This window comes from Allobosea sp. LC85, assembly GCF_000735605.1.
GTDB lineage: Bacteria > Pseudomonadota > Alphaproteobacteria > Rhizobiales > Beijerinckiaceae > Allobosea.
This window is the reverse complement of record NZ_JPKG01000019.1, coordinates 110,952-165,652: the sequence shown is the minus strand read 5'-3', so window position 1 is coordinate 165,652 and position 54,701 is coordinate 110,952. Positions and strand designations below refer to the sequence as shown.

Below are 54,701 nucleotides of genomic sequence, written 5' to 3'. Positions count from 1 at the left end.
CCCGCAGCCGGTTCGTGCGGACCGGGCGGAACGGGGCGTTCGCATGAGTGAGGCGCCCCTCAATCTCGACGAACTTGCGGCCCGGCTGCTCAGCGCGGCCGAGACCGAAATCTTCTCGATCAACCAGATCGAGTTCGTGGCGGCGACACCCGGTGCGGCCGAGGGCTGCCGCCAGATGGTCGGCGAAGTCCGCCGGCAGGCCCGCGCACTCGGTCTCGCTTATCGCATCGCGTTGAAGCTGAAGGAGCGGCCCGACCTCGCGCTCGGCCTCGACATCGCCGCGCTCGAACAAGGAGGGGCCGCGTGAGCGAGCCGACCGCAACACTGACCGAAGCCGTCCTGGCGCTCGCCCGGAAGGACAGCAATCCGGGCGTGATCGCACGTCAGCTGGATTGCAGCCGTCGGGATGTCACGCGCCTGCTCTGGCGCCTGCGCAGCCGCGGCGAGCTGCCACCGGCGCCGCCGATCAATCCCGAGGCGCTGCCGGGCAGGATCCTCGCCCTCGTCACGGAGGAATCGCCCGCTCGCATCCCGCCGTTGATGGTCATGAACGAGCTCGGCTGTTCGCTGGCCGATTATCGCCGCGCCATCACCAAGCTGAGCGAGAAGGCACTGGTCGCGATCTCGGCCGGGCTTCTGCATCTGCCCGGCGTCGCAGCCCCGTTGGCCTCGCGTCTGGCATCCGATCCAGAGACGCGGCAGCGGTCGATCGAGGCGGCCATTATCCGCCGCGCCTTCGCGATGGACGGAACCGGCCTGAATCTGGGCGCCGTCTCGCTGTTGCACCGTGCAGCCGAGCTCTCGCATGATCCGCAGCGCACGAACTTCCTTGCGCTCGGCGACCTGATCGGTGCTCGGGAGGGCCAGTATCGCGACGTTTCGGCGGAAGAGGTCAAACGCGAGGCGGCCCGTCAAGGATTCGCGAACCGGGCCATGGTCGACCAGGCGGCGCGCGAGGTGCCGGCGTGAGCCTGCTGCCCGATCCCGCCTTCGAGGCATGGCTCGACAAGGCCAAGGGCGTCAGCGTGTTGAATGCGGCGCTGAAGCTCGGCTTCGCGCCGAAGGGCGGGACGGATAAGGCCACTGACCGAGCGCGCGGTGACATCAGCGGCCCATGCCCGCGCTGCCGCGGCGTCGATCGGTTCTCTGTGAAACCGTCCGAATCCATGTGGTTCTGCCGCGGCGAAGGCCGGGGCGGGTACGACGCGATCAGCCTCGTCCGCTATGTCCAGAATTGCTCGTTCCTGGTCGCTGTCGAGTGGCTGACCGGCGAGCCGAAGCCCGGGCGCACCGCCAAGGTCGAAACGCCAGATGAAAAGGCGGCGCGTGAGGCTGAGCGCCAGCGCCTGCAGGACGAGTCCGACAAGGCTCGCGCGGACGGCGAACGGCTGAACAACCAGTTTCGCGAGGACGAGCGCCGGCGCTGCCGCGAGATCTGGCGCAATGGCAAGCCCGCTTCCGGCTCGCTGGTCGAGCGCTATCTGCAACATCGCGGCATTCCCGCTGTCCCGGCCGGGGCGAAGCTGCGCTTCCACCCCGAGATCCACTTGCGCCATCCGCCGGGCAAGGGTGGTGAGATCGTCCACACCGGGCCGGCGATGCTCTCGCCGATCGCCGACAATGACAGCCGCTTTGGCGGGCTGCACATGACCTGGCTGGATCCGCGCCTTGCGAATGGCACGGCGCCGGCGGGCGAGAAGGGCAAGCTCAAATTCGTGGTCGCTGGCGAGGCACTCGCCGTGAAGCGTTCGCGCGGTTCGAAGAATGGCGGCCATCTGATCCTGGTACCGGCGCCGAGCGGGCGCGTTAGCCGGATCGTCATCGGCGAGGGGATCGAGACGGTGCTTTCCGTCTGGGCGACGCTGCTCGAGGCGGGCGAGGAACTGAGCGAGACCGAATTCTGGTCGAGCGTCGACCTCCCGAACCTCGGCGGCAAGGCGGTGAACTCGGTACCGCATCCGACCAGGAAGCAGACCGATAGGCGCGGCCGGGTCTATGCCCCGCGGGTGCCCGGGCCGGTGCCCGACCAGGGCGACCCTGCGCGCTCGATCGCGCTGCCCGACACGGTCATCGATGTGCTGATCCTCGCCGATGGCGACAGCGATCGCTTCACCGTGGAATGCGCCGTCGCCCGCGCCTCGGCACGCTGGGCCATGCCCGGCCGCACCGTGCGCGTCGTCTGGCCGGATGACGGGTCCGATTTCAACGACATGCGGATGCGGCGCGTTCGGGCGAGATGATGGTGATCTCACTCCCACTGCCGAACGGGCAGCACCTTACCATTCACAGAAACATCCTCGAAAGTTCGCAACTGTCGAACGGTCATCACCCAGGCGACCTCAAGGACAGAATCGAGATCGTCGAGCAGAGATCGAATAATCTCAGCCTCATTCCGCACGGCAAGATGATATCTATTCAATTCGTCACTATCACGATCGCCGTTAAGCTCAGAGATTATGGCATTTATCTGAGTCGTGATGCTCCCCCAATGGTCGTCAATTTTTGTTCTGAGTTTATGTTGCTCACTTCCGAGTGGGGTCGCGCCAAGTCGTGCGCCATTCTTCATCGCACCTTCGAAAAGTTGTTCTCGAATTCGCTCGAACTCTCTGAGTTCGTCCCTGAGTCGGACGATATTTTGATATCCTATTGGAGCTTCATTTTCAGCGGAGACGAGAGAGTTCCTGAAGGTGATTACCTCTGTTCGCTCGATATCGATTTCACTCATTCTGGCGCGCAACACTTGGGCGGCGGCAATGGCGGTTTGTCGATTCGCAGCAACAAGCTGTTGTGCGATCCAATAGAGAGTAACACCCGCAACGCCTGCGGTTATGATGTTGCCGAGCAGGCTCTGGTAACGGTTCAACCAGAACTCCCAGCACCGAAATACGACGACGTCCTGTTGCTTCGCAGCGAGAGCGAGCTTGCCCGGCTCACAAAATACAGGCTCCAGAGCGTCGACGATGCCGATGATGACAATGAGCGTCATCAGCACGAAGAAGCCGATCACCGGCGAATTCCATTTGCCCAAAATCAGCCCCCCGGCGCGACGGCACACTATCAACGTGTCTCCGGTCTGAATTCAACGGCGGTGAGCGCATGACGCCGTCCGATGCACCCATGCCGGATGATCCGATCCTCGGTGCGGTCGCCAATGCAGCGGTGGTCTCCTCCGCACCTCCCGCCGCTGAGCCCGAAGACGACTTGGCGCATGATGATGGCGAAGGCGATCGGCCGGAGCTGTCGCCTGAAGCCTGGGCGCTGATCCGCGAGTGCCTGGCGCAGGGTTGCCACGATATCGGCAACTCGCGCCGGCTGCGCTTCCGCTACGGGCATCAGCTCGTCCACATCCAGAATGTCGGCTACCACGTCTATGACGGCCGTCGCTGGATCGAGGATATTGACGGCGTCCATGTCACCCCGTTGGCGCATGAAACGGTCGAGGCGATCGCGCTCGAGGCGCACCTGATCAGTCCGACGCCGAACGAGGCTGCGGCGATCGCTGCCGGCGAAGAGGCCGAGATCGAAAAGGAGTCGATCGGCACTGACGATCTGACGGAAAGCCAGAAGGCGGCGCTCGCCAAGCTAAACCGCGATATCGCCGCGGCTTCGCGAGCGCGCAAGGCGATCGCCGGCAGGCGGGCCCAGCGCCGGCGCTTCGCCAATTCAAGCTGCAACACCGGCAAGATCGACGGCATGCTGAAGCAGGCCTGCGGCTATCTCTCCAAACCGCTCGCCGCGTTCGATGTCGACGCGCTCGCGCTCAACCTCGAGAACGGGACCCTGCGCGTTGAAATCGATGAGCAGGAGGACGAGGAATCGGATCCGGATAATCCGCGGTTTCGGCGCTCCGTCTCGATCGAGCTCAGTCCGCACCAGCGCGAGGACTGGATCTGCAAGCTCGCGCCCGTGGCCTACGCCAAGGACGCGAAGTGCCCGATTTTCGATGCTTTCCTCGCGAAGATCCTGCCCTCGGCCGAGATCCGGAACTACATGCTCCGCTATCTCGGCTATGCGTTGACCGCGCTGACCACTGAGCAAGTCTTCGTCCTGATGCATGGCGAGGGGCGCAACGGCAAGTCGACCCTGGTCGATATCGTCTCGCGGCTGATGGGCGACTATGCGACGTCGCTGCCGATCGCCACCCTCACCGGCGAGGATCGCCGCAAGGGCGCCGAGGCGACGCCGGACCTTGTCCGGACGCCCGGCGCCCGCCTGGTGCGCGCTGCCGAGCCGAAAGAAGGCATGGCCTTCGATGAATCGCTGATCAAGTCCCTGACCTCGGGCGAGCCGATCCTGGTGCGCCGGCTCAATCATGAGTTCAATGAGGTTTATCCCAAGTTCAAGCTGGCGATCTCGGCCAACCGCAAGCCGGTGATCAGGGGCAATGACGACGGCATCTGGCGCCGCGTCGTGCTGATCCCCTTCGACGTCCAGATCCCGAAGGACGAGGTCGACAAGAAGCTGCCGGAGAAGCTCTGGACCGAGCGCTCCGGCATCCTCAACCGGCTGCTCGAGGGCCTTTCCGATTTCCTGATGCGCGGGGCCCTCGACCCACCCGCCGGGATCACGGCGGCATCGCAGGAGTATCGCGACGAAAGCGACCTGATGGGCGCCTTCGTCCGCGAGGCCCTGACGGTGACAAAGGATGCGGCCGACAGCGAGCTCACCGGCGCCCTGTTCGACGCGTTCCTCGTTTGGTGTCAGCGCGCTGCGCGAACGCCGGTGAAGCGCGAGACCTTCACGCGCCGGATGGTCAAGACCGCCCATGATTTCGGGTTTGAGAAGGGCAAGGCCTCCTCCTCGATCTATGTCGGCGTCCAGGTGAAGTCCGAATACCGGCCGCAGCAACCCGAGCCGCGCGCTCCCTCTCGCACCCGCGACGACGACTGACGGGAGGCTAGGGAGGGTAGCGGTTGCCCTCCCGGCTTGCCTCCCATGAAGGGGCGCGGGGAATAGCGGCTAAAATCAAAGACTTGGCGGTGGCGCGGGAGGTTAGGGAGCCTAGGGAGGGTACAGGTGCATGACCGCACGCGCGTATTCAGGGGGTGATGGGGGCTCTGCGCAATGGCTGAGCGGTGCAGCGTCCATAGCGTCATAGCCTTTTACCCTCCCTATCCTCCCTACACTCCCAAACGAGTGAAATAGATAAGTAGATACAGAGAGTTACGGGTTTTCGGGTTTCGGGAGGCAAGCGATTGTCCGGGTGGCTTGCCTCCCTAGCCTCCCATGAAAGGCGGAAGGTGATGAAAAGGATCGGTATCGAGGCCTTCCTGGCCTGGGCCTATCGGGACGAGCTGCCAAAGGCGGAGACGTCGGGCGGCGGGGATTGGGTGGTCCCCAGCGCTGGCGGCTGGGATGCGGTGTCGCGGCAGGGCGAGCTGATGGCCGATCTGGTCAACGATGGCCGGATCAACAGCTTTGGCGTGGTGCCCTTGCCGGCATCCTATGGCGCGCCGCCGCATCCCGATGCGCTGACGCTGCATGCGGCGGTGAGCGAGCTCGCGGCCATGGAACTGGATGTACCTGATGGTTGGTCGCCGCTTGCCGGCCTCGGCCTCTCGCCGGTCGAGACGCAGGATGCGGTGCGGCGCGCCATGCCGCGTGTCAGCGCTGCCGGGCGCGATGGCCGGCCGCGCTTCTGTCAGAAGCCGGCCGAGCTGTTGCGCCGGCATGCGATCCTGGGCGGTGCGCCGTCATGGGAGTTCGACCGGCCCAAGGCTCGGTTCGTGTCGAGCCATGGCAAGCCGCTCTGGTTCCGGCAGCGGCCGGTTGAGGGCGCTTTCGGCAAACTGCATATGGTCGAGGTCGATGGCTACAACGCGCGGGCAGGGCGCCCCTATGCCGGCGCCTATCGCAAGACCATCCTGGTACCGGATCCTGCCGAGGCGGTGCCGATGCGGGCGGAGTATGAGGTCTGGCATGCGGCGCTCGGCGTGGTGGTCGATACGCTGGCCGCCAGCTGTGCGCTGCATGACCATGCCGTGGTCATGACCGAGCGCCCGGCTCGGCCTTGGGAGTAGCTGGGACATCCTGCATCGGCCCTCTTGGCTGCGGCAGTTGGTTGACATAGGTTGGCCATGGTTCATTAGGTTTCGAGACGCCGCCCGGTTCACCCCGAGGCGGCGTTTCCGTTGGAGGCGTTGGTTGCCTGTTCGCATTGGCTTCTTTCGCACCGCATCTCAGCAGCGCGCATCCGACGAAGCGAAGCGCGACTATGAGCGGAGGCGCACGGCCGAGAGCGCAACCAGACGCCTGTATTGGACAGCTCGCTGGCGGGCCATCTCCAAGGATCAGCTAGTGCGCGAGCCGCTCTGCATCATGTGCCTGGATGAGGGCACGGTGACTGCCGCCACCATCTGCGACCACGTCATCCCGCATCGTGGTGATATCGACTTGTTCTGGAACGGCGCGCGGCAATCGCTATGTGTCTCGCACCATTCAAGCGCCAAACAGGCCGCCGAGCATGCGGCCGACGCGGGGTGACGAGCACACCCCGGGGGCGGTCGAAAGTCCAGACCCTTGGGAGCCTGCACCGGCTATGGGGGATCGAAAACGCCGGCGCGTTATTCCGGCAGATTTATTTTTTTCGCGTTGGAGGCTGTTGGCGTGGGACGCAGGAAGGATTCGCCGGCCGCGCAAGCCGCGAAGGGCTATCCGGGGCGTCGCAAGTCTCGGGAACGGAAGGCGGCCGCCGATCTAGAGGCCCGGGCTCAACCCGTCGCCGATCAGGTCGCAGCGCAGCGTGATCCGTTTGCTGCTCCGCGGATGTTCACCGGCGCGCCGGCGTTCTATGCCCGAGCGCTCGAGGTGTGGACCGATACGATCCGCGGCCTTCGCGTTATGGGCCGTCTGGATTCCCGCTATGCGCCGTCGATCGCGATCTACTGCGTCGCGGTCCAGGAGTGGGAAACCGCCTGCAAGCACATCCGGCAACACGGTTTCGTGCAGACGGTGAAGCGGACAACCGGCGACAATTGGCTTCGGCCGAATCCGATGCTCGATATCAGGGCCGCGGCGGAGAGCACCATCCGCGACAAGGCGCGCGAGTTCGGCCTGTCGCCGTTGTTCGACCAGGATCTGCTCCGGGTTCAGAGTTTCAACCGGTCGCGGCAGGGCGAGCTCTTCGACAATTCGCCCGAGCCTCAGCCGGAGCAGCCGGCTGGATCGACGCCGGCGCCTCGTACTGTGTCCGAGGACCCGATCGATCTTATGAACGCGACGGATTCGCCGCCGCCCGGGCAGCTGAACTAGGCCGTGCAGCCAGAGACTTCGGCCGCCGCGCTCGCGATCGGCGCGCCGGAGGCCCTGCACCCTTTGCCGGGTTGGCTACAGGCCGTCGCCGATCAGCCGGCTTATCGCTGGGCCGTCATGGGATGGCGAAGGGCGGCCTCGAATCCGGGGGCTTGGTTCGATGCGGCGAAGGCCGATCGTGTCGTCGCGGCCTGGCCGAAGATCTTCAGGCTCACTGAGGACCGGTTTCACGGCAAGCCGTTCTGGTTGCTCAAGTGGCAGGAGATCACGCTTCGGCTCCTCGTCGGGTGGAAGAAGCCCGTCGAGATCCTAGACGAGACAACCGGCGAGCCGCGAATCGCCTGGGTCCGCATCTTCCGGCGCCTGGATCTCTGGATCCCGCGCAAGAATGGCAAGTCGGAGTTCCTGGCGGGGCTCGGCGTGCTGTTCTTCGTGCTCGAGAAGGTCCACGGCGCGCAGGGCTTCGTGTTCGGGCGAGACGAGAAACAGGGCCTCGTCCCCTTCAAGAAGATGAAGGCGATCATCGAGAACGCCAAAGGCGTGATGATCGGTCCGGACGGCTCGCGCCGCGTCGTCAACCAGGCGAAGTCCATCTTCGTTCCGGAGACGAACGGGCTCTGCGAGCTGCTATCCGGCAAGCCCGACGGCAAGCATGGCCGATCGCCGACGGTCATCGTCGGGGACGAGATCCATGAATGGTATAGCCGGGACCTTTCGGACACGCTGCGCGAGGGAACCGGCACCCGCTTGCAGCCGATCGAGCTCTATGCGTCGACCGCCGGCATCAAGACGTCGCGTGTCGGCTTCGAGTGGTTCGAAGAGAGCATGGAGATCCTCGAGGGCGTCAAAGACGACCCAACAACGCTGATCGTCTTCTTCGGCGCCGATCAGGAGGACGATTGGACCGACGAGGAGGTCTGGAAGAAGGCAAACCCCTCAATCGGCATGACGCCGACCTGGGACTATATGCGCATCGAGGCGCGCAAGGCCAAAGGCAAGCCCGCACTCGAGGCCAAGTTCAAATGCTACCACCTCAATCAATGGGTGGATCATCTCTCGAGCTGGATCCCGCTGAGGGCCTGGAAGGCCTCGGCCCGAGATCTGGAAGGCTGGAAGACGCAGGCAGATCGCTTCCAGGGACGGCGCTGCGTCGGCGCCGCTGACGTCTCGGCCGTTCGCGACCTGACCGCACTGGTCTGGCTTTTCGAGCCAGAGGCGCCCGGCGGCGTCTGGGACCTGTTGCCGATGTTTTGGGTTCCGGAGGGCACCCTGGTCGAGCGCCAGGAGACGGATCGCCGCGTCAACTGGCAGGGCTGGGTCGACCAGGGCGCGTTGCGCACCATGCCCGGCGATGTCGTCGACCTTCGGATCGTCGCCAATGCCATCCTCGACGGAATGGCGATGTTCGAGGTGACGAAGCTCGGTTTCGATGCCTGGGGCGTTTCGCAGCTGCAGATCATGCTGCAGGAGGACGGCGTTGCGGCGTCGATTGGCGATGAGCCCTTCATGGTCAACATGCGGCAGGGTCATCGCACGCTGGCCGAGCCGACAAAGGAATTCGAGCGCCTGGTCTTTCAGCGCCTGCTCGATCATGCGGGCCATCCGGTTCTGACCTGGATGGCCCAGCATTGCGGCGTCCGATTCGACGCCAATTTGAACTACGTCCCGGACAAGGGCGGGTCGAAAGACAAGATCGACGGCATCATGGCGTCGGTCATGGCGACAGCGTTGACGATGGGCCCGCCCGGCGATGGCCCATCGGTCTACGAGGATCGCGGAATTCTGGAAATCGAGGTCGAGGAATGGCGTCCATGACAGCTGGCTTCAGCCGCTGGCAGCACTTCCGCGCGGCCATGGGCCTGTCGGCGGAGCGCTACGGCCCCTCCGACAGCATCGGCCAGCCGAATGGCTGGCTCGTCCGGATGCTAGGCGGCGGGAAGACGAAGGCGGGCGTCGTCGTCAGCGAGTTCGGCGCGCTGCATCTGCCCGTGGTGTTCGCCTGCGTGAACCGGATCGCCAATCCGGTTGCCGGCGTCCCGGTCGGCATCTTTCGCAAGGGCGACAAGGGCGAGGCGATCGCGGTTGATGACCACCCGATGTCGCAGAGCCTGCGGCTGCGCCCGAATCCGTTCATGTCGTCACGCACGGTGCGGAAAACGGTCCAGGGCCATGCGCTGCTCTGGGGCAACGGCTACTGCGAGATCGAACGCAATCGCCGGGGCCAGGCAGTCGGGATCTGGCCGCTTCTCCCGAACGCCACGAAGCCTCGGAAGAAAGAGGGCGACCTAGTCTATGACACTTCGATCGCCGGTCAGCGCTACACGCTGCCGCAGGAGGACGTCATCCACCTGATGGATCTTAGCCAGGATGGCTATGAAGGCCTGTCGCAAATCGGCCTTGCCCGCCAGGCTGTCGGCATGGGCCTCGCCATGGAGGAGTTCGGGGCGAAGTTCTTCGCCAACGATGCCAAGTCCGGCGGGTTTCTGATGCACCCGGGCAGGCTGTCGTCCAACGCCCAGGGCAACCTCGCAGGGCGGCGTACCGAGCGCGGTGAAACCGCAGGTCCAGAGCGGCGCATCGACCCCGGTGCCCAACTCGAGAAGCAGGGCGGGCTCGAAAATGCGCATCGGGTCAAGGTGCTCGAGGAGGGCGTCAAGTACATCTCGACCACGATCCCACCCGAGGATGCGCAGTTCCTCGGCTCGCGCGAGTTCCAGATCGCCGAGATCGCGCGAATTTACGACGTGCCGCTCGTTCTGCTGCAGAGCCATGAGAAATCCACCAGCTGGGGCTCCGGCATCGAGCAACTGATGATCGGTTTCGTCCGGCAGACGATCGAGCCGTGGATCGGCGCCTGGGAACAGGAGCTCAACTGGAAGCTCTTCACGGCAGAGGAGTTGGCGCAGGGCTACTACGTCAAGTTCAACCTGAATGCCCTGTTGCGTGGCGACATGGCCGGCCGTGCCGCCTTCTACAAGGCGATGTTTGAACTGGCGGCGATCACGCCGAACAAGATCGCCGCGCTCGAGGAGCTCGACGGCATGGGGCCCGAGGGTGACGTGCGCTTCGTCAGCAACAACGTGCAGTCGATCGAGCGCGCCATCAACCCGCCGGTGCCTCCGCCGATCGGCCACAACGGCGGCCCACCACTCGACCAGTCCGACGAGGAGGACGCAGCATGAAATACGCCCATGTGCTGATGGCGGTCACCGAAGAGCGATGGGCTATGCAGGAGAGCAAGCTGCAAGCCATCCTGGATCTACTCGCGCATCAGGCTTCTGGTGAGAAATACTCGGCGGAAGATCTCGCCGCGCGAGTGCCTCAGAAAACCGAGCGGGAAATTGCCCGGAAGATCGGCAGGGTTGCACTGTTGCCCCTGCGCGGCGTCATCGCCAACCGCATGAACATGATGACCGAGATCTCCGGCGGCACGTCGTCGGAGGGTTTCGGCCTCGCGTTCCAGGCGGCGCTGCGCGACCAAGACGTCAAGGCGATCGTCCTCGATGTCGACTCCCCGGGCGGCATGGTGAGCGGGACCGCGGAGCTGTCGCGGATGATCTTCGACGGTAGGGCGATGAAGCCGGTTATCGCTCACGTCAATGCGACGGCTGCGAGCGCCGCCTACTGGATCGCTTCGGCGGCCACCGAAATGGTTGTGACGCCGAGCGGTGGCGTTGGCGATATCGGCGTTCTCGGTATCCACGACGACATGAGCGGCGCCCTCGAGAAGGCCGGCGTGAAGAAGACGATCGTCAAGGCCGGGAAGTTCAAGGCCGCAGCGAACCCGTTCAATCCGCTCGACGAGGAATCGCACACTCGCATGCAGAGCCGTGTGAACGCTTCCTATGACAGCTTCGTTGGCGACGTGGCTCGCAACCGCGGTGTAGCCGTCTCGCGCGTCCGCGAAGGCTTCGGCCAGGGCGAGCTCGTCGATGCGTCGCGCGCGGTATCCGAAGGCATGGCGGATCGCGTCGGTTCGCTTGAGGAGACGCTGCAGCGTTTCGGCGCCTCGCTCTACGGCGCCCCGATCGAGGCAGCGCCGCCGGCGCGCAATTCTGCCTTGCAGCGCCAGAAGCGGGCGCTCGCTCTCTGAAATACCCGCCGACCGGCGGTAACGGCCTCGTTCACGTGCCGGCGTGAGCGGGGCCTTTTCGTATCCGGCATTCAGCCAGGAGAACCCCATGCTGAAGGAACTGCGCGCCAAGCGCACCAAGCTGGTCGCGGATATGCGCGCCATCATCGTTACGGCCGAGGGGCAGGACCGCGACCTCACGGCCGAAGAGCAGGCTTCGTTTGACGAGCTGCAGGCCAGCCGAGACGCTCTTGAGAACCGGATCACCCGCCTCGAGGCGCAGGAAACCAGCGAGGCGGCGCTCGATGCCGTCGTGCCGGCTCGCTCGCGCTCGAGCGTTCCGCAGGTCATTCCGCGCCGGCCGAACGAGGCGAGCACCGAGTTCGAGAGCTTCGGCGAGTTCATGGCCGCGGTTCGGTTCAACCGGAATGACCAGCGGCTCAACTTCGTCGAGGGCGTCGGCGCCGCGACGGACGAGAACGGCCTGCAGGCCGAAATGCGTATGGATAACGATACGCAGGGCGGCTTCATGGTCCCCCAGCAGTTCCGAAACCAGATCTTTCGCGTCGAAGCGCAGGCTTCGCTCGTGCGCCCTCGCGCCCAGATCATTCCTGCGGGCAGCCCGCCCGATGCCAGCATCACGATGCCGGCTCTCGATCAGTCCGGGGCCAACCCCGCCAACATGTTCGGCGGCGTCCAGGTCCAGTGGATCGAGGAAGGCGAAGAGAAGCCGGAGACCGATGCCAAGCTCGGCGAAATCACGCTTACCCCGCATGAGGTCGCGGGATTCGTCACGGTTACGGACAAACTCCTGCGTAATTGGCAGGCCTCCGATACCTTCATCCGCAACCTGCTTTCGGGTGCCGTCGACGCCGCTGAGGACTACTCGTTCCTGCGCGGCAACGGTGTCACCCAACCGCTGGGCGCGCTGAATGCCGGCGCGATGAAGTACGTCAACCGGGCCAATGCAAACACGGTTGGCTATCTCGACCTGCTCGGCATGGTTGCCGTGCTGCTGATGCGCGGCGGCTCGCCAATCTGGTCGGCGCCGCAATCCGCGCTTCCGAAGATCGCGACCCTTCAGGATCCTGAGGGTCACTACATTTGGAAGCCGGATGCCCGCGACGGCTTTGCCGGCACGCTGCTCGGTTACCCGCTGCGCTGGAATAATCGAGCTCCTGCGCTCGGTTCGAAGGGCGATATCGTGCTCGCGGACTGGAACTACTACCTCATTAAGGACGGTTCTGGCCCCTTCGTCGCCGCGTCTGAGCACGTCAAGTTCACCTCGAACAAGACCGTGATCAAGATCTTCTGGAACGTCGACGGCGCGCCCTGGATGAAGGGCCCGATCAAGGAAGAGAACGGCTACGAGGTCTCGCCCTTCATCGGCCTCGACATCCCGGCCTGATCCGGGAGCGGTCAGCTCTCGCACTCTGCGGCCTCGGCTCCGCCGGGGCCGTCCGCCCTCCCCATCATTTTATCTTGAAAGGAGATCGCCATGCGCGACCTCGCCAATCACCTGCATGTCAAGCGGGCGATCAGCCCTGCTGCTGCGGTTACCGACAACACCCCGTTTGTCTCTCAGATCATCGATCGCGCCGGCTACAACGAGCTCATGTTCGCGATCCAGGCCGGCGCGATCGCCGACGCTGACGCTGTCATCACGGCGCTGGTCGAGCACGGAAACGCTGCGAACCTGTCCGACGCCGCCGCGGTGCCGGATACGCAGCTCACCGGAACGGAAGCGCAGGCAGGCCTCACCTTCGCCAATGACGATGCCTGCCGGAAGATCGGCTATGTCGGCGGCAAACAGTATGTTCGTCTGACGCTGACACCGGCGAACAATGCCGGCAACATCTTCCTCTCCGCGGTCGCCATCCTTTCCGGATCCCGCTACGCGCCGACGCCGAATCCGCCGGTCTGATCGCTGCTTCTCCCGCAACACGCGGCCGAGGCCGCAAAGATCGAGGATTGATCGATGAAGTTCACAGTCATCGCCGGGTGTGTCGACAGGCACACCGGCAAACGCTTTCAGCGCGGCGACACCTTCGAAACGAAGGACGAGGAGCAGGCGGAGCGTCTCATCAAGGCAGGCTGCCTCCGGCGTCCGACCGAGGCAGAGGCCCGGGCCGCGCAGGAGGAAGCTGAAAGCCGGCGCGCTGCGGAGGACGCAGCCGCGGCCGAGCGTAAGCGCCTGGCCAACGAGTCGGCCGCGGCCGAGCAGCGGCGCCTCGCGGACGAGGCAGAGACGCAGCGCCGGCGCCAGGCCGAGCTCGATCGGCTCACCGCGGAGATCGAAGCCGCCCAAGAGCGGCTGCGCGAGACCAACGATGCCGCTTCCGCCGCGGAGGAGCGTCGCCGTGTCGCCGAGCAGGCGGCGGTCGAAGCCGAGGCGCGCCTCGCCAAGGCCAATGAAGCGGCAAGCAAGGCGAAGAAGGCCTGATCATGCCGCGTCTCGTCGTCATCGCCCCGCCGGATCCGAAGTCGGTTCTATCCACGGCCGAAGCAAAGGCGCATCTCCGCGTCGTCGGCGCGGGCGATGACGGCCTGATCGAGCAGCTCGTCGCGGCAGCCTTTGGCCAGATTGATGGACCGGAGGGCTGGCTAGGGCGCGCTCTCGCAACGCAGACCATCGAGCTGCGTCAGGACGGCTTTCCGCGAGGCGATGCGATCTATCTGCCTTGCGAGCCGACGCGATCGATCGTCTCGGTGACCTATGTCGATCGCGAAGGTGCCGAACAAGAGATCCCGGGCGCCGACTACCGTCTGATCGGATCGGAAGCCGTCTGCGGTCGCCGCCAGCGCTGGCCTCAGGCCTATGATGAGCCCGAGAGCGTTCGTGTGCGCTACGTCGCCGGTCATGATCCGGCGCCGGCGGCCGCGGTTGCAGCCCTCAAGCTGATGCTGGGCAACCTCTACAATCTCGTCGGGAGTGATGCCCGGTTACGGAAGCGTGTCGTGGAAGGCGTGGGCTCGCGCGAGTGGGACACGACCGGCAAATTCAACGAGACCGCTGACCGGGCGGTGACCGCGCTGCTGACCCCGCTGCGGATCTTCATCTGATGTTCGATCCAGCCGCGGCCATTTCGGATCTCGACCAGGAACTCGGCGAGTCCGGCCAATCCGTCACCCTGTCCCGCCCCGCCGGCGGGCCGGCTGATCTGGTCTGCCAGGCCTTCGTCCGTGGCTACAAGCCCGAGCAGCTGGTCGGCGCGATCACGCAGCAGGATAGTCTCGTCATCCTGTCGCCGACGGCGCTCGCCGCCGTCGCCTGGCCGGTACCGGAGGGCGGCGATCGCGTGAAGGTCGGCGCCGTGTGGAAGCGCGTCCAGGCTGCCGGCCCGATCTACATGGCCGGCGTTCTGGTGCGCGTCGAGCTGCAGGTGCTGGGCTCATGACCAGCCGCTTGCGCGCCGTCTCGCTGCAATTCCAGGGCGAGACCCTGCGCGCGCTTGCCGGGACGCAGGCCGATCTCGCCGCCTTCGCGAGGCGCGAGCATGGAAAGGTCATGCGGGCCGATCCGCGGCCATCGAGCTACCGGCGCTTCGTTGACGGGCGCGAGGGCGCCCTCGAGGAGAGCGTCCAGCGCAATGGCGTGATCGAGTATCACTATCAGCGGCTGGACGAGATCGTGCGTTTCGCCATGGATACGCTCTTCGCGCTCTCGCCCGTCCTGTCCGGCGACTATCGCCGTGCTCATACGCTGTTCGTTGGCGGCGTCGCAGTCGGCGATTTGAGGAGCTGGAAGCCCCAAAGCGGAGAGGAGATCTATATCCTCAACCCGCTGCCCTATGCCCGCAAGATCGATCTCGGCAAGATGAAGATGCGGGTCGCCGGAACGGATCGGGTCTATCAGCAGGCCGAGCAGATCCTGAAGCGTCGCTTCGGCAACATGGCCGCGATCAAGTTCACATTCCGCTCGGTCGTTGGCGGTTCGTTCTTTGAGGCCGGCGGCGTCAAGCGGCCGATCAAACGCGGCGTCAAAGGCCGCTTCGCCAAGGGCAGCCATGCCCGCCCGGGCCGCGCGCTCGAAAAGGATGCGCGGCGTCCCGCGCTCTATATCCGGGTTTACTGACATGGCTGACTTTGCAGGGGCGGTCGCCGCGATTCGGTTGCGGCTCGAGGGTGTTTGGAACAACGCGACGCCCATCGCCTGGCCGAACGAGAAGCGGCCGATCGTGACCGATGCGGATGGAAAGCCCGCTGCCTGGGTCTATGCCGAGGTCACCGGCACGGATTCGGGCATCCGTGGTGTGGGGAAGCCCGGCGCTCACGTCATCATCGATGACGGCCTGATCGAGCTCACGGCCTTCGTGCCGGCCGATACCGGAACGGCTGAAGCTTTCACGAACGCAACGGCGCTCGGCGAGATCTTCCGCACGAAGCAGTTTTACGACGCTGACCCCGGCGCCTGCATCCGGACCTGGTCGCCACGGGTCGGCGGGGCTGACGCCTCGGCCGACAGCGGCATGTGGGTCGGTGTCACCGTCACCATTCCATTTGAGTTCTGGCGCATCGCCTGACCGTTCCTGCCCGCGCGTGGCCCGCGCCGGCATGATCCTTCTTCCCCTTGGGCAAGGGACCTTCGGGCGCCTCGGGCGCCTTCTTCATGGGAGCCCCTGCCATGGTTTTTCAGTCCGGCCGCAACATCCTGGTTGCCTACAAGCCTGAGGTCACTTTCGGCGTCGCCGAAGACGGCGCCGCGGGCGCGAAGGTGTTTCGCCCCAACAGCGGCGGCCTCAACCTTTCGAAGGAGCCGATCCGTTCGAACGAGATCCGGCGCGACGGGCAGGTCTCGCGCGGGCGCCACGGCTCGCGTTCGGTCGCCGGCTCCTATGTCGGCGATCTCAGCCACGGCAGCTATGACGATTTCATCGAAGCCGTTTTCCGCGGCTCGTTCCAGCCCGAGCTCGTGCTGAACGAGGCGAGCGCGGGCCTGACCAGCATCACCACGACGGCGAACGCCATTGTTGCATCGGCGGGCTCCTGGATCACCGCTGGCCTGCGTGTTGGCGATATCGTTCGCCTGACCAACCACTCGACGGCAGCGAACAACGGCCGCAACCTGCGCATCGTCGGGCTGACTGCCAGCACGATCACTGTCGCCGAAGTGCTCACCGTCGACGCCGTTGCCGACGCCGCCTTCTCGCTGACGCGGCCGAAAAAGCTGCTGATGGGCACCACTCCGCGTAGCTTCTCGATCGAAGAGCGCGAGATCGATATCGACGGCTCCGAACTCTTCCTCGGCAATCGCATCGGCTCGATGCAGCTGCAGCTGCAGCCGAACGGCATGGCGACGATCACCTTCGGCGTGATTGGCCGCGACATGGAGGTGAAGGATGGCGCGGCCTCGCCCTATTATGCTGCGCCGGTCGCAACCACCTCGCTCGGCATGACGGCGGTCGAGGCGCTGATCCGGCTCGGCGGCGAGGATGTGCTCGAGCTTACCGCGCTGGATCTGACCATCAACCTGAATGCGGCGGGACAGCCCGTCGTCGGCTCGGTGCTGACGCCCGAGGTGTTCACCAACCAGGCGACGGTCGAGGGCTCGATCACGGCGCTGAAGAAGGACGTAAGCCGCGTGCAGCAGTTCCTCGACGAGGACGTGCTCTCGCTGCATCTGATGTTCACCGAGAACGAAGGCGAGCCGCGTGACTTCTGCTCGTTCTTCATCGGCAACATCACCTTTGCGAACCTCGCGAAGTCCGAGCTCGGTGCCGACAATGGCCGCACGCAGCAGATCTCGCTGCTGATCGGCAAGGACGAGCGCGGCGGTGCCTATTCCGACTCGACCGTTGTCTACCAGACCTCGGCGGCCTGATCGTCATGACGGCGCAGCTGGAAGCGGCGGTGCGCGAGGCGGCTTCCGCCCTGCGCGCCGCCATCGCCGCAGCCGAGGCGGCCGGCCTCACGGTCGCGCTGCCGCGCCGTGCGGCGGATCTCGGCGCGATCGCCATCAGTGCGACCGGCCGGGCCCGGGAAAGCTGGCCGGTGGCGGTGATGATGCCGCCGGCGCCGATCGAGGCTGCTCGCGATCCGGGCCGGCCGTTGCGGCTCCCATCCACGAAAGAGCGCCGCAAGCGCTGAATCTTCCCATCAAGGAAATTGGACATGACGAACAAAGCTGGCGCGGTCCTGGTGAACCTCGGCGCGCTTTGCGCGGCCAACACCGCCGTGATGCAAGTGCTCCACCCCGTAACGAATGCGCCGATCGGCTGGGAGATTACCTTCGCCGGTCCCGGCCATCCCAAGGCGATCGCCTGGTCGAACGAGGCGGCCCGCGAGGCGTTGCTTCGCGACGCCCAGATCGAGGCGCAGCGGCTGAACGGCCGCGAGATCAAGCCCGAGAGCCGGGATGTCGACGTGGCCCGCCGCAATAATACCAGGTGGGTTGTCGCCAGGATCGTCGACTGGACCCCGGTGACGCTCGAAGAAGGCGGCTCTGCGATCACCTTTGCTGAGCAAACGGCGACCGAGATCCTGTTGAAGCCGGAACTCAACTGGCTCTATGCCCAGTGCCTCGAATTCCTCAATGCCAAGGCGTCTTTTATCGAGGCCTCCGCGACGGCCTGATCGCCTTCGCCGAGGCCGAGTTTCGGCTTTCCGCTCTCGATGACAAGGGTCACAGCCTCCGCGCCACGTTGCGGGGGCTCCTCGACCGGGCGCGGACGCCGGAGCGGCGGGCCGGGATCGAAGCGGAGTTGCGCGTTCCGCCGGCGCCGCCGCAGCTGATCTATCTCTGGAACGCGTTCCGGCGGCTTTCGGATCGTCGTGGCATGGGTCTGTCGGGATCGGCGCCGCTTACCTGGCCAGAAATCGACGCGTTTTCCCGGCTGTCAGGGCTGCATCTGGCGCCCTGGGAGATCGAAATCGTCGAGGAACTGGACCGGCTCTTCCTGTTCCCTCCGAAGCCGGCCGAGTAGCCATTTCGCAATGCGTGGCCAACCACCGAGGCCTTCATGTCTCAAGTCGTATCACTGCTGACGATCGATGCGCGCGGCGCTGAAGTCGGCTCGGCCACCTATGTCCGCGCCATGAAGGTAGCGCAGGCTGCTGTCGACCGGCTGGCCGATGCAGAGGAGCGCGCCAAGGCGGCGCAGGCGGGCCAGACGCTCGTTATGACCGGCAACGCCAACTCGATCGCCCGCACGGCGGCGCAATGGGACAAGTTGCGGGCTTCACTCGACCCGGTGATTGCCGCCACCAAGGCGATCGAGCAGGCCCAGTTGCGTGCCGACGCTGCGGTGCGTCGCGGGGTGACGACGCAGGAGGAGGCTGCCCGCATCGTTGCGCAGGTCCGGAAGAAGCACGCCGATGCGCTTGGGGTCAGCAATGACAATGCCCCCTCCGGGCTCGCAAAGCATGAAATCATCAATCTGTCGCGCCAGGCGCAGGATGTCTTCGTCTCGCTCTCCAGCGGCCAGAACCCGCTGACCGTCCTGATCCAGCAGGGTTCGCAGATCGCGGATATCTTCGCGTCTTCGAATGCGACCGTGGGCTCGTTCCTGCGGCAGCTGCTTGGCTGGCTTGGGCCCCTCGCTCCGGCATTGGCGGCCTCAGCCGCGGCGGCCTCAGCCCTCTTTGCCGCATTCAGCGTTGGTTCCGAACGCAGTGACGTCGCCGCCTCTCTGCGCGGCATCGGGCGCACCGCAGGTATCACTGGCGGCGAGCTGAACCGGCTGGCGAAGGATGCCGCTGAGGCCGCCGGCGTCACGGTTTCGGCGGCGCGGTCCATGGCGGCGGAATTCACCAGGACCGGCAAGATAGCGCCCGAGATGACGTCGCGCCTGATCAAGCTGGCGAAGGATTATGCCTTCACCACCGGCCAGGAGCTCGAGCCCGCGGTGAAAGAGCTCGCCGAGGCCTTTGCCGACCCGATCAAGGGCGCTGAGGCTCTCAACCAGCGCCTCGGCTTCCTAGACGGCACGATGCAGACGGCAATCCGGCGTTCGGTCGACATGGGCGATCGGCTCCGCGCCCAACGGCTACTGACCGACGGCATGGCTGCGAGCGTCATCAAGGCCGAGGAGGCGCAGAGCAGCTGGAACCGGGCATGGGAAAAGTACATCACGCTGCCCATCGGGCGGGCGAAGGAGGCTGTTGGCTCCGCATTGCTGCCTGCTGATCAGCAGACCAAGCTCGATGACCTCACGCGCCAGCTTCGCGACAATGAATCTCGCCTCGCACGGGTGCGCGCGGAGGGGCTGAGCAGCTCTCCTGAGAAGGACCGCCTCGAGGCGAGGGTCGGCTACCTGAACGAACAGAAGCGCGCGCTTGAGTCGCTCATGAAGGTTGAGTCTGACCGGGCAGAACTGAGCGGTCGCCTGGCAACGAACAATGCCAAGTCTCGCGAGGCGGAGTCCCTCTTCGCCAATGCAAACCGTGAAATTCGAGACGCAGAGAAGCTGAACGCAGCCATCAGCACCTACGAAAATGGTCTCGACGCGATCAAGAAGAAGCGCGAGGCCCTCGGCGGCGACGGGGCTCGAAACGCCTCTTCTCTCGATGATGAGAATTTCCGGAACTTCACGGCCGGGCTTGCCCGGGCAAAGGCTGCACTAAAGGACTATTCGTCCGTCCAGCAGGGCGCGACCATGGAGCAGGACAAGACTCGCCGTCTGTCCGAGCTCGACGCCCGCGCCATCAACGATGTGACCGTGGCGCAGAAGGCGGCGACTGCGGCCGAGCGCGTCCGGATCGAGTTACGCGGCACCGAGAATTCGGCAGCCGAGCGTTCGCGCATGGCTGAGGAGGCCCGCCAGCGCGTGCTGACTGAGGGCAAGGCGCTTGCCGTCGATCAGCGCCGCGCTTCGCAGGACAATGTCGATGCGCTCAACGCCGAGACCGACGCGATCAAGAGCAATGGCGTCGCCGCGGCCGAGATCGCCAAGCTGAAGGCGCAGGCGCAGCGCGAGGTGCGCGGCACCAACGAGGATGCGGGCGTCCGCTTCCAGGAGCTGCTGCAGGAGGCGTCGGCCAAGGTCAACCGGGAGATCGCCGAGCAGAACTCGCGGCTACGCGAGCAGGTCCAGATCGGTCGCGATGTGAATGACCGGGCGGCACGGCAGAACCTGTCAGAGCAGCAGATCTATGAGCTGCTGCAGCGTCAGTCGGACATTCAGGCCCGCATCAATCAGCTGCGCGCGATCGGCGCCGACGAAGGCACGATCCTGCGCGCGCAGCGGGATCTGATCGCCCTGAAGGAACAGGAGTTGACCATTGATCAGCGCCGTCGCGCGCTGGGCATGATCAATGGGCAGAGCGATCAGATCCAAGGGCTTGAGCTGGAGATCTCGCTGATTGGCCGGAACGCGGAGGAGCGCAATCGCCTGATCGCGATCATGCGCGCCGAGCAGGAGCTACGTCGGCAGGGCATTCCCCTGACCAGCGAGGAAGGTCAGGCTTATGTCGACAATGCTGCACGGATCGCCGGCCTCAACACGGTGAAAGAGCGTCTGTCCGAGATTCAGGACATCGGCAAAGACGCGCTGAAGGGCTTCGTTTCCGACCTTCGAAACGGCAAGTCTGCCACCGAGGCGCTGACGAACTCGCTCAACCGCGTGGCCGACAAGCTGCTCGACATTGCCTCGGATCAGGCGATTTCGTCGCTCTTCGGGTCGAAGGGCTCCGCCGGAGGCGGGTTGCTGGGCAGCCTGCTGAAGGGCTTCGGCTTCGGTGGTGGCGGCAATCCGTTTGCCGAAGGCGCCGGCGGCTATAGCGGCTTTGGCCCGTTCCTGCCGAGCGCGAAGGGGAATGTCTTCGCCGGCGGCAATGTCATTCCCTTCGCCAGGGGCGGCGTCATCGATAGGCCGATGACCTTTCCGCTCCGGAACGGGATGACAGGCCTCGCCGGCGAGGCCGGGGCGGAAGCGATCATGCCGCTGCGCCGGAACAGTTCCGGGCAGCTTGGCGTCGTTGCAGCCGGTGGCGGCGGTGGCGGGCGTTCCTCGGTGACCGTGAACGTGATCAACCAAACGGATGGCAAGGTCACGCAGGAGAGCCGCAAGGGGCCTGACGGCTCGGAGATCCTCGACATCGTCATCCAGAAGGTCGCCGGCGACATGTCGACGCCGGGCTCTGCCACTCACCGGGCGTTGCGCTCGAATTATGGCGCTCAACAGCAACTGACGAAGCGGTGATGTGATGGCAGATACCTGGCCCGCCACCCTGCCGCAGAAGCTGCAGAGCGATGACTATTCCGAGCAGGAGGCCGAGAACCGGATTCGCAGCGCCAATGACGTGGGCCCGGCGAAAGTGCGCCGGCGCACAACGGCGAATGTCCAGCCGGTGTCCGGATCGCTCATCATGAGCCTCGACCAGAAGGCGCTGTTGAAGTCCTTCGTCTCTGAAACTCTGCTCGGCGGCGCTCTTCCGTTCTGGTTCCCCAACCCGAACGGCGGAGCAGACTGGCTGGTTCGCTTTGCCGATGGCGGCTTGCCGACCTGGGCGCCCTTCGGCGCCATCGAATGGCGCGCCAGCTTCAAGCTCGAGGTGCTGCCATGAGCCGCACGCTTTCGCTGACGATGCGGGGGGCGATGAATGCGCAGGAGACCGGCGAGGTGCCGATCTTCCTGATGACGATCACGCATGAGCTGCTCGAGGAGCCAATCAGGCTGTCGTCGGACCCGACGTCGCGGATCTCGGTCGACCCTCTGAAATATGGCACCGCAAGTCGCGGTGAGACCTATCTCTTCGTGCCCATGGGCTATGTGCTGCCCGACGAGAAGGATGGCGCGGCGCCCCAGTCCCGCATCACCCTCGACAACGTCGACCGGAGCATGGTGGACATCGTCCGCTCGGCCCAGACGCCGGCGCGGGTCACGATGGAGCTCGTGCTGGCATCGGCGCTCGACGAGGTCGAGATCGCCTTTCCGGCCTTCGATCTGGTGAGCGCGCCCTATGACGCGAGCATCATCACGCTGCATCTGGCGATCAATGCGCTCGTCACCGAGCCGTTCCCGGCCGGCAGCTTCAATCCTTCGCAGTTCCCCGGCCTGTTCTGATGCTCGATGCCTATGTCGGCCTGCCCTTCGCCGAGAGGGGGCGCTCGCGCGCGGGTCTCGATTGCTGGGGCCTCGTCTGCCTGGTCTATGCCGAGCAGCTCGGCCTGGATCTGCCGCGCCTCGACGAGGCCTATGTCTCGACCGCCGATCGCGAGACGCTGCAGCAGCTCGTCTGCGAGGGGCGAAGCGCGTGGATCGAGGTCCCGGCCGACAAGGCAGAGATCTTTGATGTCGTGTTAATGAGCAATCTCGGCGTGCCGCATATCGGCCTCGTCGCGGGACCTCGGCTCGTCCTGCATGTCGAGGATGGTGCCGACGCGACGATCGAGCCTCTTTCCGGGGCCCGCCTTGCCCGCCGGCTGCGCGGCTTCTTCCGTCATGAGAGCCGCCATGCTGCCTGCGTCTGAACCGCTTCGCGGCGAGATCCTGCCGCCTGACGCTGGCATGGTCGACGTCATCGTATTGCGGCACCCGCTGCGTCATGAGCGCAGCATTGTGAACCTGCCCGCTGGCCTTTCGCTCGCGGAGCTGCTGGCGCGCGCATGGCCCGGGCGTGGTTCGCGTCCGATGCTCGCCTATCTCGGCGAGGATGTGGTGCCGGCCGAGCTTTGGGGTCGGGTGCGGCCGAAGCCCGGCATTGTCGTGACCTTCCGGGCGACGATGCACGGCAAGGGCGTCCTGCGCGCTCTTGCATTCGTCGCCATCGCGATTGCGGCGATTGTTGTCGGGCCTTGGATCGCCGGCGCCCTGTTCGCTGCGGGTACGACGGCCTTCCTTGTCACCTCGGCCTTGGTCTCGGGCGCGATCACGATCGGCGGCTCGCTGCTCGTCAATGCCCTGTTTCCGGTGGCGAAGAAGCCGAGCAATAACGGCGCTCTCGCGCCGAACGAGGAGGCGCAGCGTATCTCCTCGCTGCAGGGTTCGCAGAACCAGGCGCGGCCCTTTGGGTCCATTCCCGTCGTGCTCGGCCAGCATCGCATTTCGCCGCCCTTCGCAGCCAAGCCCTATAGCGAGCTCGTCGGCGACGATCAGTATCTGCGCCTGCTCTTCTGCGTAGGCTATGGACCGCTGGTGATCGACGAGTTCAGGATCGGCGAGACGCCGATAGAGTCCTTCTCGGGCGTCGAGCTCGAGGTGCGTGCTGGCTACGACACGGACACGCCGACGGCGCTCTATCCCGGCCAGGTTGACCAGCAGGATCTCTCGATCGTGCTCGGTTACAACGAACTGGTGAAGCGCATGACCGAGCCGGATATCGACGAGTTTTCGGTCGATATCGCGGCACCTCAGGGCATCTATATCGTCGATACCACGACCGGAGCTCGCAACGGACTTGGTGTCCATGTCCGCGTCTTTTATCGCCGGATTGATCAGGGCGGCTTTACGCAGGCCAGCGAGCTCGCCTTCTGGCGCGAACTCGGCCAGGCGAGGCGCGGCACCAGCGTCAGCGTTCCGCGCGGGCAGTACGAGATCATGCTGGTCAGGATCTCGCCGACGATCGGCACCGAGGACGTTGCAGAGCAGGTCGTCTGGACCGCGCTGCGCTCGATCAAGCGGGCGCAGCCGATCAGCTTCCCGGCGCCGCTCGCCCTGGTCGCGATCCGCATCCGTGCCAGCGATCAGCTGTCCGGCGTCGTCGACACCTTCAATGTGCGGGTCCGCTCGCAGGGGCTGAGCTACAACGGTGCGACCGGCTGGGTTCAGAGCATGTCGCGCAATCCGGCCGACCTGTTCCGCAAGGTGCTGCAGTCGCCGCCGAACAGCATGCCGGTTCATGACGACGGCATCGATATCCCCACGCTTGAGCGGTGGTGGCTTTTTAACAATTTGAACAACTTCACCTATGACAGCGTGGTCGAGAATGCGACCTCGGTCTATGAGCGCCTTGTCCTGATCTGCGTCGCCGGCCGAGCGGTCCCGACCTTCCGGGACGGCAAATGGAGCGTGATCTGGGACGAGTTCGATGCGCCGGTGGTGCAGCATTTCACGCCGCGCAATTCATCGGGCTTCAGTTCTGAGCGCGTCTATCAGCGCACCCCGCACGGATTTCGCGTCAAGTTCGTCAACGCTGCCAAGGGTTATGCTGCTGACGAACGCATCGTCTATGACGACGGCTATGACGCCGGCAATGCGACGCTGTTCGAGTCGATCGATCTCGACGGCATCACCTCGTCGGATCTCGCCTGGAAGCATGGGCGCTATCATATTGCCCAGGCCCGGCTGCGCCCGGAGAAGTATCAGATCCGCGTCGATTGGGAGCATCTGCGCTGCACGCGCGGCGACCGCGTGCTCTTCGCCCACGACATCATCAAGGTCGGGCTCGGCTATGGGCGGGTGAAGTCGGTCGCCGACAACGTCGTCACGGTCGACGATATCGTCACGATGGAGGTCGGGAAGGCCTATTGCATCCGCTTCCGCCTGGCCAATGGCACAAGCGTATTGCGCCAGTTGGTGACGACAGAGGGCGAGGTCAGCGCCTTGACCCTTGACGGCGACGGCGCCCTGCCGGCGCCGGGCGACCTCTTCCTGTTCGGTGAAACCGAGCGGGAGTCGATCGTCTGCCGCGTCTTCGCGATCGAGCACCAGGACGATTTGACCGCACGGCTCACGCTGGTCGACGACGCGCCCGCGCTGATCAACGCCGATCGGGGCGTGATTCCGCCCTTCGATTCGCGCATCAGTCAGCCGGCCGATCCGTTCACACTGCCGCCGAAGAGCGTCACGGCGAAGGAAATCATCGTCCAGGGCGGCAGCGGCGCCACGACCGCCGTTGTCCGCTTGTCGTGGCAGGCGCCGCGCCTCGGACGCGTTCGCGCCTTCGAGGCGCAATGGCGCGACGAGCAGGTCGGCCAAGGCGGCGAACAGGGCTGGTCCAGCGCCCAGACGGTGGCGGCTCCTCAGCAATGGATCGAGATCGGTGGCCTGCTGCTCGGCAGCTACTCCTTCCGGGTGCGATCGCTGTTCGACGATGGCACGGTGTCGAGTTGGGCAGTCCTGCCGGCGAGTGCGATCACCGGCGACCTGTTGGCGAAGCCGCTCCCGAGCGTCACGCGCCTTCGCTCGGTCTTCGTCGACGGCGTGCGCAATCTTGCCTGGGACGAGGTGCGTGATTGGCGTGGCGCGGTGCTCTACGAGATTCGCAAGGGCTCGACCTGGGCCGGCAGCTTCCTGATCGAGACCGTGGCGCACCCGCCCTTTGCCGTGCTCGGCGACGACACCTATTGGATCGCGGCGGTTGCAAAACCGATCAGCAACCTGACGGTCTACTCTGCTGCGCCGGCATCGATCGTCATCACGGGCGCCACCCTCGTCGGCAACGTCGTGGTCGAATTCGACGAAAAGGCGACCGCCTGGTCCGGCACGACATTCGGCACGGTCGCGGTCTCCGGCACAGATCTACGCACGGGCGGCGCCGGCGACGTCTTGACCATTCCCGATTTCCTCGGGACGCCTTCGCTGCTGGACTATGGTGGCGGCGGCTCGGGTGCCTACGAGATCCCGAACACGCACTTCGTGGATGTCGGCCGCGTCGTCGCCTGCGCCGTGACGGTCGAACTCCACGCCAGCGCGATCTGGTCCGATCAGGACATCCTGACCGAACCCGATTTCCTCGGAATTCAGGACCTGCTCACGGCGGAGGCGGCGCGCGAGGTCGAAGTCTTCATCGAGATCGCGCTCGGCGAAAACGATCCGCTCGACATCTATTCGACGGTCGACACCTATGAACCTGCCGACGTGTACAGCCAGAACATCCAGTGGGGCCCGTGGCAGCGCTTCAGCGCCGGTTCGTATCTCGCCCGGCACTTCAAATTCCGGCTGATCCTCAACACCCTGAACCCGCGCGCGATCGCGATCGTGCAGCAGTTCAAGTTCCGGGTCGATGTGCCCGACCGCATCGACCACCTGACCAATATCGCAATTCCCGCTGAGGGCTTGGCGATCACCTACCGACCTGACAATGCGCCGGCCGACGCGCCTTTCCACGGCGGGCCGAACGGCGCAGCGAACCCCTATGTCAACGTCACCATCCTCGACGGCCAGGACGGCGTGCTCGAGCTGAGCGACGAGAGCAAGGTGGGTTGCACGGTCCGCATCAAGGCGGGCGGCATCGGCGTCGCCCGCACCGTCAATATCGACGTCCAGGGCTACTGACCCTCAACACCCCGGAAAGACCGACATGTCCAAGCTTCGCCGTTTCCTCGGCGTGGGCGCGCTTGTTTGCGCTCTCGCCTCCGCCGCTCTCGCTCAGCAGGGCACGCTGACTGTTCCGCTTTCGGGCCCGAACCAGTTCGGTGGGCCCACGGGCGTCGCCAGCCAGATTAATGCGGCCATCCTCGCGACTGGCGCCAAAAACGCCGGCACGGCCGCACCGACCAACGCATCCGGCGGCACGCCCTTCGCCTTTCAGGAATGGATCGATACCTCCGGTCAGCCGCGCAGCTGGAAGATATGGGACGGCTCGACATGGGTGGTCATGGCGACGCTCAACACGTCGACCCATGCCTATACGATCCCGCTCTCGGCCGGTGGCACCGGCTGCAACGCGGCAGCTTCGGCCTGTCTCGACACCATCACCGGATGGTCTGCGACGGGTCTGATCAGCCGCACCGGCGCAGGCACCTACGCCTTCCGAACGATCGCCGGCACCGCGAACGAGATCACCGTCGCCAATGGTGACGGCGTATCAGGCTCGCCGGCACTGTCGCTGCCGGCGGCGCTGACCTTGACCGGCAAGACGGTAACCGGCGGCACATTTGCGCTGCCGATCATCGCGCAAATCAGCAACACCGGCACGCTGACGCTGCCGACCTCGACCGACACGCTTGTCGGGCGCGCAACGACCGACACGCTGACCAACAAGACACTGACCGCGCCGGCGATCAACGGTGCGGCAATCGCCGGCGGCACGATCAATAATGCGCCGATCGGCGGCACGACGCCGGCGGCCGGCGCCTTCACCACGGTCTCGGCCTCGACCGCGATCGGCATCGCCTCGGGCGGCACCGGATCAACCACGGCGTCAACGGCACGCACCGCGCTCGGGCTCGCGATCGGCAGCGATGTCCAGGCCTATGATGGCGAACTCGCCGCTCTGGCGGGGCTGACCTCGGCCGCGAACAAGCTCCCATACTATACCGGCGCTGGGACGGCTGCGCTCGCTGACCTGTCGGCTTTCGCCCGCACGCTGATCGACGACGCCGATGCGACGGCGGCGAGGTCCACGCTCGGGCTGGTGATTGGCGCGGACGTCCAGGCCTATGACGCCGAGCTTGCGGCGATTGCCGGGGTCACCAGCGCGGCGAACAAGCTGCCCTATTTCACGGGGGCCGGAACCGCTGCGGTCACCGATCTCACCGCGGCCGGGCGGGACATGGCGGGCGCCGCGAGCGCCGCAGCCCAGACGGCTCTGTTGAGCGCCTTCACTGGCGATGCCGGATCAGGCGGCGTCAAGGGGCTGGTGCCGGCGCCTGCTACGGGGGACGCGGCAGCGGGTAAGGTGCTTGGCGCGGGCGGCACGTGGGTCACGCCGTCTGCGGCGGTCATGCCGACCGGATCGATCGTCGACTCAGCCTATGCCGAATACACTGCCAACGCCGACCTGACGGCGACGATCCCGATCGACAACACCATCCCCCAGGTGACTGAGGGGACGCAGATCATCTCGCAGGCGATCACGGTCGATTCCGCTTCGAACAAGGTGCGCGGCCGGTTCAGCGCCGGCGGTACGCTCTCGACCAGCGGTGTGATGATCGCGGCGGTCTTCGTGGATGGCGGCTCCGATGCGATCAGGGCCCGGGCCAAGATCGTCAATTCCGTCAATCTGCGCGAGGAAATCCACTTCGAATTCGAGCATACGCCCGGTGTCGGCGCCCACACCTATACGATCCGGGTCGGGCCGAACACCGGCACCATGCGCCTGAACGGCATCACGACGACGCGCGAGCTGGGTGGAGCCCAGGCGGCGACCCTTGTCCTCGAAGAGATCAAGGGGTGACGCCAATGACCTACACGATCCTCTCCGCCGCCTATGGCAATGCCGAACACACGGCCGCGGCGATTGAAACTTCAGAGGCCGGGCGCCTCTCGATCTCGGCCGATGACCATCCCGCGCTGTGGGCCGAAATGCTCGCAGTCATCGAGCCCGCGCTCTATCGGGCGCAGGCGGCCGCGATCAACGATCTCGTCAACGCCGAGCGCGACAGGCGCATCGCGCGGGGAGCGGTCGTGTCGGTCGGCGGGCAGACATTCACGATCGACACCCGCGACGAGCGAGACTTCCGCAACATCCAGGGTCGGGTGACTGCCGCGCAGCTCGCCCTTGGCCAAGATCCATCAGTGATGTTCCGCTTTCGCGACGCAAGCGACGTGACGCGCGAGCTCAGCGCGACCCAAATCATCGAGATGGGCATGCAGGCCCTGACCCATGTCGAAGCCCATTACGCCGCGTCCTGGTCGATCAAGGACATGGCGACGCCCCCTGTCGACGTCTCGGCGGACGCACTCTGGCCCTGACCGTCATCCCCTGAAATCGAGGACATTCGAAATGCGCTTCTTTCGCCTGCTCGCCGCGGCGTGCCTCGTCGTGGCCACCGCCCTGCCATTGCTGCCCGCCCGCGCCGCCCAGGGCTCGGCCTGCATGCCGACAACCGGAACGGTCTCCGGGCTCGCCTTCGCCCAGGCGGTCAATGCCGGGTTTGCTGCCGTCATCTCCTCGAATTCGGGTGCGATCGCGCCGGCAACGGACTGCACCGGCGTCGCGGTCAAAGGCCAATGGTGGCTCGATACCTCGGCCTCGCCGCACATCGTGAAGTTCTATGACGGCGCATCCTGGCTCGAGGTCGGCGCCGTCGACCTGACCAACCATGTCTGGTCGCCTCCGGTCGGTGGGGGCACGGCATCGCTCGCGAGCGCCGCAACTGTGGACCTCGGCTCGACCGCCGGCTCGACAATCACGATCACCGGCTCGACGGCGATCACCTCCCTCGGCGCAAATGCCGTTGCAGGCACGGCCAAGTTTGTCCGCTTCGCCGGCGCGCTGACGCTCACCAATAACGCGACCAGCCTGATCCTGCCCGGTGGGGTCAACATCACCACGGCGGCAGGCGACCAGGCGGTCGCGATCGCGCTCGGCTCCGGCAACTGGTCGATCTGGTCCTATTCACGCGCGACCGGCCTGCCCATCGCGAACCAGGCGGTGCCTGTCGGTACCGTCCTCGACTATGTCGGCTGGACCCCTCCCGACGACAATTATCTGTTTCCGTTCGGCCAATGCGTGGTGCGGGCCTCGTACCCGGCCCTTCAGAGCATCCTCGGATTGACGCAGGCCGGCACGCGCGTCTCGGGGAATGCGACGATCACGGGTCTGGCGGATACGTCAGCGTTTGGGGCCGGGATGTGGGTTGAGGGGTCCGGCATTCAGACCGGCTCAACCGTTGTCTCGCTGACCTCGAGTTCGATCACGCTTTCTCTCACGGCGACGACGTCGGGGACCAGTGACGTCACGGTCTACGCTGGCGCTCCCTGCGGCAGCGCCAGCGATATCCGGCTGCCCGATCTGCGCGGCCGGGTGGTGGCTGGCCGCGACAACATGGGAGGCACGGCGGCCGGGCGGCTGACCGCTGCGACGGTGAACGGATCACCCCTTGGTGCAGCCGGCGGTGCGGAGACCGGCACGCTCACGATCGCCCAGCTGCCGACGGTGACACCAGCGGGGTCGATTTCGGCCAGTGTCAGCGGTTCCGTGACCATCAGCGATCCCGGTCACACCCATGGCGTGAACGCGTCGGGCACCAACGTCGTTGTCTCGACCACCAGTTCGAACGCGACTGTCCCCGTGGCCTCGAACAACAACACCACGTCCTCACCGACCGGCATCACCGCAGGCTTTTCCGGCAGCGTCAGTGCGGGCTTCAGCGGCACGCCCTTCGGCTCCGGCCAGGCGCATTCGAAGCTTCAGCCGACGCAGATCGCGAACAAGATCATGCGGGTGAAATAGGCCACCCAACTCCGGAGCATCGCCATGAACATTCGCGAGGTGCAAGCCGCGCTGCTTTCGCGCGGCTATGATCCCGGTCCCGTTGACGGTCTCATGGGGCTGATGACGCGGGCCGCGATCGTCTCATTCCAGCGCGCTGCCGGTCTCTATCCCGACGGCGTCGCGGGCCCAAAGACGTGGCTGGCGTTTCGGGCGGGTAATCCGGTTGAGCCCGAGCCCGCACCGCCGCGGCAGTCCATGTCGGCGATCGGCATTGCGGCCTTGATCGGCCGCGAGGCTCGCCGCCTGACCGCCTATCTCGACAGCGTCGGGATATGGACCATTGGTATCGGGCATACAGCCGCGGCCGGGGCGCCCGTCCCCTATCGTGGCCTGACGATCACGCGCCCGGAATGCGATGCAATCTTTGCGCGCGACATCGTCCAATATGAGGACGCAGTGCGCCGGGCCATCACTGTCTCGCTGGCCGAGCATCAATTCGATGCGCTGGGCTCGATTTGTTACAACATCGGTACCGGCGGGCTTGCGGGCTCGTCCTTCGTCAAGCTGATCAATACCCGCGCCGAGCCGGCCGCGATCCGCAAGGCCATCCTCGCCTGGAAGAAGCCCTCCGAGATCATCTCGCGCCGCACCGCCGAGGCAGCTCAGTTCCAGACGCCTTACAGCCTTCGCCTGCCCAAGGCGCGCTCGACCGACGCACAGCCGATCAAGGTTGCCGCCTGACCTAATCCCGTAGCGGCCGGGCCCGCCGCCTTTCACCACATCGGAGCACCACAATGAAACACCGCATTCTCGCGGCGGTCGCCGGCGCATGCGCGCTTGCGCTCGGCGCCTGCCAGACCACGGCAATCGACGGTCGCATCGCTCAGGTCAGCACAAGGCTCGCCGAGCGCTGTGCCGATCTGCAGACTGCAGCCGTCGCTGTCGACCTGTTCGCACCGGAGAAGCTGCGCGCTGCTGCGCGCGACGCCGAGGCCGCTCTCGCAACCTTCTGCGCCAAACCACCGAAGAACGTCGCGCAGGCGCTCGTCGCTCTCGCCGACGCCTATGCCGCGATCGAGGCGGCTCGCACCAGCCGCTGACCCGCTACCCCATCCGCCGGAGACCACAACATGAATTGGGATTTTGCTCAGCAGTATTTCCGGATCGGCCTCTACAAGGCCGCCGCCGCATTGGTCACAGCGGGGTTCATGCTGCCGGCGAACGCCGATGTGTTCGTCAGCGCGGGCCTCGAGCTGACCGGCCTGGCGCTCGCCGGCGTCACGCTGGTCTGGACCCGGTACTGGAACCGCAAGCGCGAAGCCTGACCTCGAGAGCGCTGCGGCGCGGAGACTGACTGACTATGGCTGACCTACCGCCTTCCGACGGGCTCCAGCACCTTATGGGCTGGCTCCAGCAATCCACCGGTCTGAAATGGATTCATGTGTTTGCCGGCATCGCCGGCGGTGTGACGCGCGGGTTGGTGACGAAAAATGTCTCCTGGGCGCAGCGCATCAGCAGCGCGATCGTCGGCGGACTCACCGCCGGCTATTGCACCCCGGCCGTGACGCCGATGGTCCGCAAGTGGCTCGATACTTTCGACCTCTGGTCCCAGCCGGGCGGCGATATCGAAGGCTCGCTCGGCTTCTGCCTTGGGCTGGTAGGGATGACGGTCTGCGATGCGGCGATCCGTTGGGCGCAGCGTCTCCGCGATGGGCCGCCGCCGTTCCCGTTGCCTCCGAAATCGAGCGGCTGACCGCCGCAAGATCGCCTGGCCGGCGCAACCGGCTGCCTCCGGGCGTTTCCTCCCTGTACTTGGCCCCGTCAGCACCAGCTGGCGGGGTCTTTTTCATTGCACGAATACCTCGTTGCAACTATCAGGACGCATGGGCATCCGGTCTAAGCAGATTGCAATCTTGGTCGCTTCGGTCTCGATTGCTTTGCTGGGCACGGCGGCGATCTTTGGCATGGCGCGAAACAGCAGCGGCATAGGCAGCGATGGCCAATGCTTCGGCGGCGTAGTGAGCTATTGCATCGCCGCGCAGGCAGCTTCCGGTTTAGTCGACCTGCCGGAGAAGACTCCCTATTGGCAAGCCACACCGCGACTCGATGAGCAGGGGCTCCCGTTTTCCGAGGTGCCCGACGGCAGCCGGTTCCGCAACGTGTCGTCAGTGGCCTTTGCGATGCTCTCGCGGGACACGCGGAGTTTCGACGACGCATGTGCGGCCTACCATCCGGACGAGAAGGCGCGCGCGGCTCTGGCGTTCTTTGAGCGGAACGCCGTCGAAGCCGGCGGCGGTGCGGTCGTGTGGCGGTATGACTACGACACGCAGATCAACGATGTTCTCCTGAAAGCGCCCTGGGCTTCCGCGTTCGGTCAAGCAGCGGCGATCGAGCGGCTCCTGATCCATTCCTGCAAGACGGGTGAGGCCGGGTTTGCGGAGCTCGCCAGGCGCGCCGGCAAGGCATTCTTTCTACCGGTCACATTGGGCGGCCTGAGATCCGAGAACGATCAGTTCGTCTGGTTCCAGGAGGTGCCGATTCCTGACCGGCATAACCCCTTCATCGTCAACGCCCATCTCTATTCGATCCGAACCCTGCTCCTGCTCGATCGCCATTTTCCAGGTGAGGGTTTTCGTCTCCTCGCCGAGCGCGGGCTCCAATCCTTCCGTTCCGCGCTCAGTGTGATCGATAACGGGTATTGGAACCGGTACGATCTGCGGCCCCGATACATGGCCGTTAATTTTCAGATCAGTGGCCACGGAACGCTGAGCCGGGCCGAGATGCACGACGGTGATGTCTCGGAGATCGACTTCGGCACCAGGCGTAGATCCCCCAAGGCGAATTTCTTCGAGCGGAAGCCGGGGCAGCAGCTCACGCGCGACGGTCTTGTGCTGAGCGAGCGGCCTATACTGATATCCTTCTCGACCCGGCATGGCCGGGAGTTCGACCCCAAGCATCTCCGCGACGCGCTGGATCTCCGTTTCACCTTCGCGGGCGATGGCGACATCCAGGCTTCATCGCTCGGCGGGCGTCCGGGAGACATCGAGTTCTTTCGCCTCGCGAAGGGGACGAAGGGCGCTGCAGGTTCCGACGCGACTGTCGATTTCTCGGTCAGCCTGGGCGATCTCGGTTGGGGCCAGGTCGCCCCCGAATACCTTCCCTTCCACGCCGCGACGCTGGCCTCGATCGCCCGCTCGATCGGCGACCCGCAGCTGTTCCTGCGGGCGCTGCGCTGGCAGATCTTTGCCGACCGTCATGCCGACCGAAGCCCGTCCGATGGTCCGCGGAGGCGCTGGCACTGGACCGAGAATCCGGACCTCGCTGCGGCGGTCTGGGAGAAGTTCGGCACCCTGAGGCCTGAGGATATCGACGAGAGCGATATCAGGCTCCTCGTCCTGTCTCTGCCGATGAGCGCTTCCGATCAGGCGGCCGCATTCGAGACGTTGCCGATCGAGGTTGAGGACTAGTTCGTGCGCTTTTTCGCGCCGGCATCGCCAGCCAGGCTCTTTTTCAGTGCCTCGAACAGGTTGACGACGTTGCCTTTCATCACGGTGCCGTCCTCGCGGCTCAGCTTGCCCTTGCGCCGCTTCTTCGAGGCGATGAGCTTCAGCAGATGCTCCTGGACCGGGTCCTTCACCATGTCCCCGGACCAGGGCTTGGTGTTTTCCTTCACCAGCTGTTTGGCGAGCTCCATCAGTTCGGTTGGCGGCTTCACCTTCTCGATCTCGGCGAAATACGGGTTGGGGTCACGAACCTCGTCGCCATAGCGCAGCGTCCAGGCGACTATTCCCTTGCCGCGCGGCTCCAGCATCAAAGCGCGCTCGCGGCGGTAGAGCACGACGCGCGAGATCCCGACCAGCTTGCTGGCGGCCATGGCCTCTCGGATCACCGCAAACGCTTCTTCGCCCACGTCGCCGTCTGGCATGAGATAGTGCGGCTTATCGAGATAGGCCCATTCGATCGAGTCCCGAGGCACGAACATATCGACATCAATGGTGCGCGTGCTTTCGAGCGCGACCGCTTCGATCTCGTCATCTTCGAGGATGACATACTCGTCCTGGCCCGTCGGGTAGCCCTTGGCCTCATCGCGCTCGTCAAAGGGCTTGCCTGTTTCTGCGTCGACATAACGGCTGGCGACGCGATGGCCGGTGGCGCGGTTCAAGGTGTGAAACCGGACCTTCTCGCTGTCCGTCGTCGCCGGCATCATCGCAACCGGGCAAGTGACCAGCGAGAGCTTGAGATAGCCCTTCCAGTAGGGAGGAGGCATGACGCAACTCCACGCAACGAACGGGATTCAATGCGCCAGAACGGCTTCGGTTCCGCCGAGCCGAGATCAGCTTCGAAGGCGAGCAGCTGCCGGCCGGTGTTTGGCAATCCATTCCTTCGTTCGCTCGTCGAGATCGCGCAGGTGGGCTCGCTCGCGTTCAATCTCATCATCCGTCCACTGAGCGCGGTAGATCGGCCATAGCTCTTTAATCTTGGCTTTCGCCTCTTCCAGGTTCTCGCATCGCCCGCGGAACGTCGGCTGTTGAGGCAGCGAACCGAAGCCCACACTGAAGGCCCACGTTTGCGGAGACGTGCCTGCGTCGAGATGAGTCCGCGCGATCCTGTCGCCGTGCTCGTCGATCACGAGGTAATCGTCCGCCTTGTCGGGCCACGTCTTGCGCAGGGCGTAGGTGTGTTCCGGCATTTTCAGAACAGGATGTCGGTGTGCCTGTCGATGACCGGCTTGCGGGCGTTGAGCGCTGAGGTTGGCCGGATCGCGCGGCGCGGTCGGGGAACAATCATTGCGGGCCTCCATCTGCCGGCTGAATGTTCTGTTTATGTTCTCGTTCTGGGCGGAGTCAATTCCATCTTCCCGACCACCACGCCCACAGCGCCAGGGCCACCATTAGGACCGCGGACAGGGCCATCTGTCCGTTGGACGGTCCGAAGCTGAACCTCATCATCTCTCCCGATTTGGGGTCGGGCGGCCGCGATCAGCGTGTCACAGAATGTGTGCGTTGTGACGCCGATAGGTGTTGCGTGAGCCGCAGCGAGGGATCACTATAAGGGTAGTAAGGGGCGTTGCAGCGTCCCTTACCGTGATTCATCAGGCGATGAACAATAGGATCCGGAAGCGCATGGTCAGTGCATTCCGGGTCCTTTTTATTTCAACGTCGAATCGGATCGGCCAAAGGCCCATCGCATTCTCCATCGGTTGGTTCGGCAAAGGCTGTTGTCCTCAGCCGGCTAGCCCATCGCGCCGGTACGCCTTCTCTGTGCGCTGCTGCATTATGCGAAACCAACGATTCGAATTATCCGCGTTGCCGGACCGATGTTCAAGGATTAGCGTGCAGCAAACCCTGTGGATACGACATCTTGTATGTTTCTGTGGGTTCTGGGGATATCTATCAGCGCTCCCAGTAAGTCGTTCATTGAAAACAACTTTCTGCGTTGAAGGATCTGTCACCGGCATAGCGCGCGGAATATCGATAGCTCGTAAAATCCTTGCGGAAGGTTCGCCACCATGTCCCGGCGAACCTTGGGAACATACGTGCAACCAACGTGGCTAACCCATTAGCCAAGTCATTGAAAACGGCTACTGTTTGCAGTCCCTTCCGGGACGCCAAATTTCAACCATTCGGAATAAAACTGCGAACTCTCGGCGCGCTGGGGAGGCGCTCGCAACAGTAGAGTATGCAATTCGCCGTGAGTTGAGGGATCGCAGCCTCAACGGCGTCCAAGTCTGGATCGCGCGCCAGGAGCAGAAGTTGGGCTCCTGCCCAGAACCAGACCTTAGCGATGGCGACGGACGGCCTCCGCATGCCGCGCGTTTGCCCATGAAAGCCCGCCACCGCGCGCAATGAGCTGACATCATCGGGCAGGCCTGACACGGACTCAGATTGAGTACTGGATGTGGTGACTAAAGCCGTAGACTTTCGCCCAGGCTCCAGCCGCTCTTGGGCCTGGACCTCCAGAGGAGCCGGCTTAGCGAACCGGGCAGAGATCAAGCTGCCATCCAGCCGCCATCGACGAGGACGTTTTCACCGGTCATGAAGGAGCATTCGTCCGATGCCAGGAAAAGGGCGGCAGAGGCGACATCAGACGGGCGTCCCAGCCGAGGCATTGGCGTGCGCGCGGTGGAGTAGTCGAGCCAACGCTGCTCGACCGCACGGCCAGCCTTGCCCGTGAGAATCTTGCCCGGGGCGACGGCGTTGCAGATGATTCCGGATTTTGCGTAATCGACGGCGATCTGCCGGGTGACGTAGACCACGCCGGCTTTGGACGTACCATAGGCGATGTCCTCCGGGCACGCGATCATGCCGTGCTGGGAGGAGATGTTCACGATCCGACCGCGCACCTCTTCGCGCGGCTCCTGCCGGAGCATCAACCGCACGGCGGCGCGCGCCATCAGGAAGACACCGGTCAGGTTGACCGCCATCACCCGGTTCCACTCCGCAAGCGTCGTCTCGATCAGGGGCTTGCCGTTGCCAATCGCCGCATCGTTGACGAGGATATCAAGGCGCCCGAACCGGTCGGCCGCCATGGCGACGGCGCGCTCGGCCTGGGCTTCGTCGGCGACGTCGGTCGCGATGAAGGCGGCGTCGTGGCCGCGTTCCGCCAGCCATTCGCGTGTCGGCGTGCCGCCCTCGCGCACCGTCTCGGTGATATCCGCCAAGAGCAGACGCGCGCCCTCTTCTGCGAAGCGGGAAGCGATGGCGCGACCGATCCCGGAGGAGGCGCCGGTGATTAGGGCGGTCTTGCCGGCGAGGCGTGCCATGGCTGCGATCCTTGTCGTGGAGAGTCAGAGGGAAAGGCCGCTTGACCAGTTGAGATAATCAGCCGCGAAAGCAGTGGAGTCGCGTCGCGGTTGAAAGCCGGTGTCAGACTTGATCCGTGCGATTGCGAGCGCAGCCCGGTCCTGTGGCAGGTTGTAGCGGATATCGGAGGGCTGCCCCTCGCCCGCCATCCCCCAGCGTAGAGGCAGACCAGCCGCCTCGAGGGCCCTGCACCAGTCCGGCAGATCGGTGATCGTGCCGCCGCCCAGGTTGTAGAGTTCGTGGCGCAAGCTCCCCGAGCGAAGCAGCAGCGCGAGACCGGCAGCGGCATCACGCGAATAGAGCCAGTCGGCTCGCATCGGCCGAGGCAGGGTGATGGTTCGGCCATCGCGGCCGGATGCCAGAATTTGACGATGCGGGCTCAACGCGTCGCGCAACCCTGTTGCGTATTCCCACGGTCCGTAGAGCGGGCCGAGCCGGACGATGCGCGTATCGACGCCGTGCAGGGAGCCAAGCCGCAGCGCTGCCTGCTCCGCCGCGAGCTTCGAAATGCCGTAGAGCGCGGCGGGAGCCGGCGCCGAACCCTCCTCCTCGTAGAGGTCCGAAGCGGCTGGCGGCGAGAAACCGTAGACGGCGACCGAACTGACCATCAGCACGCGTTCGAGGCCGGCGGCCGCGGCTCGCTCGATGGCATTGACGGTGCCGAGGATGTTGACATCAAGGATGGTGCGGGCCTCGCGGATTTCGCGCTCCGGACCGGGCGTCACCGCGGCGGCGTGGACCATGCGGCTGGCCGTGCTTCGTTGGAGCGCGTCGTCGAGCGCCTCGGCTGAGCGGATGTCTCCCGTGATGATTTGCAGGCCGTCCTGCCTCAGCCGTCCAAAGAACTCCGACGGCGGAGCAGCCGCGGCAAAAAGGCAGACTTCGTCCCCATCCTCGAGCAGGCGCTCGGCCAGCGCGAGGCCAACGAATCCACTGCCGCCCGTGATCAGGACCTTCATGGTCAAAGGCCACTGCAGGCAAATACAGAACCGCCTCTCAGTGCGGCCTCAAGATTGCGCGGTTCCAAATAGCGACCCAATGACTGTCTCCCAGAAGCCCCGGCCGGGCAGCTTCGATGCTCTAACGTTGCAGTTGTGCCCGCCGCTCCAGCACGGCGACCCAGCGGGCGAACGGCCAGAGCAAGACAAAATAAATCGCCGCCGCCGCTATCAGCGGCGTCGGGTTATAGGTCTGCTCCTGCGCGACGCGAGCAGAGCGCAAGAGCTCGGGCAACGCCACCAGTGCTGCGATGGAGGTCGTCTTGACCAGCTCCAGCGAATTGCTCGCGAGGGGTGCGAGCGCTTTTCGGATCGCCTGCGGCAGAATGATCAGCGCAATGATGTGCCAGGTGCGAAAGCCGAGCGCTCGACCAGCCTCGCGTTGACCTTTCGGCACAGCTTCGATGCCGGCGCGGAAGATCTCGCCATAGTAGCCGGAATTGTTCAGCGCGATGGCAAGCACGGCTGCGGTGAACCCGCCAAGCTTCAGTCCAAGGAAAGGGAGCCCGTAGAAGATCAGGACGAGCAGGACGACGATGGGGAAGGCCCTGACCAGGTCGATATAGCCGATCAGCAGGATGTTGAACCAGCGGATGTGGAAGGAATAGGCGACCGCGACGACGAGCCCCCAGGCGATGGAGAGCGGCAAGGCCACGACCGCAAGCATGATCGTGAAGCGCAGGCCCTGCAGCAGCAGCGGATAGATCTGCAGCAGCGAGTCGATGTTGAGGAAGTTCTCGATGAAGAGTTCAAGCATCGGCCAGCCTCAATGTCCGGGACCGAACTTGTGCTCAATCACCCGGCTCGCCGCGACGAGTGGGATGAAAAGCGCAAGATAGAACATGGCGGCGAGGGTCAGTGGCGAGGGGTTCGCGACGATCGCCATCACGCTCTGGGCCTGGCCGAGCGTTTCCGGCAGTGCGACCGCGGTCCCCAGCGCCGTTCCCTTGCCGATGGCGATCGCCCGGTTGGTTAGCATGGGAAGCGCCAGCCGCCCCGCTTGCGGCAGGATGACGAGCGCCATGGTCTTCAGGCGCGAGAGCCCCAGCGCCTTGGCCGCATCGCTCTGTCCAGGCGGCACCGCCATGATCGCCGACCAGAAGATCTCTGCCGCGAAGGCGGAGAGGATCGCGCCGAGCGCGAACACCATGGTCACGAAAGGCGAGAGCGAAAGCCCGGCATAGGGCAAGCCGAAATAGATGACGATGATGACGACGAGCTGGGGCAGCGTCCGGAACGCGTCGATGTAGATGACGATGAGCAGATCGACGAGGCGGATCCTGAGTGATCGCAGCAGCGCAAGCCCGAGACCGGCGCCCATGCCGACGGCGATCACTAGCAGCGTGACCAGGATGGTGACGCCGAAGCCTTTCAGTACGTCCGGGAAGGCCCCGGCCATGACCTGAAGGTTGAAGTAGTTGTCGATGATCCTGTCCATGCTCTGCTCAGCTCCGGCGAAGGCGCAGCTCGTGGCGGCGCCGGCCCTCGTCGCGGCGAGACGGCCCGGCCGCGGACGGCCGGGCCGTGCTCATATCATTTGCAGGTGCTGGCGTGCGGCGTGGAATCGTAATTCTTGAACCCAGGCGCTCCATAGCCATCGTAGACGACCTCGATCGAGGTCCCCTTCTCCGGCGGGGCGCCGTACCATTTCTCGTGCAGCTTGCTCAGGGTACCGTCCTTCTTCAGGCACTCGATCACCGCCTCGACCTTGTCCCGATACTCCTTGCTCTCGAGGCGGAAAGCGTACCCGAAATTGCGGCCGTTGAAGTCCTTGTACCCCACGGTCATCGCCTTGTTGCGGCTTGCCGCATAGACTGCAGTCGGAATCTCGTTCAGCGCCGAGAAGGAGCGCCGCGTGATGACGGACTGGACCGTGTCGGGAAAGCTGTCATAGCGCTGGACCTCGAAACCGTATTTCTCTGCATTCGCTGACGCCCAGGTGTCCGAGATCGTACCGCGGTTCACCGAGACCGATTTGCCCTTGAGATCTTCGAAGCCGCTCATCTTCTCGCCGGCGCGGACAAGGAAGCCGTTGCCGGTCGCAAAGAACGGCTCGGTGAAGAGCATGCGCTCGGCCCGCTCGGCCGTGATGTTCAGCGGATTAACCGTGAACTCGATTCGCTTGGCGAAGAGCGCAGCGAACAGGCCCGAGAACGGAACGTCGACGATCTCGACGCCGGGGCGGCCGAGGCGCTTGGCGATCTCGACGACCAGGTCGTTGCCGAAGCCCTCCGGCCCGTTCGCGCCGCGCATCATCCAAGGCGCGACGCCGAAATCCGTGCCGACCACGAGCGTCTTGTCGCTCGGATGGTCGGCTTCCTGGGTCAGAGCGGGCAAAGCGGTCAGAACTAGGCCGCCAGCGATGGCCGCCTTAACGACCGTGCGTGAAAACATCCTCATCATCTGCATATCCCCTCTTTTGTGATTTTGTGTTGGAACGGACAGGTCACTGCGCCACCGGCGGATGTGTTGCCGCCCAATGGCGAGCGATGTCGGCGCGCCGGCAGATCCAGACGTCGTCATGCTTGCCGACATGGTCGAGGAAGCGCTCAAGCCCGGCGGCCCGCGCCGGATGCCCGACGACGCGCAGGTGCAATCCGACGGACATCATCCGCGGGTGCGCGGCGCCTTCGCGGTAGAGCATGTCGAAGCTGTCGCGGAGCGTCTCGAAGAAATCGCCGGCGGTCGCGACATTGCCACTAAAGAACTTGGCATCGTTGGTGGTCAGGCTGTAGGGCACGACGAGGTGATCGCGCCCTAGCACGCGCGTCCAATACGGAATCTCGTCGTTGTAGGCGTCGGAATCGTAGAGAAACGAACCGTTCTCGACCACGAGCCGACGCGTGTTGAGCCCCGGCCCATACCGACAATACCAACCGGCCGGCGCCTGGCCGAGCGTCTGCGTCAAGCTTTCAACGGTGCGGGCGATGCGCCGCCGCTCTTCCTCTTCGGATAGGTTCTGGTGCCGCTCCCAGCGCCAGCCATGGGCACAGACATCGTAGTCGCGCGCCACGATCTCGGCGCAGGCCGCAGGATTGCGCTCCATCGCCAGCGCGCAGGCGAATATCGTCGCTGGCAAGCGGCGTTCCGCCAGCAGCCGGTTGATACGCCAGAACCCGACGCGACTGCCGTATTCGAACATGGACTCGGCGGCGAGGTCGCGGCCTTCGAAGCCGCCGCCGCCCTCCGAGAGCCGCGTCTCGCTGACTCCGTCACCATCCGGGAACGAGGCCTCCGATCCTTCCTCGAAATTGACGACCAGGTTGAGCGCGAGCCGGGCCTCTCCCGGCCAGCGCGGCTGTGGCGGCTGGCCGCCATAGCCGACGAAATCGCGGGCGAGATGGGCGTCGAGGCTCATGACATCATGCTCCGGGATCAGGAACGACTGGGGGCTCGATAGAGAACGGGCGGGGCAGTTCCAGGAAGACGTCGTCGTCGTCGCGGCCGGTCTTGTGCATCAGCACCGCGAACTCTGAGGGCGCGTCCAGAACCGTCATGCCGCAATGCCAGACGTCGCGATGATACGTGAGGCCCTGGTGCCCGGCGACGAGGAAGGCGCGCGCCGTGGCTAGGTCCGGCAACCCCTGTTGGTCTGAGGAGGCCACCACGGCGAGATAGCGCCCGCCGCGTAGCGGCAGGAAGGTCTGGGTGGTGTAGGGATGCCGCTCCATCATTGTCACCGCGAGTGGTAACTGCGTTACCGCATCGACCCGCGAGACCCAGAAGCTCGCCTGAGCTGCCTCGGGCGAATGCTCCAGCGCCTCAGGGAAATAATGCCGACGCGCGGCGCTTGCATGCGCCACCACCATGCCGAAGGACGCGAAGGCCGCAGCCGTCAGCGGCTCGATCGTAACGACCTGGTTCGGGAGAGTTTCAGCCTTGCTCACGGTCATCCGATCCCGAAAGCGGTGAGAAAGCCATCGCGGCTGTTGTCCAGGTGTCGCGCCATGGCGGCGCGTGCCTCACTCGGGTCGCCGCGCACGAGGGCATCGAGGATCGCGACATGCTCCGCGCGAGCCGCTTCGCGGCGGCCCGGCACTTCTTCCAGCGTCGACATGTGGATCCGCCGCCGAGCATCGATGATGATCCGGGCGAGGGATTGATTGCCGCAATGCTCGACGACAAGATCATGGATCATGTCGCCCTGCTGCCAAGCCATCGCGCTGGTATCCTCGGGATCGAGGCCCAGGAGCTGCCCGCGCAGATCAAGCACACGTTCGATGGCGACCCGGCCCGCGGCTTGCGCTGACGCCTCCGGCTCAAGCAAGCGGCGCACGGAGAGCAGTTCCAGTACCTCACCGGCACCAACCTCACGGACGGCGAGCGAACCGTTCGGCAAGCGTTCAAGATAACCTTCTCCCAAGAGGCGGCTTAAGGCGTTGCGGAGCGGCGTGCGGGATACCGACATCGCCTCCGCCAGACCGCGCTCGTCCAGTTGCCGGCCCGGTCGGTAGTCACGGCGCTCAATGCCCAGGAGAAGCTGAGCGTAAACCTGTTCCGTAATCCCCCGTTCGGGATTCGGGAGGAGAACAATGTTGTTCGCGAGCGGCTTGTCGGTGTCAATCACGGCGATGCTCTTCAGCTTGGTATCCCAAGCTAGATCAAAGAAACCTCGCAACGAAGGAAGTAGCGGCAGGAAAATGCGCCAGTCGTGCACAAATAGCGCGCAGTGATATAAAAGCGGTATCCCATTATGGGCGCGACCGTCCGCTCTACATCCGAACTTTCCCCGTCGACGATCCGCGTCCTGCCGAAGAGACCACGTGTCAAATGTGCTCGTTGGATCCATCGCCAGTTGTGCGCCATTGGTCGGTAGCAAGACACACCTGCCGAAAGCAGACTCTCCAAATGTCGGGAATGGGGCCAGGTCCGGCTGCTAGCAAAAAAGTGCAAGCGCGGCTTGACCTCGGTCAGAATGCTGGAATTATATTGGTATTTCAAATACATATGCGTTCGCAGTTTTATCCTGATTGGCACGCCAGCTCTCCCACAACTATCTGAGGCTGGACGCGATGACCCGTCTGGCTGGGATTCTGACCCTCGGTTAGTCTGCGTTCCGACGCCGCTGCTGGTTTATGCAAGTCTCACGACAGCAGCTGTCGCGACGATGCCCGATGGCGGCGGGTTGCCGCGCAACTCCCTCACTCCATAGGTCCACGATGCCCAAACGCACCATCTCTTCCGACCGTGTCTTCAAGGGAAGGCTCCCCTTCGCCCAGGCAACGGTCGCTGGGGACTTCATGTTCGTCTGCTGTGTCGGGGTGGACAGGGAGGGAAAATATGCTGTCGGCGATGCGCGGCGTCAGACGCAGCAATGCATCGACAACATCCGTGCCCTCCTCGAGGAGGCAGGCGGCAGCCTGAAGGATGTTGTGAAGTGCACCGTCTATGTCACCGACCGCTGCTATTGGGAGCCGATGAACGACGTCTATTTCGCCAATTTCGCTGAGGACCCGCCGCATCGCGTATCCTGCATCGTCAATGGCCTCGGTTCGCCCGACTGTCTCGTCGAAATCGACGCGACCGCTTACCTCGGTGAAGCGAAGTAACTCTCGCGATCGCGCGACGCGCTCAACCGCGCTTGCATCCTGAGGCCCGACGCTGGACCGGTGCCCTGACCGCTCGGCCTGATCGTACCGTCGCGCCGTCTCCTGCCGCGCATCGATGGTGCCCTGGACGTTGCTTAACCCTTTGCAGTCAATGACCAGGCTTGCGCCAGTTCGCGCATGAGTGCGGAGCGGGCCAGCCTGTCGTGGAGTTGCATTCCGCGGCCGGCTTGGGCATTCGCGACGCGCAATGCCGTCACGACTCAAGCAACCAGGAAGATACCGAGCCATGTCGATCGAACGTATAGGCCTGACGGAACGGTGGTGCGACGCCGCCATTTTCAACGGCATCGTCTTTCTCGCCGGCCATGTCGCGGAGAAGACCGAAGGGGAGACGCTGACACGACAGACCGAAGAGGTGTTGGCTCTGCTCGCGGAAACGCTCGAAGCGGCCGGCAGCGCGAAGGACCGGATTCTGAGCGTGCAGATCTTCCTGACCGATATTGCGCGCATCGCCGAGATGAACGCCGTCTGGGACAAATGGGTCGCCCGGGGCAGCGCGCCGGCGCGCGCAACGGTGGAGGCGAAGCTCGCTTCGCCGGGATATGCGATCGAGATCACCGCTGTGGCCGCAAAAAAAGCGCTCTGAATGCGGAGGCGATGCATCACATTGCCGGTCTGACCTATCGTCAGTCAGTCATTAAGCATGGTGCCTGAATCTCGGCGAGGCGAACGGGATTTCCACCGCGGTTTAGGGATTTGACCGCCATAGCAGGACGCGCCGAGGCCGTTCTGTTCGCCTCGCACGGGAAGCCATGACGATCATCATTCGATCGACGGGCGCCCCTGAAGGTGGGCAAGGGCTTTGACATGTCTGTTCGCGCGATGATCCGAGCGATGCGGCCGCATCACTGGCTCAAGAACGGGCTCGTCTTCGTCCCGATCCTGCTGAACCATGACGTGTTCGATCTCGCTGCGATCGGTCACGGGGCGATTGCCTTCGTCGCGTTCAGCCTGCTCGCCTCGGCCATCTATCTCCTCAACGATATCGTCGATGTCGAGGCCGATCGCCGCCATCCGACCAAGTGCAGGCGTCCGCTGGCTGCCGGCGAGATCACCGAGAGGCAGGCCTATGCTGCGGTGCCTCTGCTGGTGATCGCGGCCTTCGCCTCGTCGGTGTTCGTGCCTGAGCCGCGCGCGTTCCTGCTGGCGCTGACCGCCTATCTGATCCTGGCCCTGCTCTATCTGTTCGTTCTCAAGCGCAAGCTGTTGGTCGATGTGCTCGGGCTCGCGGCTCTGCATACCCTGCGCATCCTGGCCGGCAACGCAGCGGCGGCGATTCCCGTCTCGTCCTGGCTGCTCGCCTTCTCGATGTTCCTGTTCTTCAGCCTCGCGCTGGTGAAGCGCTATGCGGAGCTGCGGATCACGCAGGACCAGTCCGGGCTGAAGAAGGCTGGCCGCGGCTATCAGGCCGAGGATGTCGAGGCCCTCTCGCAGCTCGGCATGGCCTCGGGCTGCACCTGCGCGCTGATCATGGCGCTCTATGTCGACAGCGCGGCTGTGAAGCAGCTTTATCGTCATCCCGAGATCATCTGGCTGGTCTGCCCGATCATCCTCTATCAGATGGCGCGGATCTGGTTTCTCGCCCGCCGTGGCCAGATGCCGGATGATCCGCTGATCTTCATGATCCGCGACTGGCGCAGCCAGGTGACGGGCGGGCTGGTGCTGCTGGTCATGGTCGCCGCGACGGTCTTGCCGTGAACGGGCGAAGGCCCGAGTACAGGTCCTGGGGCGGCCTCATTGCCCGGGATTCGCAGATCATCATGCCGGACGCCTGGAGTGCCGAGCCCGGGCGCTACCCTTCGGCAGTGCTCGCTTACGGCAATGGCCGTTCTTATGGCGATTCCTGCCTCAATGATGGCGGCGGGCTAATCGCGGCGCGCCGCCTCGATCAGATCCTGGCCTTCGATCGCGAAAGCGGGTTGATCACCTGCGAAGCCGGAGTGTTGCTGGACACCATCCTGGAGCAGGTGGTGCCGCTGGGCTGGTTCCTGCCGGTGACTCCGGGCACCGCCTTCGTCACCATCGGGGGGGCACTCGCCAACGATGTGCATGGCAAGAACCACCATCGCGCCGGCACGTTCGGGCGGCATGTGCGTGCCTTCGAACTGGCCCGTTCGGACGGAGGCCGGCTCACCTGCGCCCCCGACATGAACAAGGAGTTGTTCGCCGCTACGATCGGCGGCTATGGGCTGACCGGGCTGATCACCCAGGTAACGTTGCAGCTGATGCCGATCCAGTCCGCCGAGATGCGCCAGGAGGCGATCCATTTCCTGAGCCTCGACCGCTTCTTCGAGGTCGCAGCGGAATCCGATGCAACGCATGAATACACCGTGGCCTGGATCGACTCGCTTGCCGGCGGGGCCGGGTTCGGACGCGGCGTCTTCTTCCGTGCCAATCACGCACCGGCGTCGGAACGGCCGCAACCGCGCGCCGCCCGCCCGCTGCCATTCCCGATCAATCCTCCGTTTCCGCTGATCAATCGCCTGACGCTACGCGCCTTCAACATGCTCTACCGGGCCGCGCAGCCGCGCTCGCCGGAGCCGAGGCGCATTCCCTATCGGCCGTTCTTCTACCCGCTCGACCGGGTGAGCAACTGGAACCGCGCCTATGGGCCGCGGGGCCTGCGCCAGTTCCAATGTGCGGTGCCGATGGCGCAGGCGCATATCGCGGTCGAGGAGATGCTGAGGCGGACGCTCGCGGCCGGCGAGGCATCCTTCCTGACGGTGCTGAAGCTGTTTGGGGACGTGCCCTCGCCGGGCATGATGTCGTTTCCGGTTGCGGGCGCGACCCTGACGCTCGACTTCCCGCATCGCGGCGAGCGCACCCTCAAGCTGCTGGACGAACTCGATCGCGTCGCAATCGCGGCTGGTGGGCGGGTGAACCCTTACAAGGATGCCCGCATGTCGCCTGCGACCTTCGAGGCGTCCTTCCCGCAATGGCGGGACTTCGCCCGCCATGTCGATCCAGGCTTCTCATCCGGCTTCTGGCGACGCGTGACCGCAGGCTGAGTCCGCTCAGTCCGTCGCACGGGTGACAGCTTCGAGCCGATAGCCCTCCGGATCGATGACGAAGGCAGCGTAATAGTCAGGTGCGTAGCGCGGCCGTAATCCGGGTGCGCCATTGTCCTTTCCGCCTGCGGCAAGCGCGGCCCGATGGAAGTCGTCGGCAGCCCGACGCGACCCTGCCGCGAAGGCGAGGTGGAAGCCCGGCCCCGGCGGGGTGACCGGGCCAGCCTGCAGCTTCAACGCCAGGAGGTCGCCGCCGTTCGGCGGGCCGTAGCCTGCACCATCGCGTGGGAGATCGGACACACCGAAGGAGAGATGGCTCAGCATGGCTCACCGGACTGATGTTGCGGGACAGCTTTTTGCACGAGCGTCCACGGAGTTCCGTCAGCAGGCTCTGCGACGCAAAAGGGCCGGAGCATGCCGGCCCTTTAAACCGCCTGGGCAGGACGCTCAGCTCTTCGCGGTTGCAACCTTGCGCAGATAGTCGGTGACGATCCGCGTGATGCCGCGCGAGAGCAGGTCGTCGAGCGCCTCGATGAACTGGTCGCATTGCTCGCGCGTCACGATCAGCGGCGGTTCGAGGCGAATGACATTGCGGTTGTACTCGGTGAAGGCGACGAGCACGTCGTAGTCCTTCAGGAGCAGTGCGCCGACGAAGCCGCAGAGCGAGCCCTTCAGCTTGTCGTCGAGCAGCGCGACCATGTGCCTGACGCCGAAAGGCATGGCTTCGCTGATGTCCTGGAACTCGACACCAATCATCAGGCCGCGGCCGCGGATCTCCTTGAGCAGCGTCGGATGCTTGGCGCGAAGGGCGTTCAGCCTCTCGATCAGGTAGTCGCCCTGGCGCTTGGCGTTGCCCATGAGATCTTCCTCATAGAGCACGTTGAGTGCCTCGATCGCGCTGATGCAGGCCTCGCCCATGCCGCCGAAGGTGGCTTGCGCATGGATCAACGCAGTCTTCGGCTTGCCATAGGCCTTCATGTAGAGCTCGCGCCGGGCGATCATGGCGCCCATCGCGGCCTTGGAGCCGCCAAGAGCCTTGGCGAGTGCGGTGACGTCGGGCACGACGCCGTCGCGCTCGAAGGCGAAGAACTGGCCGGTGCGGCCGAGCCCGCATTGCACTTCATCGGCGATCCAGAGCACGCCGTGCTTGTCGCAGAGCGCGCGCAAGTCGCGCCAGAAGCCTTCAGGGGCCTCGACGATGCCGCCCCCGCCCTGGATCGTCTCCATCACGACGATGCCGATCGCTGGGTCGGATTCGAGCGCCAGGCGCACGGCCTCGATATTGCCGAACGGCACCTTGACCCGGTTCTCGACCAGCTTGAACTGGGACTGGTAGAGCGTCGAATCCGTGACCGAGAGCACGCCCTTGGTCTTGCCGTGGAACGAGTTCGCGGCATGCAGGATCTTCGACTTGCCGGGGCCCTGAACCTGCTCGGCGACCTTCAGCGCGGCTTCCATGGCCTCCGAGCCGGTCGAGCCCAGAAAAACCATGTCGAGGTCGCCGGGCGAGATCGTGGCAAGATTCCTGGCCAAGGCTGCCGCATATTGCGACATGAACGCCATGCAGATCTCGTGGCGGTTCTCGTCCTGGAATTTTTGCCGGGCGGCGATGATGCGCGGGTGGTTATGACCGAAGGCGACCGAGCAGAACCCGCCGAAGAAATCGAGGATCCTGCGACCGTCCCTGGTGATGTAGTGCATGCCCTCGGCACGATCGACGAGGATCTTGTCGAAGCCGAGCAGCTTGAGGAAATGCAACTGGCCGGGGTTGATGTGGTTGGCAAAGAGCTCCTTCACCTGTGCGGCGTCGAGCTGCTTGGCTTCCTCGACGCTGATCAGCTTCGGGCGGGCGGGGGAGTCTTCGTTCCTGAAAGCTGGCATGCTCATGCGGCCTTGCTCCTCTGCTCGCCCTTGCTCTTGCGATACTCGGTATAGGCGGCGAGCAGCATGTCCTCGTCGCGGTATTTCGGAGTCCAGCCGAGCTCGCGCTTGGCCTTGCTGGTGTCGAGAATGCAGATCTCGTCGGCGATCATGTACTGCTCCGGGTCCATGATCGGCAGGTTGATCGCGTCAAGCGTGTTCAGGGCGAACTTGACCAAGGGTGCAGGCGTCGGCAGCAGGATCGATTTCGAGCCGGCATGCCTGATCAGGTCCCCCAGCAGCTTCCTGACCGGCGGCGGATCGTCCGAGCCGAGATTGTAGGCGCTGTTGGGGAAGTCGGCCTTCCAGGCTGCCGTGCAGGCGCTGGCGCAGTCGAACACCGAGATGAACTGGTAGGGGTTGCCGCCGCCGCCGATCATCGGCACCGGCAGGTTCATGTCGATCAGGCGGAAGAGCTTGACGAGGATGCCGAGGCGGCCCGGGCCGATGATCAGGCGGGGCCGGAAGATCGGGATCTGAAAGCCCTTGTCGCGATAGGTCTGCGCCAGGGTCTCGGTGGCGAGCTTGCTCTCGCCATATTCGCCGAGCGGTTTCGCCGGATGGGTCTCGTCCTGCGGCACGGTGATGGAATGGCCGTAGATCATGTCCGTGGTGAAGTGGACGAGCTTGTTGGCGCCGCGCTTCTCCATCCAGTCCAGGATGTTGGCGGTGCCGTGATAGTTCACCGGCCAGAAGAAATCGTGGCGTTCCCTGCGGGTCACGATGGGCGAGAGCATCTTGGCCGAGAGATTGTAGACGAGATCGTCCTGGCCGAGCTTGATGCTCTCCACGCTCTCGGCCCTGGTCACGTCGATCTTCTGGAAGGGCACCGTTGCGTAATGGACGTGACTACTCTTCTGGATATCCGCGACCAGCACCTCCTCGCCCATGGCGGCAAGATCCGCCGCCAGATGCGAGCCGACGAAGCCGTCTCCGCCGATGATGATGTGTTTCATGCTCAGTTTGCCGCTGGTTCGATGGTGGGCTGCGTCAGCGCGACGTGTCGGGAAGGCGAGGGCGCCGGTCACGGACCGGTACTGACACCGGACGCAAGACCGGCCTGTTCTCGGGCGGCTCGAACAGGAGGCCGAGGCGGAGAATGAAACGTGCGATCCGGTCCATCATGGCTCAGCTCTGTGCGATGAAGATGGTGCCAAGGACGATGAAGCCAATGCCGGCGATGCGGGCAGGGCTCAGGTCTTCCTGGAAGACGAAGTAGGCGTAGACCGCGACCACGACATAGGCGAGGCTCAGGAACGGATAGGCGTAGCTGATCTGTACCTTGGACAAGACGATCAGATGCGAGGCCATGCTGACCACGAAGGTACAGAGGCCGGCGAAGACGAAGGGATTGAGGACCACCCGAAATACGGTCCAGACCAGTCCGTCGCTTGCAATATCGAGATTGCCGATGCCGGTCATGCCCCGTTTCAGCATCAGTTGCGCGGCTGCATTGGTCAGCACGGTAAACAGAATCAGGGGGATGTAGGCATTCATCGGGGCAGCATTTATCCGCGTTCTTGACGGGCCCTGAATGCCGCGGAAAATACTTCAAATGCCTTACGTCACCGATCTTACCTCACCGTAACCTTAAGAGGATGCTGCGGCCTTGCGGACAATTCTCGCGGACCGCGCATGCCCAGCCCTGGAAGGCACCGCGGCGGCCGGGGCATGCAAGATCGGGCAGCCCCGGAGATCTGCGCTCAGGCGACCTGCCCCTCTTCAAGGACGCCGTCCTTCTCGAGGGTGCGCTGCAGCGCCGGCCGCGAGAATACGCGAGCGAGATAGGCCTCGAAGACAGGCAGGCGCGGCAGCGCCCCGATGATGTTCATGCCGAAATGGATGCCGCTGCCGAGCTGGGTGTCGGCGGCGCTGAAGCGGTCGCCGGCCGCGAAGTCATGATTGGCGAGGCGCTTCTCCAGATAGGCGACGGTGTCCTCGTGCGAGCCGAAGGAGAAATGTTGCGGGACGTAGGCGATGCCGGTCGCCTTGGTCGCGATGATCGGATCGAGCACGGCGTCGGTGTAGACGAGCGCCGTCAGATAGGCGGCTCGCGCGGGATCGCTCAGCGCAGGCGCGAGACCGGCCTGCGGGAAGGCGTCCGCGAGGTAGATGCAGATCGCGGCGCGCTCGGTGACGATGATGCCGTCATGGATGACGGCCGGCACCTTCTTGTGCGGCTGGATCGCGCGGTAGTCTTCGGGGGCGCCGCTCTTGCCGCGGATATCGATCATCTCCATCCGGTAGGGCTGCCCGAGTTCCTCCAGGAGCCAAAGCACGCCGAAGGAACGTGATTGCGGAGCGTGATAGAAGGTCAGCATGGCTCTCTCCATCATGAGGACAGCGCGCCCAACGCGACGCGTCGTCCGGGCGATGGCAGCAGTTCTGACGGCACTTGTTGTCAGGAGATGTCAGGAGTGACGTGGTCGGCGGTCAGCTCGCTTCGCTGTGCCCGCGCCGGATGCGGCGGACTGCTGCCCAGACACCGATGAGCGCGACAGGCACGAAGAGCGCTGTCGCCATGCCGACGTCGATGGGCAGGAAGCCGGCATCCTTCGCGCCCTTGGCGAGATAGCCGAAGAGGCTGACGACATAATAGCCGATCGCCGCGACCGAGAGGCCCTCGACCGTCTGCTGGAGCCGGAGCTGGAGGCGGGTGCGCTCGTTCATGGCGGCCAGCAGGTCGCGGTTCTGCTGCTCGAGCGCGACATCGACGCGGGTGCGCAGCAGGTTGGCGGCGCGCGCCAGCTTGCGCGACAGGTCGGTCTGGCGCTCCTGCAGCATCTGGCAGGTGCGCATCGCCGGCGCCATCCGCCGCGACAGGAAGGCCGCCAGGGTCGGCCAGCCGGCATGCGGAGTCTCGCCGATCGCGATCAGGCGCTGCTGGACGATGTTGTCATAGGCGCGGCTTGCGCCGAAGCGATAGTTCGTGGAAGCAGCCTCGGATTCGAGACGCGCCGCGAGAGCGGTCATCTCGTCGAGCAGGGCATTGTCGGAGACAAGACCCTCCGTCGCCGTCATCGTCGAGGCAATGCGCACCAGCGTCTCCTCCGTGGCGCGCACCGATGGGCCGATGCGCTGCGCTTCCGGCAGGCCGAGCAGCGCCAGCGTCCGATAGGTTTCGATCTCCAGCAGCCTCTGGGTCAATGCCCCCGAACGGGACGATGTCAGTTCCCGATCGAGGAGGAGGATGCGGACGAAACCGCCGGCACCGACCCGGAAATCGGTTGCCGCAATGGCGCTTGCATTATCGACCAGGGATGCGGCGAGGCTCGCGGGATCGAAGATCGCATCCAGCTCCCCGGCCCCGAACGCGGGCAGGAGATGGAGGTCGATCGAGACGAGGTGCGGGCCGGGCTGGGGCAGCCCATGCATGAGATGCTGCAGATCGGCCGTTGCCGGCAGGAAAGGGGTGCGATCGGGTGAGGGAAATTCCCAGCTATAGGTGGTGAACTCGCTATGCTGCTCCCACCGCAGGCTTGCGTCCGCGAAGCGGGCGCGGTGATGCTTGGCTCCCTCTGCCGGGGGCGTCACATCGCGCTCGGTACAGAGCCCTATCAACGCATCGCGGTCAGCAACCGCCTGGGAGGCATCGGTCAGGAAAGCGAAATGCAGCAGGCGGCGCGGCGTCTCGATCGGCGCGAAGGGACGGGCGTGGACTTCGGCGAGAATGGTCTCGCGGTCCGGATGCGGCACGAGGCCGGCCTTCTGGTCCTGGATCATGTCGCCCCGACGCCCATTCGGCCGCTGCCGATGTCGGTAACACTGCCGCAAAGTCCCGAGCCGGGCCAGATGGGCATGGTGCCGCAAGCGGGGAGGGGCGGATGAGAGCTGCCGACAGGATCCGGCAGCAGGTTGTGCCAAGCTCTGACGAGAGAACCCAGCCGGAGCCCGCCATGCCCTTGCCCAACCGTGTCAGGCCCGATGGCTCGCTCGCCCGCGACCCTGCGCGTGGCCTGTTGTTCGGAAACCGCGGCGGCCGCTTCCACGATCCACGGACGCAGGCCATGCCGATACGGTCGCATGCCACACGGCAGTGGATCTGCTGCGTGCTCTCTTTCAAGGGGCGGCGGCGACAGGTCTGGGGCAAGGGTTACACCGAGCTGTTCTTTTGCGACGAGGTGACGGCGCTTGCGGCCGGACACCGGCCCTGCATGGAATGCCGGAGGGCGGATGCGCTGGGCTACCGTGAGGCGCTGGTCCGAGGCCTCGGCCTCACGTCCGTGCCTCTCTTCCCCGAGATCGATCGGATTCTCGATGGCGAGCGCCGGATCGGGCGAACCAAGCGGAAGTACCAGTTTCAAGCCGATGGATTGCCGGACGGAACCATGATCGAAGCGGGTGCCGGCGAGTGGCTGGCCTTGCGCGGTGAGGCCGCACTGCTCTGGTCACCCAACGGATATATCGAGCGACGGCGGCGGGCGCCCGGGACCGTCCTGGTGCTGACGCCGCCTGCGACGATCGCGGCCCTCGCGAATGGCTATCGGCCGTTCTGGCATGGAAGCGCGACGCCGTTTTCATGACGCTGGGCCGAGGCCGGGGGGAGGGAGCAGGCGGAACCTTCGGCAGCCCGAGAACGTTGCCCCAGCACGATCGTCCATGAGGGGCTGTTTCAGATGCGTTCGATTGCTCTTTGGCTGCTTGGCGTGCCGATTCCCGTCATTATCCTGCTCTGGTTCTTCATGCGCTAAGGCGATTTGCAAGCGAGGATAGGTCAGGGCCACGCTTGCCCCGGCCATTCTCATCTTACTACTGACGAAATCAGTCAGTCGTCATATGATCTGGTGACGTGCTCGCGGCGCATGGCGGCGCGGTCGCATCCTTCCGTCGCTTCCCCTATATCGTGGCCATGTCCATCATCCGCGTTTCCAACCTATCCAAGACCTACGCGTCCGGCTTCAGCGCGCTGAAATCGGTCGATCTGGAAATCCGCCGCGGCGAGATCTTCGCTCTGCTCGGTCCCAACGGCGCCGGCAAGACGACGCTGATCAGCATCATCTGCGGGCTGGTGAACCCGACATCGGGCAGTGTGCTCGCCGACGGCCATGACATCATCAAGGACTATCGAGCCGCGCGCGCCCGCATTGGGCTGGTGCCGCAGGAACTGACCACCGACGCCTTCGAGACCGTCTGGGCGACGGTCAGCTTCAGCCGCGGGCTGTTCGGCCTGCCGCGGAACCCTGCCCATGTCGAGCGCGTGCTCAAGGATCTGTCGCTCTGGGACAAGCGGGACAACCGGATCATGACGCTCTCCGGCGGCATGAAGCGGCGGGTGCTGATCGCCAAGGCGCTGGCGCATGAACCGCAGATCCTGTTCCTCGACGAACCGACGGCGGGCGTCGATGTCGAGCTCCGCCAGGACATGTGGAAACTCGTCCGACGCCTCAGGGAAGACGGCGTCACCATCATCCTGACCACGCATTACATCGAGGAGGCCGAGGAGATGGCCGACCGGATCGGCGTGATCAGCAAGGGCGAGATCATCCTGGTCGAGGACAAGGCCGAACTGATGCGCAAGCTCGGCAAGAAGCAGCTTTCGCTCTCCCTTCTGGAGCCGCTTGCCGCCTTGCCGGAGGGGCTTGCGACCTATGATCTCGCGCTCGCGGCCGAAGGCGAGGAACTGGTCTACACCTATGACACCAAAGCGGAGCGGACCGGCATCACCTCGCTCCTGCAGGATCTCGCGACCGCAGGCATCCGCTTCAGGGATCTGCGCACCAGCCAGAGCTCGCTGGAAGACATCTTCGTGAGCCTGGTGAGGGAGCGGCACTGATCATGGCTATCAATCTCCACGCGATGCGTGCGATCTATCGCTTCGAGATGGCGCGCACCTGGCGCACACCGCTGCAGAGCATCGTCTCGCCGGTGATCTCGACCTCGCTCTATTTCATCGTCTTCGGTGCCGCGATTGGCTCGCGCATGCAGGCGATCGACGGCGTTGCCTATGGCTCGTTCATCGTGCCCGGCCTGATCATGCTCTCGCTGCTGACGCAGAGCATCGCCAACGCCTCCTTTGCGATCTATTTCCCGAAATTCACCGGTACCATCTATGAACTGCT

Annotated in this window: 60 protein-coding genes (2 of these 60 cut by a window edge); 44 read left to right on the top strand and 16 right to left on the bottom strand. The window is 64.7% G+C overall.

What is annotated here, in order from left to right:
• The 36 genes from FG93_RS31160 to FG93_RS09510 form a co-directional block, all read left to right on the top strand.
• On the top strand, window positions 1–47 hold the 3' portion of the coding sequence (locus FG93_RS31160; protein ID WP_081881416.1) for a GcrA family cell cycle regulator. 487 nt of this gene lie to the left of the window's left edge; only the last 47 of its 534 coding nucleotides appear in the window; the start codon falls outside the window, past its left edge; its stop codon occupies window positions 45–47.
• Window positions 44–307 carry a hypothetical protein gene (locus FG93_RS09680; protein ID WP_043233942.1) on the top strand — a complete coding sequence of 88 codons (264 nt, stop codon included), beginning with the start codon at window positions 44–46 and terminating at the stop codon, window positions 305–307. Before FG93_RS31160 ends, FG93_RS09680 begins: the two co-directional genes overlap by 4 nt.
• Entirely contained in the window at window positions 304–969 is a 666-nt protein-coding gene (locus FG93_RS09675; protein ID WP_043233941.1) for a hypothetical protein, read from the top strand. Before FG93_RS09680 ends, FG93_RS09675 begins: the two co-directional genes overlap by 4 nt.
• Window positions 966–2,240 (top strand): hypothetical protein, encoded by a 1,275-nt coding sequence (locus FG93_RS09670; protein WP_052513562.1) that lies wholly within the window; start codon window positions 966–968, stop codon window positions 2,238–2,240. The genes FG93_RS09675 and FG93_RS09670 overlap by 4 nt, the downstream gene beginning before the upstream one ends.
• Window positions 2,240–3,100 (top strand): hypothetical protein, encoded by an 861-nt coding sequence (locus FG93_RS32345; RefSeq protein ID WP_152579377.1) that lies wholly within the window; start codon window positions 2,240–2,242, stop codon window positions 3,098–3,100. The genes FG93_RS09670 and FG93_RS32345 overlap by 1 nt, the downstream gene beginning before the upstream one ends.
• Window positions 3,097–4,890, top strand: coding sequence for a phage/plasmid primase, P4 family (locus FG93_RS09660; RefSeq protein ID WP_081881415.1), 1,794 nt, complete (start codon window positions 3,097–3,099; stop codon window positions 4,888–4,890). The genes FG93_RS32345 and FG93_RS09660 overlap by 4 nt, the downstream gene beginning before the upstream one ends.
• A 353-nt stretch (window positions 4,891–5,243) precedes the next feature.
• Window positions 5,244–6,020 (top strand): hypothetical protein, encoded by a 777-nt coding sequence (locus FG93_RS09655; protein WP_043233938.1) that lies wholly within the window; start codon window positions 5,244–5,246, stop codon window positions 6,018–6,020.
• 124 nt (window positions 6,021–6,144) lie between these two features.
• Window positions 6,145–6,483: an HNH endonuclease gene (locus tag FG93_RS09650; RefSeq protein WP_244448550.1), complete on the top strand. Its 339-nt coding sequence runs from the start codon at window positions 6,145–6,147 to the stop codon at window positions 6,481–6,483.
• Window positions 6,484–6,519: 36 nt separating this feature from the next.
• Window positions 6,520–7,251: a P27 family phage terminase small subunit gene (locus FG93_RS09645; RefSeq protein ID WP_152579376.1), complete on the top strand. Its 732-nt coding sequence runs from the start codon at window positions 6,520–6,522 to the stop codon at window positions 7,249–7,251.
• 3 nt (window positions 7,252–7,254) lie between these two features.
• Window positions 7,255–9,066 (top strand): terminase large subunit, encoded by a 1,812-nt coding sequence (locus FG93_RS09640; RefSeq protein WP_244448549.1) that lies wholly within the window; start codon window positions 7,255–7,257, stop codon window positions 9,064–9,066.
• Window positions 9,063–10,433 (top strand): phage portal protein, encoded by a 1,371-nt coding sequence (locus tag FG93_RS09635; RefSeq protein WP_244448548.1) that lies wholly within the window; start codon window positions 9,063–9,065, stop codon window positions 10,431–10,433. The genes FG93_RS09640 and FG93_RS09635 overlap by 4 nt, the downstream gene beginning before the upstream one ends.
• Window positions 10,430–11,344 carry a S49 family peptidase gene (locus FG93_RS09630; protein ID WP_043233935.1) on the top strand — a complete coding sequence of 305 codons (915 nt, stop codon included), beginning with the start codon at window positions 10,430–10,432 and terminating at the stop codon, window positions 11,342–11,344. Before FG93_RS09635 ends, FG93_RS09630 begins: the two co-directional genes overlap by 4 nt.
• An 88-nt stretch (window positions 11,345–11,432) precedes the next feature.
• Complete coding sequence (locus FG93_RS09625) at window positions 11,433–12,731, top strand: phage major capsid protein (RefSeq protein ID WP_043233933.1); 1,299 nt, start codon at window positions 11,433–11,435, stop codon at window positions 12,729–12,731.
• A gap of 90 nt (window positions 12,732–12,821) precedes the next feature.
• Entirely contained in the window at window positions 12,822–13,247 is a 426-nt protein-coding gene (locus FG93_RS09620) for a hypothetical protein (RefSeq protein ID WP_043233930.1), read from the top strand.
• Window positions 13,248–13,301: 54 nt separating this feature from the next.
• The gene (locus tag FG93_RS09615) at window positions 13,302–13,766 is read left to right on the top strand and encodes a hypothetical protein (RefSeq protein ID WP_052513560.1); all 465 of its coding nucleotides are present in this window, start codon (window positions 13,302–13,304) and stop codon (window positions 13,764–13,766) included.
• Window positions 13,767–13,768: 2 nt separating this feature from the next.
• Window positions 13,769–14,386 (top strand): hypothetical protein, encoded by a 618-nt coding sequence (locus FG93_RS31155; RefSeq protein ID WP_052513559.1) that lies wholly within the window; start codon window positions 13,769–13,771, stop codon window positions 14,384–14,386.
• Window positions 14,386–14,721, top strand: a complete 336-nt coding sequence (locus FG93_RS09605) for a hypothetical protein (protein ID WP_043233929.1) — start codon at window positions 14,386–14,388, stop codon at window positions 14,719–14,721. Before FG93_RS31155 ends, FG93_RS09605 begins: the two co-directional genes overlap by 1 nt.
• The gene (locus FG93_RS31150) at window positions 14,718–15,398 is read left to right on the top strand and encodes a hypothetical protein (RefSeq protein ID WP_052513558.1); all 681 of its coding nucleotides are present in this window, start codon (window positions 14,718–14,720) and stop codon (window positions 15,396–15,398) included. Before FG93_RS09605 ends, FG93_RS31150 begins: the two co-directional genes overlap by 4 nt.
• A gap of 1 nt (window position 15,399) precedes the next feature.
• Window positions 15,400–15,846 (top strand): phage tail terminator-like protein, encoded by a 447-nt coding sequence (locus FG93_RS09595; protein ID WP_043233927.1) that lies wholly within the window; start codon window positions 15,400–15,402, stop codon window positions 15,844–15,846.
• Between the two features lie 101 nt (window positions 15,847–15,947).
• On the top strand, window positions 15,948–17,144 hold the full coding sequence (locus FG93_RS09590) for a phage tail tube protein (RefSeq protein WP_043234081.1): 1,197 nt from the start codon (window positions 15,948–15,950) through the stop codon (window positions 17,142–17,144).
• Window positions 17,145–17,149: 5 nt separating this feature from the next.
• Window positions 17,150–17,410 carry a hypothetical protein gene (locus FG93_RS09585; RefSeq protein ID WP_043233926.1) on the top strand — a complete coding sequence of 87 codons (261 nt, stop codon included), beginning with the start codon at window positions 17,150–17,152 and terminating at the stop codon, window positions 17,408–17,410.
• A 24-nt stretch (window positions 17,411–17,434) separates the two neighbouring features.
• A complete protein-coding gene (locus FG93_RS09580; protein WP_043233925.1) occupies window positions 17,435–17,896 on the top strand; it encodes a hypothetical protein in 462 nt (153 codons plus the stop codon).
• Window positions 17,897–18,024: 128 nt separating this feature from the next.
• Window positions 18,025–18,246, top strand: coding sequence for a hypothetical protein (locus tag FG93_RS09575; RefSeq protein WP_244448547.1), 222 nt, complete (start codon window positions 18,025–18,027; stop codon window positions 18,244–18,246).
• Window positions 18,247–18,282: 36 nt separating this feature from the next.
• On the top strand, window positions 18,283–21,462 hold the full coding sequence (locus FG93_RS09570; RefSeq protein WP_043233923.1) for a phage tail length tape measure family protein: 3,180 nt from the start codon (window positions 18,283–18,285) through the stop codon (window positions 21,460–21,462).
• 4 nt (window positions 21,463–21,466) lie between these two features.
• Entirely contained in the window at window positions 21,467–21,826 is a 360-nt protein-coding gene (locus tag FG93_RS09565; RefSeq protein ID WP_043233922.1) for a hypothetical protein, read from the top strand.
• Window positions 21,823–22,326: a DUF1833 family protein gene (locus FG93_RS09560; RefSeq protein ID WP_043233921.1), complete on the top strand. Its 504-nt coding sequence runs from the start codon at window positions 21,823–21,825 to the stop codon at window positions 22,324–22,326. The genes FG93_RS09565 and FG93_RS09560 overlap by 4 nt, the downstream gene beginning before the upstream one ends.
• Window positions 22,326–22,733, top strand: a complete 408-nt coding sequence (locus tag FG93_RS09555) for a C40 family peptidase (protein WP_043233919.1) — start codon at window positions 22,326–22,328, stop codon at window positions 22,731–22,733. Before FG93_RS09560 ends, FG93_RS09555 begins: the two co-directional genes overlap by 1 nt.
• Window positions 22,717–26,478 (top strand): host specificity factor TipJ family phage tail protein, encoded by a 3,762-nt coding sequence (locus FG93_RS09550; RefSeq protein WP_043233918.1) that lies wholly within the window; start codon window positions 22,717–22,719, stop codon window positions 26,476–26,478. Before FG93_RS09555 ends, FG93_RS09550 begins: the two co-directional genes overlap by 17 nt.
• A gap of 25 nt (window positions 26,479–26,503) precedes the next feature.
• Window positions 26,504–28,321, top strand: a complete 1,818-nt coding sequence (locus FG93_RS31145; RefSeq protein WP_052513556.1) for a hypothetical protein — start codon at window positions 26,504–26,506, stop codon at window positions 28,319–28,321.
• A gap of 5 nt (window positions 28,322–28,326) precedes the next feature.
• Complete coding sequence (locus FG93_RS09540) at window positions 28,327–28,839, top strand: DUF4376 domain-containing protein (RefSeq protein WP_043233917.1); 513 nt, start codon at window positions 28,327–28,329, stop codon at window positions 28,837–28,839.
• A gap of 31 nt (window positions 28,840–28,870) precedes the next feature.
• Entirely contained in the window at window positions 28,871–30,322 is a 1,452-nt protein-coding gene (locus FG93_RS09535) for a hypothetical protein (RefSeq protein WP_043233916.1), read from the top strand.
• A gap of 24 nt (window positions 30,323–30,346) precedes the next feature.
• Complete coding sequence (locus FG93_RS09530; RefSeq protein ID WP_081881414.1) at window positions 30,347–31,045, top strand: peptidoglycan-binding protein; 699 nt, start codon at window positions 30,347–30,349, stop codon at window positions 31,043–31,045.
• Between the two features lie 53 nt (window positions 31,046–31,098).
• Window positions 31,099–31,404 carry a hypothetical protein gene (locus FG93_RS09525; protein ID WP_043233915.1) on the top strand — a complete coding sequence of 102 codons (306 nt, stop codon included), beginning with the start codon at window positions 31,099–31,101 and terminating at the stop codon, window positions 31,402–31,404.
• Between the two features lie 30 nt (window positions 31,405–31,434).
• Window positions 31,435–31,629 (top strand): hypothetical protein, encoded by a 195-nt coding sequence (locus tag FG93_RS09520; RefSeq protein ID WP_043233914.1) that lies wholly within the window; start codon window positions 31,435–31,437, stop codon window positions 31,627–31,629.
• Between the two features lie 35 nt (window positions 31,630–31,664).
• Window positions 31,665–32,057 (top strand): hypothetical protein, encoded by a 393-nt coding sequence (locus FG93_RS09515; RefSeq protein ID WP_152579373.1) that lies wholly within the window; start codon window positions 31,665–31,667, stop codon window positions 32,055–32,057.
• Between the two features lie 211 nt (window positions 32,058–32,268).
• Window positions 32,269–33,771 (top strand): D-glucuronyl C5-epimerase family protein, encoded by a 1,503-nt coding sequence (locus tag FG93_RS09510; RefSeq protein ID WP_161783800.1) that lies wholly within the window; start codon window positions 32,269–32,271, stop codon window positions 33,769–33,771.
• Here FG93_RS09510 and FG93_RS09505 read toward each other — a convergent pair.
• Complete coding sequence (locus tag FG93_RS09505) at window positions 33,768–34,571, bottom strand: Ku protein (RefSeq protein ID WP_043233910.1); 804 nt, start codon at window positions 34,569–34,571, stop codon at window positions 33,768–33,770. The two genes, FG93_RS09510 and FG93_RS09505, sit on opposite strands and share 4 nt — an antisense overlap.
• Window positions 34,572–34,637: 66 nt before the next feature.
• Window positions 34,638–34,994 (bottom strand): hypothetical protein, encoded by a 357-nt coding sequence (locus tag FG93_RS09500; RefSeq protein ID WP_043233909.1) that lies wholly within the window; start codon window positions 34,992–34,994, stop codon window positions 34,638–34,640.
• 898 nt (window positions 34,995–35,892) lie between these two features.
• On the opposite strand from FG93_RS09500, the gene comGE reads away from it, so the two are divergent.
• Window positions 35,893–36,153, top strand: coding sequence for a competence system putative prepilin ComGE (gene comGE / locus FG93_RS34005; protein ID WP_369347004.1), 261 nt, complete (start codon window positions 35,893–35,895; stop codon window positions 36,151–36,153).
• 140 nt (window positions 36,154–36,293) lie between these two features.
• Here comGE and FG93_RS09495 read toward each other — a convergent pair whose 3' ends face one another.
• The 8 genes from FG93_RS09495 to FG93_RS09460 form a co-directional block, all read right to left on the bottom strand.
• Entirely contained in the window at window positions 36,294–37,067 is a 774-nt protein-coding gene (locus tag FG93_RS09495) for an SDR family NAD(P)-dependent oxidoreductase (RefSeq protein WP_043233908.1), read from the bottom strand.
• A gap of 24 nt (window positions 37,068–37,091) precedes the next feature.
• On the bottom strand, window positions 37,092–38,066 hold the full coding sequence (locus tag FG93_RS09490) for an NAD(P)-dependent oxidoreductase (protein WP_043233906.1): 975 nt from the start codon (window positions 38,064–38,066) through the stop codon (window positions 37,092–37,094).
• Between the two features lie 121 nt (window positions 38,067–38,187).
• Complete coding sequence (locus tag FG93_RS09485; protein ID WP_043233904.1) at window positions 38,188–38,862, bottom strand: amino acid ABC transporter permease; 675 nt, start codon at window positions 38,860–38,862, stop codon at window positions 38,188–38,190.
• Between the two features lie 9 nt (window positions 38,863–38,871).
• The gene (locus FG93_RS09480; RefSeq protein ID WP_043233903.1) at window positions 38,872–39,543 is read right to left on the bottom strand and encodes an amino acid ABC transporter permease; all 672 of its coding nucleotides are present in this window, start codon (window positions 39,541–39,543) and stop codon (window positions 38,872–38,874) included.
• A gap of 95 nt (window positions 39,544–39,638) precedes the next feature.
• Window positions 39,639–40,508 (bottom strand): ABC transporter substrate-binding protein, encoded by an 870-nt coding sequence (locus FG93_RS09475; RefSeq protein WP_161783799.1) that lies wholly within the window; start codon window positions 40,506–40,508, stop codon window positions 39,639–39,641.
• 43 nt (window positions 40,509–40,551) lie between these two features.
• On the bottom strand, window positions 40,552–41,463 hold the full coding sequence (locus FG93_RS09470; protein ID WP_043233901.1) for an allantoinase PuuE: 912 nt from the start codon (window positions 41,461–41,463) through the stop codon (window positions 40,552–40,554).
• Window positions 41,464–41,467: 4 nt separating this feature from the next.
• Window positions 41,468–41,992: an ureidoglycolate lyase gene (locus FG93_RS09465; RefSeq protein ID WP_043234074.1), complete on the bottom strand. Its 525-nt coding sequence runs from the start codon at window positions 41,990–41,992 to the stop codon at window positions 41,468–41,470.
• Window positions 41,993–41,994: 2 nt separating this feature from the next.
• A complete protein-coding gene (locus FG93_RS09460) occupies window positions 41,995–42,924 on the bottom strand; it encodes a GntR family transcriptional regulator (RefSeq protein ID WP_152579370.1) in 930 nt (309 codons plus the stop codon).
• A gap of 340 nt (window positions 42,925–43,264) precedes the next feature.
• Between FG93_RS09460 and FG93_RS09455 the strand changes: the two genes are divergently transcribed.
• The 4 genes from FG93_RS09455 to FG93_RS09440 all read left to right on the top strand — a co-directional run bounded on the left by FG93_RS09455 (window position 43,265) and on the right by FG93_RS09440 (window position 46,722).
• Window positions 43,265–43,654 carry a RidA family protein gene (locus FG93_RS09455; protein ID WP_043233899.1) on the top strand — a complete coding sequence of 130 codons (390 nt, stop codon included), beginning with the start codon at window positions 43,265–43,267 and terminating at the stop codon, window positions 43,652–43,654.
• 286 nt (window positions 43,655–43,940) lie between these two features.
• Window positions 43,941–44,300 carry a RidA family protein gene (locus FG93_RS09450; RefSeq protein ID WP_043233898.1) on the top strand — a complete coding sequence of 120 codons (360 nt, stop codon included), beginning with the start codon at window positions 43,941–43,943 and terminating at the stop codon, window positions 44,298–44,300.
• A 221-nt stretch (window positions 44,301–44,521) separates the two neighbouring features.
• A complete protein-coding gene (locus FG93_RS09445; RefSeq protein WP_152579369.1) occupies window positions 44,522–45,412 on the top strand; it encodes a UbiA family prenyltransferase in 891 nt (296 codons plus the stop codon).
• A 62-nt stretch (window positions 45,413–45,474) separates the two neighbouring features.
• On the top strand, window positions 45,475–46,722 hold the full coding sequence (locus tag FG93_RS09440) for an FAD-binding oxidoreductase (RefSeq protein ID WP_052513551.1): 1,248 nt from the start codon (window positions 45,475–45,477) through the stop codon (window positions 46,720–46,722).
• Between the two features lie 6 nt (window positions 46,723–46,728).
• On the opposite strand, the gene FG93_RS09435 is transcribed toward FG93_RS09440, so the two are convergent.
• From FG93_RS09435 to FG93_RS09410, 6 genes are all read right to left on the bottom strand, one after another.
• The gene (locus tag FG93_RS09435) at window positions 46,729–47,046 is read right to left on the bottom strand and encodes a VOC family protein (RefSeq protein ID WP_052513550.1); all 318 of its coding nucleotides are present in this window, start codon (window positions 47,044–47,046) and stop codon (window positions 46,729–46,731) included.
• A 123-nt stretch (window positions 47,047–47,169) separates the two neighbouring features.
• Window positions 47,170–48,609 (bottom strand): aspartate aminotransferase family protein, encoded by a 1,440-nt coding sequence (locus tag FG93_RS09430; protein ID WP_152579368.1) that lies wholly within the window; start codon window positions 48,607–48,609, stop codon window positions 47,170–47,172.
• Window positions 48,606–49,598, bottom strand: coding sequence for an NAD(P)-dependent oxidoreductase (locus FG93_RS09425; RefSeq protein ID WP_043233893.1), 993 nt, complete (start codon window positions 49,596–49,598; stop codon window positions 48,606–48,608). Before FG93_RS09425 ends, FG93_RS09430 begins: the two co-directional genes overlap by 4 nt.
• A 172-nt stretch (window positions 49,599–49,770) precedes the next feature.
• On the bottom strand, window positions 49,771–50,139 hold the full coding sequence (locus FG93_RS09420) for a transporter (RefSeq protein WP_043234063.1): 369 nt from the start codon (window positions 50,137–50,139) through the stop codon (window positions 49,771–49,773).
• A 206-nt stretch (window positions 50,140–50,345) separates the two neighbouring features.
• Window positions 50,346–50,963 (bottom strand): glutathione S-transferase family protein, encoded by a 618-nt coding sequence (locus FG93_RS09415; protein ID WP_043233891.1) that lies wholly within the window; start codon window positions 50,961–50,963, stop codon window positions 50,346–50,348.
• A gap of 112 nt (window positions 50,964–51,075) precedes the next feature.
• Window positions 51,076–52,365, bottom strand: coding sequence for a DUF3422 family protein (locus FG93_RS09410; protein WP_043233890.1), 1,290 nt, complete (start codon window positions 52,363–52,365; stop codon window positions 51,076–51,078).
• Window positions 52,366–52,538: 173 nt separating this feature from the next.
• Here FG93_RS09410 and FG93_RS09405 point away from each other — a divergent pair, with 173 nt between their 5' ends.
• From FG93_RS09405 to FG93_RS09395, 3 genes are all read left to right on the top strand, one after another.
• Window positions 52,539–53,165: a hypothetical protein gene (locus FG93_RS09405; RefSeq protein ID WP_043233888.1), complete on the top strand. Its 627-nt coding sequence runs from the start codon at window positions 52,539–52,541 to the stop codon at window positions 53,163–53,165.
• A 326-nt stretch (window positions 53,166–53,491) separates the two neighbouring features.
• Window positions 53,492–54,415, top strand: coding sequence for an ABC transporter ATP-binding protein (locus FG93_RS09400; protein ID WP_043234059.1), 924 nt, complete (start codon window positions 53,492–53,494; stop codon window positions 54,413–54,415).
• Between the two features lie 8 nt (window positions 54,416–54,423).
• Window positions 54,424–54,701, top strand: the start of a protein-coding gene (locus FG93_RS09395) for an ABC transporter permease (protein ID WP_043234057.1). 484 nt of this gene lie beyond the right edge of the window; only the first 278 of its 762 coding nucleotides appear in the window; its start codon is at window positions 54,424–54,426; its stop codon lies off the right edge, out of view.

What these genes read in the sequence shown, in the direction of transcription:
- FG93_RS09680 (WP_043233942.1), top strand. Translation starts at nt 44, where the DNA reads ATGAGTGAGGCGCCCCTCAATCTCGACGAACTTGCGGCCCGGCTGCTC.
- FG93_RS32345 (WP_152579377.1), top strand. Translation starts at nt 2,240, where the DNA reads ATGGTGATCTCACTCCCACTGCCGAACGGGCAGCACCTTACCATTCAC.
- FG93_RS09660 (WP_081881415.1), top strand. Translation starts at nt 3,097, where the DNA reads ATGACGCCGTCCGATGCACCCATGCCGGATGATCCGATCCTCGGTGCG.
- FG93_RS09655 (WP_043233938.1), top strand. Translation starts at nt 5,244, where the DNA reads ATGAAAAGGATCGGTATCGAGGCCTTCCTGGCCTGGGCCTATCGGGAC.
- FG93_RS09635 (WP_244448548.1), top strand. Translation starts at nt 9,063, where the DNA reads ATGACAGCTGGCTTCAGCCGCTGGCAGCACTTCCGCGCGGCCATGGGC.
- FG93_RS09630 (WP_043233935.1), top strand. Translation starts at nt 10,430, where the DNA reads ATGAAATACGCCCATGTGCTGATGGCGGTCACCGAAGAGCGATGGGCT.
- FG93_RS09625 (WP_043233933.1), top strand. Translation starts at nt 11,433, where the DNA reads ATGCTGAAGGAACTGCGCGCCAAGCGCACCAAGCTGGTCGCGGATATG.
- FG93_RS09620 (WP_043233930.1), top strand. Translation starts at nt 12,822, where the DNA reads ATGCGCGACCTCGCCAATCACCTGCATGTCAAGCGGGCGATCAGCCCT.
- FG93_RS09615 (WP_052513560.1), top strand. Translation starts at nt 13,302, where the DNA reads ATGAAGTTCACAGTCATCGCCGGGTGTGTCGACAGGCACACCGGCAAA.
- FG93_RS31155 (WP_052513559.1), top strand. Translation starts at nt 13,769, where the DNA reads ATGCCGCGTCTCGTCGTCATCGCCCCGCCGGATCCGAAGTCGGTTCTA.
- FG93_RS09605 (WP_043233929.1), top strand. Translation starts at nt 14,386, where the DNA reads ATGTTCGATCCAGCCGCGGCCATTTCGGATCTCGACCAGGAACTCGGC.
- FG93_RS31150 (WP_052513558.1), top strand. Translation starts at nt 14,718, where the DNA reads ATGACCAGCCGCTTGCGCGCCGTCTCGCTGCAATTCCAGGGCGAGACC.
- FG93_RS09595 (WP_043233927.1), top strand. Translation starts at nt 15,400, where the DNA reads ATGGCTGACTTTGCAGGGGCGGTCGCCGCGATTCGGTTGCGGCTCGAG.
- FG93_RS09590 (WP_043234081.1), top strand. Translation starts at nt 15,948, where the DNA reads ATGGTTTTTCAGTCCGGCCGCAACATCCTGGTTGCCTACAAGCCTGAG.
- FG93_RS09585 (WP_043233926.1), top strand. Translation starts at nt 17,150, where the DNA reads ATGACGGCGCAGCTGGAAGCGGCGGTGCGCGAGGCGGCTTCCGCCCTG.
- FG93_RS09580 (WP_043233925.1), top strand. Translation starts at nt 17,435, where the DNA reads ATGACGAACAAAGCTGGCGCGGTCCTGGTGAACCTCGGCGCGCTTTGC.
- FG93_RS09570 (WP_043233923.1), top strand. Translation starts at nt 18,283, where the DNA reads ATGTCTCAAGTCGTATCACTGCTGACGATCGATGCGCGCGGCGCTGAA.
- FG93_RS09565 (WP_043233922.1), top strand. Translation starts at nt 21,467, where the DNA reads ATGGCAGATACCTGGCCCGCCACCCTGCCGCAGAAGCTGCAGAGCGAT.
- FG93_RS09560 (WP_043233921.1), top strand. Translation starts at nt 21,823, where the DNA reads ATGAGCCGCACGCTTTCGCTGACGATGCGGGGGGCGATGAATGCGCAG.
- FG93_RS09555 (WP_043233919.1), top strand. Translation starts at nt 22,326, where the DNA reads ATGCTCGATGCCTATGTCGGCCTGCCCTTCGCCGAGAGGGGGCGCTCG.
- FG93_RS09550 (WP_043233918.1), top strand. Translation starts at nt 22,717, where the DNA reads ATGCTGCCTGCGTCTGAACCGCTTCGCGGCGAGATCCTGCCGCCTGAC.
- FG93_RS31145 (WP_052513556.1), top strand. Translation starts at nt 26,504, where the DNA reads ATGTCCAAGCTTCGCCGTTTCCTCGGCGTGGGCGCGCTTGTTTGCGCT.
- FG93_RS09540 (WP_043233917.1), top strand. Translation starts at nt 28,327, where the DNA reads ATGACCTACACGATCCTCTCCGCCGCCTATGGCAATGCCGAACACACG.
- FG93_RS09535 (WP_043233916.1), top strand. Translation starts at nt 28,871, where the DNA reads ATGCGCTTCTTTCGCCTGCTCGCCGCGGCGTGCCTCGTCGTGGCCACC.
- FG93_RS09530 (WP_081881414.1), top strand. Translation starts at nt 30,347, where the DNA reads ATGAACATTCGCGAGGTGCAAGCCGCGCTGCTTTCGCGCGGCTATGAT.
- FG93_RS09525 (WP_043233915.1), top strand. Translation starts at nt 31,099, where the DNA reads ATGAAACACCGCATTCTCGCGGCGGTCGCCGGCGCATGCGCGCTTGCG.
- FG93_RS09520 (WP_043233914.1), top strand. Translation starts at nt 31,435, where the DNA reads ATGAATTGGGATTTTGCTCAGCAGTATTTCCGGATCGGCCTCTACAAG.
- FG93_RS09515 (WP_152579373.1), top strand. Translation starts at nt 31,665, where the DNA reads ATGGCTGACCTACCGCCTTCCGACGGGCTCCAGCACCTTATGGGCTGG.
- FG93_RS09510 (WP_161783800.1), top strand. Translation starts at nt 32,269, where the DNA reads ATGGCGCGAAACAGCAGCGGCATAGGCAGCGATGGCCAATGCTTCGGC.
- FG93_RS09505 (WP_043233910.1), bottom strand. Translation starts at nt 34,571, where the DNA reads ATGCCTCCTCCCTACTGGAAGGGCTATCTCAAGCTCTCGCTGGTCACT.
- FG93_RS09500 (WP_043233909.1), bottom strand. Translation starts at nt 34,994, where the DNA reads ATGCCGGAACACACCTACGCCCTGCGCAAGACGTGGCCCGACAAGGCG.
- FG93_RS09495 (WP_043233908.1), bottom strand. Translation starts at nt 37,067, where the DNA reads ATGGCACGCCTCGCCGGCAAGACCGCCCTAATCACCGGCGCCTCCTCC.
- FG93_RS09490 (WP_043233906.1), bottom strand. Translation starts at nt 38,066, where the DNA reads ATGAAGGTCCTGATCACGGGCGGCAGTGGATTCGTTGGCCTCGCGCTG.
- FG93_RS09485 (WP_043233904.1), bottom strand. Translation starts at nt 38,862, where the DNA reads ATGCTTGAACTCTTCATCGAGAACTTCCTCAACATCGACTCGCTGCTG.
- FG93_RS09480 (WP_043233903.1), bottom strand. Translation starts at nt 39,543, where the DNA reads ATGGACAGGATCATCGACAACTACTTCAACCTTCAGGTCATGGCCGGG.
- FG93_RS09475 (WP_161783799.1), bottom strand. Translation starts at nt 40,508, where the DNA reads ATGATGAGGATGTTTTCACGCACGGTCGTTAAGGCGGCCATCGCTGGC.
- FG93_RS09470 (WP_043233901.1), bottom strand. Translation starts at nt 41,463, where the DNA reads ATGAGCCTCGACGCCCATCTCGCCCGCGATTTCGTCGGCTATGGCGGC.
- FG93_RS09455 (WP_043233899.1), top strand. Translation starts at nt 43,265, where the DNA reads ATGCCCAAACGCACCATCTCTTCCGACCGTGTCTTCAAGGGAAGGCTC.
- FG93_RS09450 (WP_043233898.1), top strand. Translation starts at nt 43,941, where the DNA reads ATGTCGATCGAACGTATAGGCCTGACGGAACGGTGGTGCGACGCCGCC.
- FG93_RS09445 (WP_152579369.1), top strand. Translation starts at nt 44,522, where the DNA reads ATGTCTGTTCGCGCGATGATCCGAGCGATGCGGCCGCATCACTGGCTC.
- FG93_RS09440 (WP_052513551.1), top strand. Translation starts at nt 45,475, where the DNA reads ATGCCGGACGCCTGGAGTGCCGAGCCCGGGCGCTACCCTTCGGCAGTG.
- FG93_RS09435 (WP_052513550.1), bottom strand. Translation starts at nt 47,046, where the DNA reads ATGCTGAGCCATCTCTCCTTCGGTGTGTCCGATCTCCCACGCGATGGT.
- FG93_RS09430 (WP_152579368.1), bottom strand. Translation starts at nt 48,609, where the DNA reads ATGAGCATGCCAGCTTTCAGGAACGAAGACTCCCCCGCCCGCCCGAAG.
- FG93_RS09425 (WP_043233893.1), bottom strand. Translation starts at nt 49,598, where the DNA reads ATGAAACACATCATCATCGGCGGAGACGGCTTCGTCGGCTCGCATCTG.
- FG93_RS09420 (WP_043234063.1), bottom strand. Translation starts at nt 50,139, where the DNA reads ATGAATGCCTACATCCCCCTGATTCTGTTTACCGTGCTGACCAATGCA.
- FG93_RS09415 (WP_043233891.1), bottom strand. Translation starts at nt 50,963, where the DNA reads ATGCTGACCTTCTATCACGCTCCGCAATCACGTTCCTTCGGCGTGCTT.
- FG93_RS09410 (WP_043233890.1), bottom strand. Translation starts at nt 52,365, where the DNA reads ATGATCCAGGACCAGAAGGCCGGCCTCGTGCCGCATCCGGACCGCGAG.
- FG93_RS09405 (WP_043233888.1), top strand. Translation starts at nt 52,539, where the DNA reads ATGCCCTTGCCCAACCGTGTCAGGCCCGATGGCTCGCTCGCCCGCGAC.
- FG93_RS09400 (WP_043234059.1), top strand. Translation starts at nt 53,492, where the DNA reads ATGTCCATCATCCGCGTTTCCAACCTATCCAAGACCTACGCGTCCGGC.